Genomic DNA, 57,671 nt, shown 5'->3' with positions numbered 1-57,671 from the left:
GGCCAGATATGTTGATACAGCTGAATCAATCCCTCCCGAAAGTCCAATAACTGCCTTTGTGAATCCGGCATTTTGTACTTCATCCTTAATGAATTGGACAAGCATCAAACGCACAGTGCGCATGTTTAATGCTAAAGGATTGTCATTATGTTGTTCGGTCGTTTCCATCTTCTTTTATCTATATCGCTAATTTTTATATACTTCAGATGTCTACAGAAGAATGACTATAACTCTCCAACGTTTAATTCTTTTAACGCGTTCTTTATAATTTCGAGCCCTTCGTTCAATTCTTCCTGTTTAATCGTCAGCGGAGTTCGGAAACGGATGGACCGGTCACCGCAGCCGATCAAGATTAACCCTTCTTCGTATGCTTTATCAATCAATTGATTACGGTTCTGAGCTGTATCAAGATCGAATGCGCACATCAACCCTTTACCGCGCGGATTGGAAGTTAACTTTGGAAATTCTTGTGTGAGTCCATCCAGTTGATTTAACAGATACTCACCTTGTATCCGGGCATTCTCTACAAGATGATCTTCATGAATAATTTCAAAAATTCTTTTTGATCGGACCATGTCAACAAGATTGCCGCCGAACGTTGAGTTAATACGGCTCGCTTTTCTAAACACATTATCAAGAATATCGTCAATACGGCGGCTTGCCATAAATCCGCAAATGTGTGTCTTCTTGCCGAACGACATGAGATCTGGTTTCACAAAATATTCATGCGCCCACATTTTTCCAGTCAGACCAACGCCGGATTGCACCTCATCAAATATGAGAAGGATTTCACTCTCGTCACAAATCGTCCGAAGTTCCTGCAGAAATTCTTTCCGGAAATGATTATCTCCCCCTTCTGCCTGAATCGGTTCGATAATGATTGCAGCTATGTCATCCGTATTATTGATGATCGCTTCTTTGATCTGCTTGATTGCAATTTGTTCATCTTCAATCACTTGTTTCAAATTCTGTTCATTCAGAGGGAATTTGATTGAAGGATTAAGAACTCGCGGCCATTTGAATTTTGGGAAATAATTTGTCTTCGTCGGATCAGTATTTGTCAACGACATCGTATATCCGCTTCGTCCATGGAACGAATGGCGGAAGTGAATCACTTGGTGTCCCTTTTCCGTTGTGTACCCTTTTGCAAAGTTCTTTCTCACCTTCCAATCAAATGCAGTTTTCATCGCATTCTCATTTGCAAGAGCTCCGCCGTCGATAAAAAATGCATAGGGAAGATATTCCGGCTGGGCAAGCTGTCCAAATGTTTCGACAAACTCCGCCATTTCAACAGAATAGACATCAGAATTGGATGGTTTGTTCAAAGCCACATAGGCAAGTTTTTCCATAAACTCCGGTGTTGCAAGTTTTGGATGATTCATTCCCAATGCGGACGATCCAAAGAAGGAAAAGAAGTCCAGAAATTTTTTTCCGTATCGGGAATCGTAAATGTAGGCACCTTGACTCTTTTTCAGATCGATAACCATATCAAACCCATCAGCAAGCATATGCTTGGAGAGAGTTTTATGTACATCGGTCGGTGCTATGGTGACTGGTGTAAACGAGATTTTCTTTCCATTGGAAGAAGCGATCGTTTCTTTCGCCTGGGTAAGAGTTGCAGACATTGAAGTCTCCTTTCATACTTTTGGATAACACAAAATAATGCGAAGAAAAAGTATGAGGAAACTCAGTAAAATTCTTGATGCTCGTACATTGACACGATGTACGGACGGCCATCGATCCCTTTCAAGAATTTAAATTTTTGTCTGCGAATGTGCATTGGGATGTTAGAAGATCTTGCCAAGGGTTATAGCCTTGGCAAGAATAACAGTTTTCGTATTAGTAATTATCTATCTGAGCACGCTGCAGTTTTCCGGAATAATCAACATAGACTGCTTTCCATTCCGTATAAAAATCATACACCGTCCATCCGCCTTCACGATGACCGTTACCGGTCTTCTTCACTCCGCCAAACGGTAAATGCGCTTCGGCTCCAATTGTTGCTGCATTAATATAGGTAATTCCAGATTGAATGTCACGCATTGCCGTAAACGCTTTGTTGACATCTGTCGTAAAAACGGAGGATGATAATCCATATTCCGTATTATTCAAAATACGGATAGAATCTTCAAAATTTTTGGCGCGAATAACGGAAAGCACTGGTCCAAAAATTTCTTCCTTCGCAAGTCGCATTTCCGGAGTAACATCGCCAAAAATTGTCGGTTGATGAAACCATCCTTTGGAAAGAGCTCCTTCCGTTGCGATACTTCCACCTGCAACAAGTTTTGCTCCCTCTTTTTTCCCGATTTCAACATATTGTTGAACTGTGTTCCGCTGACTTTCGTTGACGCATGGACCAACTTGTGAATCGGCAAGGAGTCCATCTCCAAGTTTTAATTTGTTGGTACGATCAACAAGCATGGACATAAATTTATCATAGATTTTTTCTTCAAGAATCAATCTGCTTGTGGCTGTACAACGTTGTCCGGTGGTACCGAATGCACCCCAGAGAACTGCTTCCAATGCAAGATCAAGGTCCGCATCAGCAAGGACGATTTGTGCATTCTTTCCCCCCAGTTCAAGGGAAACACGTTTCAATGTTTCCGCTGCATCCCTTGTAATCTGTTTACCCACACCAGTTGAACCTGTAAAAGAAATCAAGTCAACATCCAGATGAGAAACAATTGCATTACCCACTTCTCCGCCACCACCATGCACTATATTAACGACACCTTCCGGAAGTCCCGCTTCCATCATGATTTCAACCAACATATCAGCAGTGCGCGGTGTATCTGTTGCCGGTTTAAAAACGCATGTATTGCCGGAGAGAATCGCCGGGAACATTTTCCACGTTGGAATTGCCATTGGAAAATTCCATGGAGTGATGATTCCTGCAACACCAATTGGAACACGGATGGACATGGCAAATTTATTCGGAAGTTCAGATGGTACTGTATAACCAAATAAACGGCGCCCTTCCGTTGCTGCATAATATGCTGTATCAATTCCTTCTTGAACATCTCCTCGTGTTTCTGCAAGAACTTTTCCCATCTCCCTCGTCATCTCGCGAGCGATCTCTTCTTTTCGTTTCACCAGAAGATCACCAATTGTTCTCATAATATCGCCTCGCTTTGGCGCCGGAACCAATCGCCATTTTTCATATGCGGCGCGTGCGGCCTTTACTGCTTCGTCAACATCTTCCTTTCCCGATTTTGGAAATATTCCAACTATCTCTTCCCAATTTGCAGGATTATGGTTTTCAAATGTTCTTCCGGATTGTGCATCAACCCATTTTCCATTAATAAGATTCTGAAATTTTTGCGCCATATCATTCCTTTGTAATAAGTGTTATTCTAGCCCGACTCTCTTAAAAATATATTCTACGTTATTTAAACTTTTTTCCGGATCGAATGCTTCCTCAAGATCAGCATCATTCAATACCGCTGATACTTCTTTATCCGCTTTCAACATTTCTTTGAAATTATTTTTCGATTTCCATACTTCCATTGCATTGCGTTGTACAATTCGATACGCATCCTCTCGCTTCATCCCTTTTTTCGCCAAGGCAAGAAGCACCGGTTGAGAATACAAAAGTCCGTGAGTGATATCCAAATTTCGCTTCATATTCTCTGGATACACAAGCAGCGTATCAATGATATTCGTGAATTTCGTTATTATATGATCAAGAACAATGCAGGAATCCGGTACAATCACCCGTTCTACAGATGAATGTGAAATATCCCTTTCATGCCATAGCGCAACATTTTCCAGTGCTGCTTGAGCATTACCGCGAAGTATTCTGGCAAGTCCGGAGATCTGTTCGCAGGTGATCGGATTCCGTTTATGCGGCATTGCCGAAGAGCCTTTTTGTTTTTCCGAAAAATATTCTTCCGCTTCAAGAACTTCCGTCCGCTGCAAATGGCGAATTTCGGTTGCGAATTTGTCCAGTGAACTTCCAATCACGGCAAGCGTCGTTAAAAATTCTGCATGCCTATCCCGTTGAATCACCTGCGTAGAGACCAGTGCTGGTTTCAGTCCGAGTTCAGCACAGACATATTCTTCAATTTTAGGACTGAGATGAGCAAAGGTACCGACCGCACCGGAAATTTGTCCGACAGAAATTGTTGCAATTGCAGATTTCAGTCGCTGGATGTTACGTTTGGTCTCATCAAACCAAAGAGCGAGTTTTAAACCAAATGTCGTCGGTTCAGCATGGATGCCATGAGAACGCCCAATCATAACGGTCATTTTAAATTCTTTTGCACGACGGGCGAGAACATCACTGAATTCTAATAAATCGCTTAAGAGTAATTCCCCTGCTTGTTTCATTTGCACAGAGAGTGCAGTATCCACAACATCGGATGACGTCATGCCTAGATGAATAAACCTCGAATCCGGACCGACAAATTCTCCAACGCTTGTAAGAAATGCGATCACATCGTGCTTCACTTCCGCTTCGATTTCATTTATACGATCGATGTTGAACTTTGCTTTTTCTCGAATGGTTTTTACCGATGCTTTAGGAATAGCTCCGAGTTCTGCTTGAGCTTCACATGCCAATAATTCAATTTCCAACCATATTCCGTAGCGGTTATCATCCGTAAATATTTTGCCCATTGCCGGGCGAGTATATCGAGCTATCATTTATTTTTGCTTTTCTAATGGTAAGTCAACGTTGATAATTTTTTTATCACGATAAATTTTAATTTTCCATGTGTCTCCTGCCCGACTTTCCTGCATGATACTCATCATACTGTCATTGTTGATGATCCGTTCACCATTGATCTCAACAATAATATCTGCAATAAGAATACCAGCTCGCTCTGCTGGACTATTCTTTTGAATATCACTGACAATCATCCCCTGCGCTTGTTTCAAACCAAAATATCGCGCAATCTGCACATCAACCGGGCGAACATCTATTCCAGTCCAGAAATTGCGCTCCACTTTTCCCTTTCGTTGAAGTTCGTCAACAATTGTCTTAACACGGTTGATTGGTAATGCAAATCCATATCCGATATATGCCTGGCTGACCCCGCCTGTGTAGATCAGCGTATTGATTCCAATAACTTCACCGACACTGTTGACCAGCGGACCGCCGCTGTTACCGGAATTGATTACCGCATCCGTTTGGATCAATCCACGGTACGACCGATTGTTATCAACGCTCAAATTCATTCCTTTAGCACTAATAACTCCGACTGTAACAATCGGTTTATCAATATTATCAAACAACCCAAACGGATTACCGAGAGCAATTACCCACTCACCAATCAACACATCATCGGAGTTTCCAAGTTTCACATAGGGAAATGTTTCACCTTTTTGTGCGGTGAGTTTCAACAAGCAAACATCTGTGATAAGATCTGTTCCGATGATTGCTGCCTGATATTTTTTTCCATTGGTCAATGTTACCGTAATCTCTTTTGCATTCCCCGCAACATGATCATTGGTAATTACATACCCATCCGGCGAGATGATAAATCCCGAGCCAAGACCTTTCACTTCTTGTTTGTAATTTCGGTTTCCGAAAAATTGATTAAAGAACGGATCATTCCCAAAAAAATTTGCAAACGGATCGCGGTATTCGCGCACTTCTATGACATTGATCCCAACGACAGCAGGACTCACAGAATCTACCGTTCGAGTGATTGCATTTTGGCGGGAGGTAGAAATTTCGTCATTGATATTTTGTGCGGCTGAAATTGCAACCAACAGAACAATAGCGAGGAAAATATTAAACTTGTTTTTCATTGAAGTATTCTTTTATCGGTTCGATATGACGGGAAAGACAGACTGCTATGACCATACTTGTGGAAGTAACATATTCAGATGGTGAAAAATAGTGAGGGATAATTTTTAACATCCATTGATCCGAAACAAACCACATTGCCAACGGTAATCCAACAAGTGCAATGACACTTGCCGCATGAACATTTTTTGTTAGTTTTTCAGCGCCAAAATATAACCCCAACCAGATGGGAACCCACAAAGGGCTTGTTATCAACAGTGAACCTGCTCCGGTTGCTAAACCTCTACCGCCATGGAATTTCAACCACACTGGATAACAATGACCGAGCACAGAACCAAACATCGCAGCGGAAACGGCAGTGGATGGATCTTGAAAAAACATTACGGCGATTAAAATACTCGCCACCCCTTTCAACAGATCAATCAACGTTACAACTATCCCGATCCATTTTTTCCCTGTCACTTCAAGGGCATTTCGCCCGCCGACATTCCCGCTACCGATCATTCGAATGTCAACATTTGTTGTCTGTTTCACAACAAGGTATGCGGTAGGAATCGATCCGATAAAGTAACTGACAACAAACGAGATGAGGTATTCTGACAAATTGTTCTCACTTTCTTTGTTTAATTTACTAAAAACGGGGTGCTAAGTCAACGCACGAAATTACCGTAACATATTGAATTTTTAAGAATTTACCGGGATCGTTTCTTGATTCTCCTTACCAAAAAAACTATATTATTAAAAATTAGGAATTTCATGTCTAAAGATTTATCAAAAATTAAATACTTCAACAATATTCTCGAGACCATCGGGAATACTCCATTGATTAAATTGCAAAAGATCAACAAAGGACTCAAACCACACATTTTTGTGAAAGTAGAGTCATTCAATCCTGGCGGATCGGTGAAGGATAGAATTGGGATTGAAATTATTGAGGATGCAGAACGAACAGGCAAAATTAAACCGGGTGGGACAATTGTTGAATCAACTTCGGGAAACACCGGAATGGGTCTTGCCATTGCCGCAGCTGTAAAGGGATATAAAACTGTCTTTACAATGCCGGATAAGATGAGTGCGGAAAAAATCAGCAACCTGCGCGCATTCGGCGCTGAAGTGATTGTTACTCCTACTGCTGTACCTCACGAATCACCTGAAAGTTATACGGAAGTTGCAAAACAGCGAGTACGTGAAACTCCAAATTCCATTCTTGCTGACCAATATGAAAATCCGAAAAATCCTGAAGCTCATTATAAAACTACGGGACCGGAAATTTGGGAACAAACCGGAGGCCAGATAGATTATTTTATCTGCGGTCTCGGTACCGGCGGAACTATTACTGGAGCAGCAAAATATCTAAAGGAAAAAAATCCAAACGTAAAAATTATTGGTGTGGATATTAAAGGTTCCATTCTTCAAGAATACTTCTATAAGAAAAAATACGACCCGGTATTTAAAACATATAAAATAGAGGGAATCGGTCAGGATTACATTCCGAAAACATTGGATTTTAATTATGTGGATGAAGTGCTTATTGCAGATGACCGTGAATCGTTTTTAGCAGCAAGAAAAATGACACGTGAAGAAGGTATTTTTGTTGGCGGCTCCAGCGGTACAGCAATTCATGCCGGGCTTGAATATTGCAAAAATCTACCGGAAGACGCGATTGTTGTTATTCTCCTTCCCGACAGTGGCAGCAGGTATGTCAGCAAAATGTATAACGATGTTTGGATGCGTGAGAACGGATTCTTAAAACCGGAACGGATTACATTAAAATACATTCTTGATAGTAAAGATTCCGAGCTTCAGAATCTTATCAGCGTCGACAAATCAAAAACCATTCGTCAGGCAATTGAATTAATAAAAAAACATAATATCTCTCAATTACCGGTTATTGATCAGGGAAAATCGATCGGTCTTGTCACCGAATCAAATCTTCTCTCCAGTGTTGTCGATGATGCATCCAATTTTGATAAAAGTGTCACAACGGCGATGGAACATTCTCTTCCCGAAATACATATGAATGAGGATGTCAACACAGCCGTGAAATATTTCATGCAAAAATTACCGGCGGTCATTATCACCGATCATGAAAAACCAATCGGAATCGTCACCCGATTTGACGTTTTAGAATATATGTCTCACTAACCTTCGGTAATTTATGCAGTGGGAAAAAAACGCATCCGATACTTTGGAAAAACTTGTCTCCGTCGTCCGTGATCCATTCCGGACGATTATTAAAAGCAATTCCCAATCCCATGCAGAAAAATACGCTGAGGCACGTAAAAGTCCTCATGTGACATCAAAAGAAGCAGTTTTAGGATTTTTACGGGCGCGGTCTCATAAATTAACCTCAGACGCGTTATTGATTCTGGAAGAATATCAACTCACCGAAAAAGATTTTACTAATTATCCTTCAACAGGAACTCAACGATGAAATTTTCGACTAAAGCCGTTCATGCCGGACAATCTCCCGATCCATCCACAGGCGCAGTGATGACGCCTGTTTTTTTAACCTCAACATATGTCCAGGAAGAACTTGGAAAGAACAAAGGATACGAATACTCCCGTGTTTCCAATCCTACTCGAACTGCTCTGGAAAAAAATATTGCTGCATTAGAAAATGCCGATGAAGGAATGGCATTTGCTTCTGGTATGGCCGCAGAAGATGCTATTTTTCGTTTATTGAATCCCGGGGATCATGTTATTGTAACAAATGATGTATACGGTGGAACATACCGCATCGGAAAGTTAGTGCTGGAAAATTACGGATTGCAGTTCGACTTTGTCGATACCACAGTCATCGACAACATCGTCAAAGCATACAAACCAAACACAAAAATGATCTTCGTCGAAACCCCAACAAATCCGACTATGAAGATCACAGACTTAAAGGCGATTGCAAAATTTGCTCAAGAACGAAAAATCCTCTCTATTGTTGATAACACATTTGCCACACCTTACCTTCAGCAGCCTCTTGAACTCGGAATTGATGTCGTTATTCATAGTGTAACAAAATATTTGAACGGTCATAGCGATATGCTTGGCGGATTTGTCGGCACAAGCAATAAAAAAGTAATAGAACGACTTCGTTTCCTTCAAAAAGCAACCGGCGGGATTATGAGCCCGTTTGATGCATGGCTCTGTCTGCGGGGGACAAAAACGCTCGCTGTTAGAATGCGGCAACATTGTGAAAGCGCAATGGAAATTGCACAATGGCTCGATGCACAGAAGAAAGTAAAAAAAGTCAACTATCCGGGATTATCACATCACCCACAGTACGAACTTGCGAAGAAACAAATGCGAGGATTCGGCGGAATGATTTCCTTTGATTTAGGGAGTCTTGGAAATGCAAAAAAATTCTTAAAAGCGGTCAAGATCTGTTCACTTGCTGAATCTCTCGGCGGAGTAGAAACACTTATCTCCCATCCAGCTTCAATGACACATGCATCAGTTCCTGCGGCGGATAGAATAAAGAACGGCGTGACAGATGGATTGGTAAGAATTTCTGTTGGAATTGAAGATGTTGAAGATCTTATTGATGATTTGAAACAAGCACTGGCGAAAATTTAAAGAAACACCTTCCAGGTTTTAAAAACCTGGAAGGTGTTTACATAATCTAAATATCATCTCCTATTAAATCTGCAATTTCTTTTTCTTTCGTAACATTTTTGTGGAATTCAATAAACTCCTCCCTGCCACCGAACCACTGAATAACTGAATTGCGATTGATCTTCGTCTCTGTCTCAGATAGAATAATATTAAATGAAGAATAAGGATATGTTCGGAAATCGTCGCAGAATCCATGGTGCTGCGGATTAAAGTGAATATATTGGACAAGTCGTGAAAAATATGAATCCGAAGTTACTTCGATGCGATGAAAGTTTTTTTCAAATAACGAACCTGTTCTGTGATACATCTTGTTGATAGATTTGGTGTATGCGTTAAATAAATTTGAAAAAGCGCGTGATGGGTTCCTATCACCTTCCAAGTTTTGAAAACCCGGAAGGTTTGACGGAAGATGTTCTTTTATTTTAACCAATAGATGAAAATGGTTTTTCATTAAACAATATGCATACGTTTCAGCTACCGGATCGATATGGCGTTCATATAATTTTAAGAAATAGGAATAGTTTTTCTCTTCTTTGAAAATATTCTCCCGATTGTTCCCTCGATTATAAATATGATAATATTTTTCTGGCTCTAACATAATATTGAAAACTTAACACCTTCCAGGTCTTAAAGACTTGGAAGGTGTTATCATAAAAATTACTCCATCATCTCTTCTCTTCATCGGAAAACAATCCCTCCCGTGAAATAATCAACCGTGCCGTAGCAATATTCGTTGCAAGCGGAATATTATGAACATTACATACACGCATTAATCCATGAATATCCGGATCATGAGGATGCGCGTCGAGCGGATCGGTGTTAAAAATGACGGCGTGAACTTTTTTATTGGCAACTAACGCTGCAATTTCTGCATCTCCTCCCATTGGACCGGACAAATAACACTTGACATTCAAACCGACCTTTTCTTTCAGCAATTTGCCGGTGGTCCGTGTTGCAATCAATGTACACTTAGAAAGAGCTTTCTTATTATCATTTGCAAATTACAAGATATCTGCTTTCTTACCGTCATGTGCTATTAACGCTATTGTTTTCATTTGTACCTACGGTTGTTCAACCTTGCCAAGATTCAAAACCTTGCGAAGGTTATGAAAAAGATTTTGTGAATCCTTCGGAAGGTTTAGGATATTAATCCAAATACAATAATACTTTTTTTCTCAGTTTCATAAATTCTTTTAACTCCTCTTTCCATGTATCTTCAATTTCATCTGCTGTTTTTCCCTCCAAAATCATTTCGCGAATCACTGGCGTCCCTGCCAATCGATCGAATCCTCGATCACGAAACTTTAGTGAGTCTTTATAGAGCGTATGAATTCCCCAAATCAGTGCAATACCCGCTTTCACTGAGCCGAATTTTTTTCTATTGGTAACGTTCACATAAACCCCGCTGCATAGTTGATCCTTGTATTTAGGATTCGATGTTACGTTCGGAATTTCTTTTGGTATGAATTCGATAGGCTGAAATGTAACACCTGAAAGTTTTTGAGCATTCAACAATTTTGAGAGTTCCTTACCGTTAATCCACGGTGCGCCGATATATTCAAATGGCTTTTCACTTCCTCTCCCTTCAGACACATTCATTCCTTCAACTAAACAAAGTCCGGGATAAACCGTTGCAGTGTTCAACGTTGCCATGTTTGGAGAAGGTTTAATCCAGTGAAGTTTCGTTTCATCAAACCATTGTGAACGTTTCCAGTTTTCCATTTTGACCACCGTCAGTTTTGCCGGTTTTCGGTCTTTCAGCCAGCCTTGAAGATTTGCCATCACTGCCAGTTCTCCGACAGTCATTCCGTGAGCAATGGGAATCGGTACCCACCCGACGAATGTTTTCAACGAATCAACACGGATTGGTCCTTGCACGTTTTCGCCCGTAATGGGATTTGGGCGATCAAGGATGATGATGGGAATATTATTTTCCGCGGCTGCTTCCATTCCTAAAAACATTGTGCTAATGAATGTGTAGAATCTCGATCCAACATCCTGAATATCAAAGATGAGCAGGTCAACATCTTTGAGCATGTTGGTACTCGGTTTATTCACATTTCCGTATAATGAATATACCGGTACACCTGTTTTGTCATCAATGGTATCCCTTACCGCTCTCCCGTCCGGAGCATCGCCGCGAACTCCATGTTCGGGACCGAACAATACAATTAATTTTGCTTTTGGATATTCATGGAGTGCATCAGCAAGATGTTTACCATTAGAGAGAACAGCAGAGTGGTTGGTAATTAATCCTATTCTCTTTCCGTCGATTAATTCTGTTCTGCTTTCAAATAATACGTCAGCACCGGTCTTTAGTTTTTTTATCGGCTTGGCTATCAGGAAAAGAGAGCAAAGCAAAAGAAGAAATATTTTTTTCATCGTCTATCCTTTCATCGAGTCATAATTTGTTGCGCACTAGTCCCCAAGCAGCTATGCTCATGCCATCCCACATGGTATTGTTGTGAACCAACTCATCAATTTCATCGATTGTCTTATACAAAATTTCAAATTCTTCGGTTGCATCCGGTAACGCCTTTGACTGCACTAATTCTCTGGCGATAAATACTTTACAGATTTCATTTGTCACGCCGTTGTATGGATTAAATTCTGCAACTCCCTTCAGATTATTTGATCGGAAACCGGTTTCTTCCAATAATTCGATCTGTGCCATCTCTTCGTATGATTTTCCTTCTTTCACTCCGCCGCACGGAAATTCAATACTTTCCTTATCACAAAGATAGCGATATTGATTGACAAGAATGATTTTCCCTTCCGGTGTTAACGGAATAATCATACTGGCACCACGCGTATACACGTAATTGTATTCCCCCGTTATTCCATCCGGAATTTTAAATTCATCAAGTTTATACGTCCACCAAGGATTTTGGAAGACTATTTTTGTCGAAAGCTGTTTCCATCGTTTAAGCATATCATCTCACCATAAATACAAAACGGTCGGCTATTCACCGACCGTTCAATATTTGATTCTTACAACATAGTTTTATTAGACTAATTCACTTTCAGCAAAGAAAAATGCTACTTCAATCTTTCCATTTTCTGCCGAATCTGAGCCGTGAACAATATTCTCCCCTTTGCTGTCTGCATATAATTTACGGATGGTTCCTTCTGCAGCATCTTTAGGATCGGTTGCACCGATTAATGTTCGATAGTCTACTACCGCATTTACTTTTTCTAACGCCACTGGAACAACCGGACCCGATGTCATAAATTCAACCAGTGACGGGTAGAACGGACGTTCTTTATGTACTGCATAAAATGCACCTGCTTGTTCCTTTGTTAATTGTACTTGTTTGAATCCGAGTACTTTGAATCCTGCTTTTTGAATTTGCGACAGTACCGCGCCTTGCAGACCCTTACGAACGCAGTCCGGTTTCATGATACATAATGTTCTTTCAACAGCCATTGTTTTTCCCTTTACTAATGTATTGTGACAAATATGATTCTTGTTATTTCTTTTTCTTTTTCATGGTCTTCTTTTTTACAGTAACCTTTTTCTTGGCAGTTTTCTTTTTTGCCTTGAGCGTATACGATGCCTTGTATTTTTTTGTGAGTGCATTTTTCATCATTTCACCCATCGAAGCTGGTGAATCCACAACAAAAATTCCAGCGCTTTTCATCGCTTTCATTTTTTCATCTGCCGTCCCTTTCCCTCCGGAGATAATCGCGCCGGCATGTCCCATTCTTCTACCTGGAGGAGCAGTTCTTCCGGCAATAAATCCAACAACCGGTTTCGAAACATTTTTCTTAATGTATTCTGCTGCTTCTTCTTCAGCGCTTCCGCCGATCTCACCAATCATAATGATACCGTCTGTCTTATCATCTTCGTTAAATAATTTAATCGCGTCGATAAATCGCGTACCGATAATTGGATCGCCGCCAATACCGATACAGGTCGATTGGCCGATTCCTCGTTCCGTCAATTGCCAAACAGATTCATACGTCAATGTTCCGCTTCGAGAAACAACGCCAACACGCCCCGGTTTATGGATGAACGCAGGCATGATACCAACTTTTGCTTCACCGGGAGTAATGATCCCCGGGCAATTCGGTCCGATAAGACGGACACCTTTTTGGGAAATATATTCATATGCCTGAACCATATCTTTCACAGGAATTCCTTCGGTGATACAGACAATCAATTTTACACCGCCGTCTGCTGCTTCCATAATCGCGTCTCCAGCAAATGCAGCCGGAACGTAAATAATAGAAGTGTTTGCTCCCTGCTCTTTCACAGCATCGGCAACAGTATTGAAGACCGGTACTTCGCGATTGAATTGATCCTTTTCATTTCCTTTGTAATGGGAACCACCTTTGCCGGGTGTAACACCAGCGACAACGTTTGTTCCGTATGCAAGCATTTGCGATGTGTGAAATGTTCCTTCACCACCGGTAATGCCCTGTACAACAAGTCTGGTTTTTTTGTTGACGAGAATGCTCATAGAATTTATTTTTTAAATGTGAGAGTAAATATTAATTAACAGTTTCAAGAAAATCTCCAACCTTCAAAATTGTGGCTTCACCAAATTGTTTCCCAAGTAATTGAATACCGATCGGTAATCCGTTTTTATCAACACCCGCCGGGATACTCATCCCTGGAATTCCTGCAAGATTTGCTGAAACAGTATAGATATCATTTAGATACATCTGCAGCGGATCATCCATTTTTTCTCCCAATTTAAATGCCGTGCTGGGAGCAATTGGTGTTAAAATACAATCAACGGTTTTAAAGGCATTCATAAAATCATTTTGAATCAATCGGCGGACTTGCTGTGCTTTCCGATAATATGCATCGTAATATCCGGAAGATAACACATACGTGCCGAGCATAATCCTACGTTTCACTTCATCACCAAATCCTTCGCTGCGAGACTTCACATACATGCTCTGCAAATCCGTTGCATTTGGTGAACGATATCCATATCGAGCACCATCGTATCGTGCAAGGTTGGAGGATGCTTCAGCAGTTGCAAGAATATAATATGTCGAAATTGTGTATTCGGAATTTGGTAATGACACTTCAACGATCTCAGCACCAGCATGCTTCAACACATCCACTTTTGCTTGAATCACTGAGCGAATTTCGGAATTCAGTGCATCAGAGAAATATTCTTTCGGTAGACCAATCTTCATTCCCTTCACATTTCGATTCATTGCAGACAAATAATCAGGAACATCAATGTTTGCTGATGTTGAATCATTTTCGTCACTTCCTGCGATCACTTGCAATACTCTAGCCGCATCGCGGACAGAATGAGAAAATGGTCCGATCTGATCGAATGAAGAAGCAAACGCAACAAGCCCATATCGAGAAACTCTTCCGTATGTCGGTTTTAATCCAACAATTCCACAAAGTCCTGCAGGCTGTCGAATAGAACCGCCAGTATCCGTACCAAGCGATGTGGTAGCCATTCCTGCTGCGACTGCTACACACGATCCGCTGCTGGAACCGCCTGGAACACGAGATTCATCGAGCGGGTGTTTTGTTGCACCGTACGCAGAATTTTCTCCCGATGAACCCATGGCAAATTCATCCATGTTTGTTTTTCCGATGAAGAGCGCGTCCGCATCACGAAGTTTTTTGATTACTGTCGCATCATAAATCGCCTCATAATGTTCCAGCATCTTCGAACCGCATGTCGTTATTTTTCCCTTCATGCACAGGACATCTTTTATAGCAATTACCATTCCTGCAAGCGGACCTGCATTTCCGTTCTTGATTTTACCATCTATTTCCCGGGCAGTATGAACTGATTCATCATGAAAGACAGAAAGGAATGCGTTAAGATTATTTCTGCGGTTGATTTCTGAGAGATGTCCACTGACACGTGATTCAACGGTTTCTTCGCCGTTCAGTAGACGATTGCGGTAGGAGTCGTATGTTTCGTGAATATTCAAATTGAGGAATTAAAAAAAGGTTCCGCTACATGCTCAACGAAAATTAATATCTCGTCTGGCAATTAATCGCAGCAATAAGTGCACATCATGAACGGTATATTTACTTCTTTTCTTTTTCTTCCGGCTTTGTTTCTGTTGGTTCTTTGTTCAGTTCATTCTGCACTTCATTCATTCCCTTTTTGAATTCACTGACACCTTTCCCAATTCCTTTCATAAACTCAGGAATTTTTTTCGCGCCAAAGAGAACTAAAATTACCAAACCAATTAACATTAATTCCGATGTTCCCATTCCAAACATAATATCCATCCTTTCTAAAAATCACTGGAACAAATATATATTTTCCAGTTATGCTGATTGTAAAACGAAACTCTGAATAAGCGATTCAAAAATCTTTTTCCCATCCGCAGAACCAAGTTGTATCTCACTTGCACGTTCCGGATGCGGCATCATTCCCATCACATTACCGGTCTTGTTCATAATTCCGGCAATATTATTGATTGAGCCATTTGGATTTGATTCGTCCGTTGTTTCTCCATACTCATCACAATAACGGAATACCACTTGTCCATTCTCTTCTAACGATTTTATCGTATCCGGTTCGGCAAAAAAATTCCCTTCGCCATGCGCGATGGGAATACTGAGAATGTCTCCGGAAGTAAGTGTGTTCGTGTACCGAGACTCCGAATGTTCTACTCTGATGTTCACATGCCTACTGGAAAACAGCAATGAACGATTTCTCAGCAATACGCCTGGAAGCAGACCAGATTCGCATAAAATCTGAAATCCATTGCAAATACCAATAACAACTCCACCCTTCTCTGCAAAGTTCATTACTTCATTCATGATGGGTGAGAAACGTGCAATGGCACCTGTGCGAAGATAGTCACCATAGGAAAATCCGCCGGGGAGGATGATGACATCAGAATTTTTCAAATCAGATTCTTTGTGCCAGAGAAACTCCGCTTCCTGACCTAACACATGTTTTGTAGTGTGATATGCATCGTGATCGCAATTGGAGCCGGGAAACACAACAATTCCAAATTTCATCTTTGGTCTGTTCATACTTTTTGTATCGTGTACGTGAAATCTTCCATCACAGAATTTGCAAGCAGTTTTTTACATGCTTCTTCGGTGATCCGTTTTGCATCATCTTCCGTTGCTGCATTCACTGTCATCTGAATCGATTTACCGATACGGACATTTTCAACTTCTTTCAATCCGAGCGTGTGTATTCCCAGCTCAACAGCTTTCCCCTGAACATCAAGAATTGACGGACGAAGTGTTATTGTAATTGTTGATTGGTACATAGTCTTTTCACACTGTTAAATGTCGTAATTCGGTGCTTCTTCTGCACCAATTTCTTTGATCTCTTTATGAGCGGATTTTACTACACTATAATATAGATATCGAAGTATACCAAAAAGAACAAACGCTGCAAAGAGATAAAATAGCGCTTGCCCCTTTGTAATAGCAATCAAAAATATGCTAAAGAAAAATGAAATCGATTTTACAGGATGTTTTCTGATTTCCTTTGCGGAAAATTTTGGAAGTGTATCATACTTAATTTTGCTGACCATAATAAGCGACATAACAATACTCAACGGTGCTAACATTGTTGCAGCCAATCCTTCCAAACGATTTCCGTCTATAGTAAATGTAAGGATGTATGACACAATCGCAAGTGCGCTGGACGGAATAGGAAGTCCTACAAAGTAATTTTTATCAAACCCGACCAACTGCACATTGAATCTCGCCAATCGGATCCCTCCCATAATCATCAGCAACGAACTTATGATAAGTCCCCATTCATTCATTTGGTACAACTGAATCTTATACACAAGAAATGCAGGAGCAGCGCCAAAGGAGACCACATCTGAAAGGGAATCTATTTCAACACCAAATTGACTGCTCGATTTTGTTAATCGTGCCATCAATCCGTCAAGCGCATCGAATGCTCCGGCAAGAATAATAAAATATGACGCCTCAACAAAATGTCCTTCGCTAGATTGGACGATGGAGAGTAATCCGCAGAACATATTCAAGACAGTGAATAATGTCGGAACAACAGCTCGCGTTATTCTCACTTCATCTCCGCAACAATTGTTTCGCCGGCGACAGTTTTTTGATTTATCACAACTCTTATCTCTGCGCTCTTCGGAACATAAATATCAACGCGTGACCCAAATTTGATCATTCCGAAACGCTTTCCCGCTTCAACACTGTCTCCCACAGCCACATTGGCTACAATTCTTCGCGCAATAAACCCGGCAATCTGCTTGAAAAATACTTTTCCCTTCCCATTTTCCATACCAATATGAGTCTGCTCATTTTTCAGGGATGCTTTGTCTTCAAATGCTGCAAAAAACTCCCCTTTCACATATTCAAAATATCCAACGGTACCTGTTATCGGATTTCGGTTCACATGTACGTTCACTGGAGACATAAAAATGGACACCATCTTTGCTTCCCCTTTTAGATACTTTTCTTCAACAACATCTTCAATTTTGATAACCGTGCCATCAGCAGGCGAAATAACCAGATTTTCCCCTGACGGAGTTACCCTTTCCGGGTCTTGAAAAAAGTTTAGCGTGAAGATAAAAAGCAGTATTGCCGATGCGATAAGAACTGATTTTGCAATGGTTTGATCAACGAAGAAATAAGAACCTAAACCCAGGATAAGACAAAATACCGTAACAGAAAAGAAGACATCATAGCCGTACTCAGTGATCAATGCGTTACACTCCAAAGGATTAAGATTTGGTTGAAAGAAATCGCCAAAGAATAAATTTTTCGCCATAAACTTACCGAAAAATTGAGGCAAAGTCAATCTTGCTTATTTTCGATAGTTTTGCTACTTTAAAGAAGAATATAATTCAAACTATGACGCCTACTCCGAAGAAACTGATAACGCAAAAGAAAAAAGCGCGTACTACAATTTTTCAATCACAAGAAAACGTCCCGAAAATCCAACGGGACGTTTTTTTTGTTGTGCCCTAATTGTCAAGAGTGAAAATAAAAGAATTCCAAAATCAGTTTGAGCAGATTGCCCCTTCAGCTGTAGCGTGGGACAGAGATAATGTTGGACTTCTTATTGGGCGTGAAAATGACACCATAAGAAATATTTTAGTTGCACTCGATCTAACGATGGATGTTGCGAAAGAGGCGAAGCAAAAAAATGTAAATTTTATTGTCACGCATCATCCGTTGTTATTTCATCCCTTAAAAAAAATTACGGAACCTTCTCGCGTTGGCGAACTCGTTCTGTATCTTACGAAACATAAGATTAATGTATTTGCTGCACATACAAATTTAGACAGTGTGAATTGGGGTGTAAATTTTTCGTTGGCAAAAACATTGGGATTGACTGATGTAAAAGTCCTCTCCCCCATGAAGCAAAGTTTGACGTCAATTGTTGTGTTTGTTCCTGAAGGACACACGGAACGTGTTGCTGAAGCGATGCATGAAGCGGGTGCCGGAATGTTCTCGACATACGATCATTGCAGTTTCCGTGGCGAAGGTACTGGCACGTTTCGCGGAATGAATGATGCAAAACCTTTTCTCGGTACGGTGGGAGTATTAGAACGAGCAAAAGAGACGCGTTTAGAAATGTTAGTTGAAAACTGGAAGATTGGATCCGTTCTGTTGGCCATGTTGAAAGCGCATCCATATGAAGAAGTCGCTTATCAATTGCATCCACTAGAAAATAAAAATACGGAATATGGATTGGGAGCAATCGGCAATCTGAAAAATGGAATAGCTCAAAAAGATTTTTTAACTCTTGTAAAAAGGAAACTGAAAGTAAAAGCGTTACGTTTTTCTGGAAACGCTCGCACCATCAAACGCGTTGCTGTTTGTGGTGGTTCAGGAAGTGAGTATATCAACGATGCCATTGCACTCCATGCGGATGCCATGGTAACAGCGGACCTAAAATATCACACATTCCAAGATGCTGAAGAAAAAATATTGTTGATAGATGCAGGACATTATGAGACAGAACGGATCATACTCCCTGTTCTTGCTGATAAGATTATTGAAATGTTCAAACGGAACAACCATTCCGAAAAAATTTTTATTACACAACATAGTACAAATCCCGTACATATATTTTAAGCAAGGAGACTCCATTGGAAGAAACACTTCGGTTATTATATCTGCTTCAAAAAGTTGACAGCAATTTGGATGATGTAGAAGAATTAAAGGGCGATCTGCCGGAAACAGTGCGCGATCTGAAAAAAGAAATCGCCGAATTGACGGAAAAAGCAGATTCAAAACAGAAGTTTATTGATAACTTTGTCGCTTCCAGAAATAAAGCAGATAACGACATCAAAGATTTCGAAGAGAAACTGAAAAAATATAAAGAACAACAGTATCAAGTCCGCAACAATAAAGAATATGATGCGATCACGAAAGAAATCGACTTTGCAGAAGAATCGGTGAAAACCCTTGGCAAACAGTTTGAGGATTTTGAAAACCACATGTCCATTGCAAAGGGCGAATTGGAAGAATATCAAAACTCGTTGAATGAACTGAACGAAACATTGAAGGAAAAAGCGGATGAACTTGCGGTCGTTTCTAAAGAGACGGAAGAAGAGGAATTGAAATATAATCACGAACGTGAAAAAATCGTTGCCCGATTAAATAAAGATATTTTAGGACGGTATGATAAAATTCGATCGGGACGCGGAAAAGCAGTTTCGACAATCAGAAAACAATCGTGCAGCGGCTGTGGCAACAGAGTGCCTCCTCAACACGTTATGGAAATCCGCCGCAATGATAAAATATATCTCTGTCAGCATTGCGGACGTATCGTTGTATCGGATGAATTAGCACATACAGCGAACGCGGTTCAATGAAATTAAAAGCTTTTACCGATGGTGCATCGCGCGGTAATCCCGGCCATGCAGCTATCGGGATAGTTATAAAAGATGAGCAACGTGCTACCGTACTCACTCACAAGCGATATCTGGGATCGACAACAAATAATATCGCAGAATATACTGCACTGCTTGAGTGTATAGAATTAGTGCGCGATTCAGAAACTTTTCGCTGCACTGAACTTGTTGTACAGACGGACAGCGAATTGATGGCCCGTCAATTAAACGGCCAGTACAAAGTAAAAGATCCCGGTTTGAAAGTGATGTTCCAAAAAGTGAAAGCAGCTCTGGGATCGGCATCATTCAAATTTTCTATCGGTCATATCCCCCGCTCTTTAAATAAAGAAGCGGATGCGTTGGCAAATGAAGCGATCGATTTACAAATGTAATCAAGTATGGTAGAAATTTTCATCATCACATCCTTCATGATGATAGCGGCCCTTCGCTCGTTCGATCGGGTCGAAAAAGTTTTTAATTCATCATCTATTCATTCTCATCAGCGAGATGTTGTGCAAAGCCAACAAGTTGCCGTGGTACGCCAGGCAATCGCTGTAATTCATTCACGAATTATGGAGGAAAGTCCGAACTCTTTCCCGATCCGTCTTAGGATGTATCGGGATGGACACAGTGCCGGATAACGTCCGGGGTCCCGATCCGTCGGGATACGGAAAGTGTCACAGAGAATATACCGTCCCGGTGCTCTGCATCGGGATAAGGGTGAAAAGGTGCGGTATGCAATCAAGCGTACTTAATGTAAGAGCGCACCGCGGTAGTAGTAATACTGCCGGTCCTATAAAGGATCCCGCTATGCGGGACATGATAAACCCCACTGAGAGCAAGACCGCGTAAGTTTCGTTTTCCATTCATGGAAAAAGAGATGTCCGCTCAATTCTTCACCGAGACGAAACGGGTAGGTCGCTAGAATCATGCAGTAATGCATGATCAAGAGAAATGATTGCCTCTTTTCCGATTTGTCGGGAAAAAGACAAAATTCGGCTTATCGGCAAACCCAGCGCTTTGTTGGCTTTGTGCAACACTTGAGAATGAAAGATGCATTCTCTCACAAGATAACGATCAGTATCGGTATCGCATTGGAGAATTGCATTGACATCAAAAAAAGAATACCGGTGGACGGTCGCTCCCGCTCCACCAGCAGAACTTGTTAAACAACTGTCTGACGAGTTAACTATCTCCTCTTCACTTGTTTCTATTCTCATCAACCGGGGAATCGATACATTTGAAAAAGCGAAAAAATATTTCCGCCCTTCTATCAATCAACTACACGATCCTTTCTTAATGGATGGGATGTACATTGCTGTTGACCGGCTTCTCCGCGCCAAGAATAACAATGAAAAGATCCTTGTCTACGGCGATTATGATGTTGACGGGACCAACGGAGCAGGAATGCTCTATCTCTATTTCAAGGAGATCGGTTGCGATGTTACTTATTATATTCCTGATCGTTTGACGGAAGGATATGGCATTTCACAGCCTGGCGTTGAATTTGCAAAAAAAGAAGGAGTCACCCTCCTCGTTGCTATTGATTGCGGCATTACGGCATTAGCACAAGTTGAGTACGCCGGTCAACTCGGAATTGATGTGATCATTTGCGACCATCACGAACCAGCTGATGAATTGCCAAACGCCGTTGCAATCCTTGACGCCTTAAAACCGAATTGTCGCTACCCGTTCAAAAGTCTTTGTGGAACGGGAGTTGGTTATAAATTCATTCAAGCAGTTGCACGCACGTTAGGACACGAAGAGAAAATAGAAAAGTATGTTGACTTCGTTGCCCTTGCAACCACTGCGGATATTGTCCCACTAATCGACGAGAATCGAATTTTTGTCCGCCTCGGTCTTGAACGAATCAACTCCAATACTCGTCCTGGAATTCGCGCACTATTAGAAAGCGCAGGTTTGAAGATCGGCGCAATCACAACGGGGCAAATTGTGTTTGCAATGGCTCCCCGCATTAATGCCGTCGGCCGGCTTGGTGATGCAAAACGTGCAGTCGAATTGCTCGTCAGCGATGATTATCAAGATTCGATTGCGTTTGCCCGCGTGCTGGAACAGGAAAATCTCACTCGTCGGAAGATTGACGAAGGTGTCTTTATAGAAGCGCAAAGTCTGATCGAACAATATTTTAAAGATAACGGCGACGGCGCCATTGTGATGCATCAAGAGAAGTGGCATCCGGGTGTCGTCGGTATTGTCGCATCGCGTATGGTGGAAAAATATTACCGTCCTGCTGTGATGTTAACAACACTCGAAGGTGTTGCGAAGGGATCCGCTCGAAGTATTTCCGGTGTGAACATTCACCAAGCGCTAAAAATGGTGGAAGATAAATTGCTTCAGTTTGGCGGACATAAATATGCTGCAGGATTAAGCGTTGATCTGGATAGAGTTGATGAATTCCGCGTAGCATTTAATGCTGTTGTAAAAGGAATGTTAACGGAAGATTTGCTCACCCCGTTGATTCATATCGATACAGAAATCGATCTTGCAGAATTAACTCCAAAATATCTTAGAATTTTGAAACAATGCGCTCCCTTCGGTCCGCAAAATATGCGACCGACCTTCCTTGCCAAAGGTGTTCAGGTTATTGGCCTTCCTCGGATTGTTGGAAAAGATCACTTGCGGTTCAAAATTAAAAAGAACGGCATTTCATTTGATTGTATCGGATTTGGGCTCGGGTCAATGATGAACAAAGTGAAAGAAAAATTAAATAATCTTGATCTTGTATTTTCGATTGACGAGAACGATTTTACAGGAGTTACACTGACGCAGTTAAAAATAAAAGACCTTAAATGATTATTTTGGGAGTTGATCCGGGAACATTGATAGCAGGTTACGGCGTCATCGAGCAAAATGGAAAGACCTTGTCCTTGCTTGATGTTGGTGTAATTAAGAATGCTTCTGAAGTGTCAATGCCTCTTCGACTAAAGAAAATTTATTCGACTTTATGCTCCGTTATCGATAGATTTCATCCGGATGAGTTTGCAATTGAGACAGCCTTTTATTCAAAGAATGCTCAATCTGCACTCAAGATAGGACAGGCGCGGGGAGTTTCAATCTTAGCGGGAGTTAATCACGAAATTCCAGTAACGGAATACTCACCACGTGAAATTAAAAAAGCAGTAACAGGAAAAGGGGCTGCGTCAAAAGAACAAGTACAGTATATGATGATATCGATGTTGAAATTGCGATCGACGCCCAAACATTTTGATTCAACGGATGCTCTTGCAGTTGCAGTATGTCATGCTTTTAAAATTTCATCTTCAGAGTCCACTCTTCCATCAAAAGTCCGTAACAATGGTAAGAATTGGAAATCATACATTGCATCTCATCCCGATAAAATTATTACATTCAACAAAACTACATGATCTCATATCTTAAAGGCATAGTAACAAAAAAATCTCCGACAGAGATTATCATTGAAGTGATGGGAGTGGGATATGCTGTCAATATATCACTTTCTACATACGAACAATTGACAGAAGTCAATACGGAAGTTACCATCCTAACGCATCACCATATTCGTGAAGATGCCCAAGTGTTGTATGGATTCTCCTCTGACGGCGAACGAGAAATGTTTCGCATGTTGATTAGTGTATCAGGTATTGGCCCGAGGATGGCTCAAACAATACTTTCCGGAATTCGCCCTGATGAATTAGCACGCACAATCACTACTAGTGCTATTTCTACTTTAACGGCAATTCCAGGTGTCGGGAAAAAGACCGCTGAACGCTTGGTGCTTGAACTGAAAGATAAAGTGGCAAAAATCGAAGGCTCCGACAAGATCATCGACTTTCCAAATACTGGAGCATCCACTCGTTCCGAAGCATTGACAGCGTTAATGTCACTTGGTTTTTCCCGGGAAAAAGCGGAACAATCGTTGCGAGGAGTGCTGAACGATATCAACGGCAACAATATTTCTATCGAAGATCTTATTAAACGCGCTCTACAATACACATCGAAATAATTCCTCCCTTACAATTTCATAGGACATGAAATCTAAAAAATCCAAAGAAGTAAATGCGTACCTCAAGCATTCTCCAAAACATGTCCGTGGTCTTATGATCGCTGTTCGCGAAATTATTTTAGCAGCATTCCCTGATATTGAAGAAACAATTAAATTTACTGTTCCGTTTTACACAAGAAAAGGGTTGCTTTGTTACATAAGTCCCCTCAAAACAAAAGATGGTATCTATATTGGTTTTGTCAAAGGATATTTGATGTCTGATGAGCATGGAATATTTACCGGTAAGGAACTGAAACAAATCAGGCATATTGAATTCAGAAAAGAATCGGATATTAAAAAAAGATTGTTTAAAAAATATCTTGAAGAGGCAGTGATGTTCAATGAACTAAAAAAAGATGCATTTATTTTTGAATGATCGACTTCAACATTATTGATAGTGTAAAATAATATTGCGCTTATTCTTCGTAACATGCTTTCCGCAATTACGGCACGATAATATCACTTTAACCGCATCAGCGTATCATCTCTTAAAAACAATTTTATCATCGCCATTCATTGAATAATTTCTCGCAAAGAGAAAATAACAATTGTTCAAGTCTGGTTTAGGTTTAATTCACACTAACGTTACAGACCGTACAACTTTTCCTTTCAGCAGATCCCCCAAGAAAATACTTCTTGACAAAGAAGAATAAATCATCTAAGTTAAGCCAACAGGAATACCTAGTATACCAAGTAACTATTTTATGCCTATTGAACTAAACGACTCTACCCCACTCTATCTTCAAATCGTTGACGATATTAAGGCCCAAATTGCTTCCAAAAAGCTTAAGGTCGGCGAGAAGATTGGCTCCCATTCAGAACTAGCTGCCCATTACGGAGTAAGCCTTATTACGATAAAAAAAGCCCTCGCAACAATGATTTACGAAGGAGTTGCCTTTAGCAGGGTCGGTATGGGAACCTATGTCGCTAAGTCTCTTCTTGAGTCAAACCAACGCGAGCAGCAAACGATCGGACTTGTTTTCCGGGATATCCGCTCTCCTTTTTTTTCACGCGTCATGGACAGCGTTGAGGAAGCCGCTTACAAACTTGGGTATCACGTTCTCATTTCAAATTCATCCAATAAGGCGGAACGCGAAGATTCTCAGATAGCACGGTTCCGAAAGTTTGGGGTTAAGGGTATGATCATTGCATCCATGACCCATGAATACCATGCTACTCCTACCATTAAAAAATTATTGCAGGAACACTTCCCTTTTGTCATGGTCTCGTATATCGCTGATGAAGATATTCCCTTCGTTGGTTGTGATCACGAACTTGGAGGATTCATCGCTACCAATTATCTGATAAAACTTGGGTATCAAAGAATCGGGTATATCAATGGAGAAAAAGGAAACGAAGTCGGTAATCTTCGACTTCAAGGATATAAACGGGCCCTGCGAATACATGGCAGACAAATAGATGAAGGATTACTCTTTCACCTGGGTATGCGCGGCGAATGGTACGATTATCAATCTGGCTACGAAATTGGAAAGCAATTTAAAAAGATTAAAGTACAGCCTGATGCGATGTTTGTCTATAACGACCTTGCTGCACTCGGTTTTGAATATGCAATCCTAGAACAAGGATTGCGAGTTCCTGAAGACGTTGCAATTATTGGTTTCGACGACATTGAAAGCGGTCAATTTGCTGCGACTCCTTTGACGACAATCCAACAACCGACAAATATCATTGGACATCAAGCAATGGATGTACTTGTCCGACAAATTGAGGGTAAAAAAGGATCAATACGTCGCATTTTGAAACCACAGCTTATTATTCGTGATTCATGTGTTAGCGGACGAAAAACTATTTCATCAAAGATACAAACACACAGTAAACCTAAACGGCGTTAAGGAAGATTCCCAATCAAAGAACAGAAAAATTGTTGCGCGAATGATTCAATTGTCATGATCAAATATTCTTCACTCATTTAGTATTTGTTTGAAAGATTGATACGTATGAAAACCTTGTTGCTGCTCTGTTGTATTGTTACTCTCTCCTCTCTCGGACTCGGACAGAATGTCCTCCAAGGGACAGTCACAGATTCTACCACCAATGAAAAACTGATTGGTATCAACGTGTTTCTCGAAGGAACATCGTTGGGTGGAATAACAGATATTGAAGGAAATTATAGAATTAATAACATTCCCGAGGGAACATATACCGTACGGGTTTCGTGTGTGGGATACGAATCAAAAAAACTTGTTTTAACTTTTTCTGAAGATCAAAATCAATCCTTTCATGTTCGTTTGTATCCGGCCATTATTGCCGGCGAGGAAGTAGTGATCACCGCGCAAATGCGGGGACAGATGGCTGCTATAAATCAGCAAATAACTTCAAAATCCATAATGAATGTTGTATCCGAAGAGAAAATACAGGAGCTGCCTGATGCTAACGCAGCATCGGCAATTGGTCGTTTACCTGGTGTGTCTTTGCTCCGTAGTGGAGGCGAGGCTAATAAAGTAATCTTGCGCGGGTTAAGTGATAAATTTTCCGTTGTCACAATCGATGGAAATAGAATGGCACCAACCGATGCGAATGAACGTGGAGTTGATTTAAGCACAATTTCCCAGGGATCGTTGGCAGGAATCGAACTGACGAAAGCATCCACATCAGATAAAGATGCCGATGCCATTGCTGGCAGTGTAAATTTAGTGACAAGAAAAGCTCCATCGGAAAGATTGATTAGAATTGAACCCAGGGGATCATATAACGGTTTAGATAAATCCGCAAACCAATACAATTTTTCCGGAAGATACGGAGAACGTTTTTTTGACGATTTGTTTGGGATTCAAATATCCGGCAACCTCGAACGGGCCATTAGAAGCAATGAATCAACAGATCTTAATTACGATCTCACGGGAATAAAGAATGGCAATGATTATGAAATCACTTCATTCAGACCACTCTATACTAATGAAATACGAAAACGCGGCGGCGGAAGTATCATTTTGGATTTTGATACACCCGATGGAGGTCGTCTTTTAATAAACACGATGTTGAATCAAACTTCGAGAAACTATTTGACGTCGAATCGGAATTATACACAAACAGGACAAGTCATTTATGACTATCGAGATAGGGAGACAGAAATTACTACGATTAATTCGTTTCTCCATGGCGAAAATTACCTTGTTGGATTGAAAGTAAATTGGAATCTTGCCTTCTCTCAGGCAAAAAGAGATGATCCCTTTGATTTTGAATTAAATTTGATCGAGCCTTCTTTACGTGATTCTACGGGGAAAACTATTTCTGGAATGAGTAACGTCCCTAAAGATTATGCTAAAGGTCCCGTTGAAAAGTGGATTCCTTACGCGTTGAATAATTTTCAAACAGCAACCATTGATCATGCAAACGATAATGCACAGACAAACTTTGATAAAGAAAAAAGTGTATCGCTTAATCTTTCCAAAGAATATTCTTTAAGTGATTTTTTATCCGGTGAATTAAAATTTGGCGGGAAATATAGACAAAAATCAAGATATGCATCGTTTCATCAAACAAGAGCAAATTATTATCTGCATACATGGCCTGTCTGGACAAAACAGAAAGATGGTACAGTCGTAAGAAAAGATTTGTCGGGAACACAATTTGAGAACTTGAAATTAACACAAGGGGGTTTAGTTATCTTCTCAAATTTTCTTGATGCTATTCCGGAAAATCGCGCTATTTACGGGAAATATGCATTGTATCCATTAATCAATAGGGATGCATTACGTTTATGGAGACAACTCAACATTAACGGTTATTTAGATCAAACGGGAAATGATCCAGAATATAAGAAAAACGTTGAAGTAGAGGGTGATGTTTATGGAATTACCGAACGTGTCCTTGCCGGATATGCTATGAATACTTTGAATATTGGCGCACAATTCTCTCTTGTAACAGGAGTTCGAATAGAAAGTGATGACAATGACTACAATTCAAAATATACACCAAAAACCCTCAGTGGTTTTCCGTTCCCAATTGGTGAATTACGAGACACGACTGTTTTTCATCAAGAAAGTGTTGTTCTTCCTAACATTCATGCAATTGTTAGACCGTTAGATTTTATGAACATACGCTTGGCCGGTTACAAGATGTTGGCCAGACCGGATTTTAATCAACGATTACAGAAATTCGTTGCAAGTTCAATTACCGGTATTAATACGATGACCGTTGGTAATCCGAACTTAAAAAATGCTGTCGCTTGGAACTATGAGATTCAGACACAATTCTATGGAAATACGATCGGGCTATTTTCTGCATCTGCATTTTATAAAGATATTAAAAATATGTACCACGCAACAAATGGGGTTCAGGTTTCCGGACAGAATACGCTTGATAGTCTTGGCGTTCCATGGAAGGATCCTTTCCCCGGTGTGAACAGTAAATTTAATCTCAATTTCCCTTACAATTCAACAAAGCCGACGCGTGTTTGGGGATTTGAAATTGAGCATCAAACAGATTTTAAATTCCTTCCCGGTTTCCTAAGCAATATTGTTTTGAATTACAATATCACGATCGTACGATCAGAAACTTGGGTTACCTCATCCAAAGTAGTGACAGATACTGTCATTCAGGATCCATTCCCTTTTCCGACACCTCGAACACAAGTTTTTCTCATCAATACAAAGCAAAAACTGGAAGATCAACCCGAATTTTTTGGAAATGCTTCTCTTGGATACGACATCGCAGATTTTTCATTCAGAATTTCAATGTTTCATCAGAGCAGCTACAACGCCACATTTTCCTCTAATCAGAGAAGTGACGGAGTTCAGGATGCATACACTCGATGGGATGTAACATTGAAACAGAAGTTCACGGATTTTATTTCGGTCACTTTAAATTTAAACAATATTACCAATACACAAGAAGGAACAACCACTGCTAATAGATTTCATTCAGAATGGGATTTGCCAAATGTAAACAACAGATATGGTGCTTCTGCTGAACTTGGAGTAAGAATTGAGCTATAACCCTAAACCACAATTTACATTCACTAAATACAGGAGGTTCCAATGAGAGGCATTGTTATCGTTCTAAGTGTCATCTTATGCTCCACAGTCCTATCCTACGGGCAGGCTGCGGATGAAGTAGTGTTACCGGATTTTGCTACATCCGGAAAATATCTTAACGATCAAATAGCTGGAGATACGACTGCGTTAGGAGCAAGAAATAATCCAAACCGAACATACGTGCTAAAAAGGAATGGATCATATTTATTAGTTTCTTCCATACGCAATAATGCTTGGACACTGAGCATAAAAGCAGAAGCCGGTACAGGAAAAAAACCTGTTGTGTTTTCATTTAAAAATCCAGTCACAGCTACATATCCGGCATTTCAATTTGATGTTCGTGGAAACTTTTGGCTAAAGAATGTAGCTTTAGTAGGTTGGTCTACTATTGCCGCGGACATATCACTTATGCCGACTCAAATTATTAAGGTCAACGGAGCAGGATTCGATCTTCAGGTTGACAGCTGCCTTCTTTTAGGAGCAAATGGATCACAAATTCAAGTACCCTCAGCTACTCACTTGGTTTCTGTGACAAATACTCTTTTTACACAATGGGGTAATATCTATAATTCAGATATCGGCAATGGCAGACCGTTTGATTTACGAAACACTTCGATCGATAGCGTCATCATTAGAAACTGCACATTCACCGACGGTACTGATAGAATTGTTCGTCACCATTCAAGCGTTGGTGGAATTAAGTTGTTTATTTTTGATCATAATACAATTGTTAATGTATTGTCGACACATGGTTGTATGGAATTAGGGAAAGTAGGTACAAAAGTTTCTATTACAAATAATCTATTTGTTGACAATTTCGTTCTGGGTCGCGATTCTACCGATGACGTGCGATTGGCTGAATTTGGTGATGCAAACGAGAAAGAACCAAATGGTAAAAACAAAATGACATTCGTTAGCAGTGTCCCTGACTCTGCTGGACAGGTTGTTTCGACAGCATACGTTGTACGAAATAACTATTATGCAGTAACATCGGGAGTTCAAACATGGTATAATACAAAAAGTACGCTTGGAATTGGAAGTCTCATACCACTCACTAGCTATATTAACAAAAAGCTTGCTGCAGATTCTCTTACAGCTTTCAGAAAAGATACTATCGCATTTACACTTTCAAGTAAAAACTTAGTTCCGTTTGCTACGTGGTATTATGATCCAGCAGGTGCAAATAAGAAAAAAGTTAATACCGGATTTGATGCAACAAAAGATTTCCAGCGTTCAGATTGGAAATACTACTTGGATACAATGAAGCTCACCTATCCGACTTCACGACCGGCATATACAGGTGCAGACGGCGGGCAACCGGCGGGATCCCTTATGTGGTGGAATCTCACAGTATTGGATGTAGAAAAATCGGCAGCACAAATAGCACCGAACACATTCACATTGGATCAAAATTATCCAAATCCATTCAATCCTAGCACCACTTTAAGTTACAAAATTGCACAAGCTGGTTTTGTATCTTTAAAGGTCTATGATCTATTAGGAAGAGAAGTTGCAACGCTCGTAAATGAAGTGATGCAGCCGGGCAATTATACTGCCCAATGGAATGCTTCAGGATTCAGCAGCGGCATTTATTTCTATAAGATGGATGCAGGATCGTTTGTCTCCACGAAAAAAATGATCTTGATGAAATAGTTTCTTCTGGAGGGCAACACTCTGTTGCCCTCTTTTTTTACTCATTACGACAATAATTGCAGGTTTCCGAAAGTATCCTTGTCTCGGAAGCAGCAATTCTCAATGGAAGCGATTTCAATAATTGCTTATGCATCGTAAAAGTTTTACCCTGCGTGAAGTTTCTGCAAGCAAGAGTGAAATCCATTCTCATAAAAATCTTATTTTTTCGGAGACAATATGAAAAAATTGATACTGATACTTTTACCTTTTTTCTTCTTCTTAAGCAACGTGTTGGCGACATCGACTGGTTCAACGAACAGAAATATTACCATTGATGGAGTAATAACAAAAGGAGCTACAAATGGAACAAATGGAGCAGACTGGGAAGCTGATGAAGAATATCTTGCAAACGATGGTGTTAAATTCTATTTGACGTGGGATAATGTGAATCTTTATGTTGCATGGAAAGGGGGCACATCGGGACATCAACGAATTTTATGGATTGATACCGACCCAAAGGGAGTACCCACATCGGGAACTGGTTTGGACTCTCTCTCCCCTTATGGAGGTGTAAATGCGAAATTACCTTTTACTGCTAATTTTTTTGTGAATTTTGAAAGTGCAACTGTCGATAGATCGTATAAATTTAATGCAATCTCATCAATATGGGTCAAAGTGTCAAACAATGCGTTTACGCGAACAATTTCTGTCGATGGCAGTGAATATGAAGCCAAAATTCCATGGGACTCTCTCGGTGGAAGACCAAGTCGAATGTATTTTTTGTCTTACATTAATGAAAAATCGGGCAGTGGTTTCGTTCCAGGAAATACCGATGGCTATATTTATGGAGGTGCACCAACAACAGTAACAAGCGGAGATTTTGACGGCAATAACTTTACTATGACAATTGATGCTGCTAATACATGGTTTGCCGCAACAATCGCCTCTGGTGTTGCGCCTTTTTCAAAACAAGGCGCCCTTCTTCGTGTTGATGAACATGCTGGTCAAACAATTCCGCTAACATATTCCATTGAACAAAATTATCCAAATCCATTCAACCCAACGACAAATTTTCAATACAGTCTTGCTCAAGAAGGATTAATTTCGTTAAAGATTTATGATCTTGTAGGTCACGAGATTGCAACGTTGGTAAATGAAGTGAAGCAGCCGGGTATTTATTATGCCACTTGGAATGCTGCGGGATTAAGCAGCGGTATATATTTTTATAAAATGCAAACCAAAGAGTTCATCTCAACAAAAAAGATGATCTTAATAAAATAGTATCAGGTTTTTTCTGGCCGGGCAAATACTGCCCGGTTTTTTTTTATTCATAGCTCGACATCACTACAGAATAATTTTTATTAAAAGACATAAAACATCAGTTATCACTACACGAGTTCTATATTGAATCGAAATTAATCGATTTAATCGATTGTATAAACTAAAGAAACTCCCATGAAAAATTCTCTTAGATTCCTGTTCATCATTTCTTTATTGATTAGCTTACAAACTGCCGTTCATTCACAAACTGTTCCGATTACCTTCAGGGTAAATATGGGCTACCTGATTTCTATGGGAAAGTTTGACCCGGCGAACGAATATGTAGACCTTGCCGGAACATTCAACAACTGGGGCTCGCCCGTCACTAAACTGGCCGATTCTGACGACGATAAAATTTATGAGATCGTAATTAACGGATTTACCCCAAATGCGTCGGCCGACTTTAAATTCAGGATTAACGGACAGTGGAATGGACGTGAGGAATTTCCTAATGGCGGACCAAACCGAACCTATAAGGTAAAACCCGATTCCAATATTATTACTGTCTGGTATAATAATGAAGTTTCACATACCGGTCCGCCGAAGGCGGACTTTACTGCAAACTCATTGACGTTATTTGAAAATGGTCAGGTATATTATTCCGACGTATCATCGGGCAAAATTTCAAACTGGCAGTGGACCTTTGAAGGTGGAACACCCGCTTCATCTACAGACAGGAATCCGTCGGTTTTCTACGCTAAAGCAGGCAGTTATGGTGCAAGGCTTATTGTCAGCGATTCAACCCTCAGCGACACCCTTGTAAAAAATAATTATATTCTGGTAAACAAACGCGACACCGGCAGAATCTCCTGGTGGAATAACAGCGTGTTTTATGAGCTTTTTGTACGCAGCTTTTACGACAGCGACGGCAACGGTATTGGGGATTTTAAAGGCATTACGCAGAAACTTGATTATCTTAATGACGGAAACCCCGATACGCATGAGGATCTTGGTATAACAGGAATTTGGCTTATGCCGATAAACCCTTCCCCAAGCTACCATGGATATGATGTAACAAATTACCGCGATGTTAACCCGGCTTACGGTAACATGAATGATGTGAAGGAATTCGTGAGCGAAGCACATAAACGGGGTATTCGTGTAATTATTGATTTCGTAATGAACCATAGTTCAAACAAGCATCCGTGGTTCCAGCAGTCGTCTCAGAACAACACGATTTACAGAAATTTTTACCGCTGGTCAGAGACGAATCCCGGTTATTCCGGTCCGCTCGGCACAGCATGGTTCAGCAGTTCATCGGGTTATTATTATGGCGTATTCGGCTCCGGCATGCCAGACCTGAATTATGAAACACAGGCTCTCAAAGACAGCATGTTTGCAGCCGCAGATTTTTGGCTTAAGGAAATGGGAATTGACGGCTTCCGCCTTGATGCGGCGCTTTATATTATGGAAACAGGTCAGCAGGGTCAAAACACACAGGCAACGCTCAACTTCTGGAATGAATTCGACCAGCATATAAAGCAGACCAAACCGGATGCTTTTGCAGTTGGTGAAGCTTGGACCAACAGCGAGACAATTCTAAATTATGTTACAAATAACCGGCTGGACTATTGTTTTGAGTTTGATCTTGCCTCCTCAATCCTGAATGCCGTAAACAACGGAGATGCAAGGGGTTTATCAGCCCAAATACAGAAAGTCAGTAACATTTATCCTTTTCTTCAATACGGAACGTTTCTTACCAATCATGATCAGAACCGGGTAATGAACTCATTGCAGAATAACACCGATAAAGCAAAGGCCGCAGCTTCACTATATCTAACATTCCCGGGCGTACCATATTTATATTACGGCGAGGAACTGGGAATGCTGGGAGCCAAACCCGACCAACAAATACGGACGCCTATGCAGTGGACGGGTAATGCCAATGCCGGTTTTACTACGGGAACACCATGGATGGCGCCTAATAGCAGCTACACTACAGTCAATGTAGCGACCGAGCAGGCGGCCCCGATGTCAATGCTCAACTGGTACAAAAAACTTATTGCCATCAGGAACCAGGAGGCTGCACTCCGCCTGGGTGAATATGAAGGACTTACGTGTACGGCTACTCCGGTAATGGCATATATGAGACATTATCAGGGTAAATCGATTTTGGTGGTTGTCAATACAACATCCGTCGCACAGTCCAATCTCACGCTTACACTGCATGGAAATGTTGTAAAATCCGGGACATATAACGTTACCGATCTGCTTACAGCAGCCGGCACTGCACCAATCACAGTTGGTAATTCATTTGAAATAAAAAATATTTCCGTTGGATCATACAGCACACTTATATATTCTTTTGCAAATGGCTCTGGGACAGCTGTTGATGAAAGAGTGGATATACCACAGGATTATAAATTATTTCAGAATTACCCGAATCCCTTTAACCCTACAACTACAATCCAGTATTCAATTGCCTGGCAGTCACACGTTGACCTTCAGATATTTGACATGCTGGGGCGCGAAGTAGCAACCCTGGTGAGTAAAGTGCAGGGTGCTGGGGAGTATAATGTTCACTTCGACGGTTCAACGCTTCCGAGCGGAGTTTATGTTTACACTATGAAGGCGGGAGAATTCAGGGAGAGTAAAAAGTTTTTGCTTTTAAAATGAGTGTACGTAATAATTCTGCATACAGAAAAATATCGTGTTCTCAAATATGCGACTAAATATTTTAAACTAAATTAAACCTATCATGGGAAAAATAATTGTCATCAGCCGCGCCAATACCGACATGGTGGTCAACGGTAAAAAACTATTCTTGTCCGGAGAAACATTAGTAGACGGCGATGTAAAGGTGACTGGAAAATTAGGAAATAAATTTTTTATAACAATCGCATATGCAGGATTGCTGCTTTTATTTTTTACTGTTTCCTTTCCTCAAACCAATACTAGTCAAGTTGAAAAAATTCCGACCTTCCATCAATTTGAGGAACTTTCACCCAACACAATTCATCCTCAAGGCTGGATAAAGGAATTTCTTCTTAGACAAAAATCCGGTATGACTGGACAACATTACGCATTGGGTTATCCTTACAATACCAATCTGTGGAATGGTGTTTTAAAAAGAGCGGGAGAATACGGGGATGAATCATGGAGGTATGAACAAACAGGGTATTTGGTGGATGGTATTATTCGCCTTGGGTACCTGCTGAATGACAAAGACCTGATTAAAAAGGGGGAAGACAATGTACGCTATACACTCGACAACGTGAAAAGCGATGGAAGGATTGGTCCTGAAAAAACATCTGAATGGCCGAACGCAGTTTTTTTTAGGGCTCTCAAAGCGTATTACCTCAGTACAAAAAACGTAATGGTATTAAGCGTTCTGGAAAAACATTATCTTACTATTATACCTCAGGAACTGGGTCGTGGGCGAAACATCGTTAATTTGGAAGGAATATTATGGTTGTATGGAATTAACGGTAACCTTAAACTGTTGGAACTTGCTGAAAAATCGTACGAAACTTTCAATCTGCCTACCAATCATAGCGATGATCTCACAATGTCCAGATGTTTATCTGATTCTATCATAAGAATGCATGGTGTTTCCTATATGGAGCAGGCAAAAATTCCAGCCATACTGTATGCTTATACGGGCAAACTACAATACCTGAGTGCTGCAACAAATGCCTTTTATAAACTTGACCGTGACCACATGCTTCCCGATGGAGTGCCGACCTCCAATGAGCACCTTGCAGGCAAAGACATCATGCAGAGCCATGAAACATGTGACATTACTGATTATACGTGGGCAATTGGATATTTATTAATGGCAAACGGAGATGCCTCGGTGGCTGACAAAATAGAAAAAGCCTGTTTTAATGCAGGTCCGGGTGCAGTTACCAAAGATTTTAAAGCGTTACAGTATTTTTCAGGTTTAAATCAGGTCATCAGTACTTTTGAATCCAATCACAATAAATTTTATCATGGTGAAACTTGGATGGCATACAGTCCCGTGCACATGACGGAATGCTGTTCAGGCAATGTAAACCGCTTTATGCCCAATTTTGCTTCTCGGTTATGGATGCGTGACAAGCAGGGCGGATTAGTCTCTGCATTCTATGCGCCGTCTTCCGTTGATTTTAAAATAAATGAAGCAAATATTACTGTGAAAGAAGAAACCAATTATCCCTTCTCCCATGAAATACGGTATGAGTTCGAGTCTGATAAAACAATAACACTTCCATTCACATTCCGGATTCCGGTATGGTGTACGCAGCCCAAACTTTTCATCAATGGCAAGTCATATTCTGGTAAACTCACGACAGGGAAATTCATCACTATTAACCTACTCATCAACAATAAAGCTGGCATAAAGCTTTATTTACCGATGAAACCTGAATTGATAACAGTTGCTGATAATGGGCTTGTAGTTGAATATGGCCCATTGTTATTTGCCTATCCTGTTCCTACAAAGGCAGAAAAGGATACCATATTTCATCCAAATATGAATGGCAAACGGGCGAGCAATCCCAATTTTCCAGCATGGAATTTTTTCCCTGCTGCAGATTGGAATTATGCTCTGCTGCTCGATAAAAATAATTTCGAGAAAAACATACAAGTCAAAATATCCACAACGAATTCCTATGCATTTGATACTAATGAGGCTCCAATAATAATCAGAGTCCCTGCAAAAAAAATAAATACATGGAATCTGGTTGGAAACAGATACACTCCCCCACTGCCTGAAAAAGAGAATTATACAGCAGAGGCAGAAACGGTATATATCAATCTTGTTCCTTATGGCAGCACTTGCTTAAGGGTAGCAGTGTTTCCATCTGGAACATTAGCAAAATAAGGTGTTATTTTAGTGTATTATGAAAAGATAAATTTATTTTGTCCTGTTTGCGTTTTGTCAATTAGAACTTTTTAGAGTTACTAAACACATTGAAACAATTTACAAAATTAGAGCGGTGTTCTTTGATTGCATTATTCCTAAAAATTTCTAATGGAATCTGCAAATTACGAACACTGCGTAACTTTAGTTAATTATGTTTCTTCCCATCAAATATTTACTTCATACTCACAAATATTCTTTCTCTAAATAATTCCAAAGACTCTAGTTCAATCTTATTCAATCCTAAATAAATATTCTTGTAACTGCTCAGCTATTATTTGGGTGAATCATAAATCACTTGTTATTCTGAGCGTAGCGAAGAATCTGAAAAAACTACACATGAGTCTTCGAGCGCACAAACCAGATTCTTCACTGCGTTCCGCAACAAAACTGCGGAACTCGTTCAGAATGACAAGGATTTTATATTCTTTTATTTCGTCGCTGAGTAGTTACATATTCTATTTAATATTTGTATCACGATGAGATATAATCCAAGTTGTTATATCATTAATCACTTGATTGTGTTCCGGCTCGTGCATTAAATCATGCTGCATCTTGTCATATAAATGAAATGTTTTGTCTGTACTTTTTGCACGAGCATATAATTCTTTGCTCCCCTCGTTATTTGTGGATTTATCCTCTTTTCCATGAAGGATGAGTAATGGAAGAGTAATTTCTTCCATCCTTTTTTGAATCTCATCTAAGCCATTTAATCCCGCTGCTGCTGATCGCGCCGGTAAATTACTATGATCAATCAATGGATCGCCGGCAAGATCTGCTTTCGCAACGGAATCACGCACAAATTCCTGATCGTCAATTGCCTGAATTCGTAATCCAGGAATAAGAAAACCAAAAAATCGTGCTGCACCAGTCTGAAACCCATTCACAAACGGAGGAAGTTTTAGTAATGCTCCGCTTAATATTACGCCGGACAGTTCGTCTTGATGTGTCACCGCATAGGTTGCCGCCGTCAATCCTCCAAGACTATGACCGAACATATATACGGGAATATTCGGATTCCTTTTTTTTGTTTCCATCACTGCTAAGCGAACATCTTCCACTAACTGCGGAATAGATTCAAAACGTTGACGATCTCCCCCAGAATTTCCATGTCCTCGATGGTCCTGTGCATAGACAACACATCCTGCTGCATTTAAGGACTCGGCAAGAACGGAATACCGTGTAGCATGATCACGAACACCGTGAACAATAACTACCGCGCTGCGAATTGGTATTGAGAGCGGTTTCCATTCATACGCCTGCAGACATGTAGAGTCGGATGCAGTTACTTTGTACGATGTCAATGAGACATCTTTTGAGTGTTCAACTGTTGGTAATGAATTCATGCACTGATTTTCAGATGAACATCCTGTAAGTACCATCAAAGTAATAACAGTTATTGCTGTTGCAACTAATTTCATAGTTTTCCTCGAATATTATTGGATAGGAGACATCTAAATATGGAGATTGTATAGACGAATTCCATTAACCAAGGTTAAAATCGAGTGTGGAATAATCTAAAGGAATTGTCCTTAACGAAAGGCTATTTTTGGGATAATCTTTTACGTATTCGGCTAAGAGAAGGCCCCTGAATGCCGAGGTATGAGGAAAGGTGATACAAAGGAACTTGTTCTATGATTTCTGGATGTTGTTTCATCAGCTCTACATATCGCTCTTCGGGTGTCTTAAACAGAAATCCTTCCGTTCGATCCATCGCCGATGTGTAGGCAATTTCCGCGATAATTCTACCGAGATGTTCCCATTGGTGCGATTGTTTATACAACGTCTGAAGATCGTTAATATGAATCATCAACACATTCGAATCGGCGATTGCCTGCGTGTGATAATTGCATGGTGATTGCGTCACAAAACTTTTGAACGCAACCACCAATGTATGTTTGGTAAAAAAGAAAATATTCTTTTCGTCACCTGACGAAATATCGATATAATACGTCCGGAAAAGTCCATCCAATACAAAACCGACGTATTTGCAGACGCTCTGATAATTATTGTAGAATTCTCCTTTTTTGAACGATTTATACTGCCACATGGACGACGAAAGAGAAAAATTCTTTTCATCAATATTTCCGATATGTTGAAATAAGGAGCTAACGAAAGTAAGATCGTTCTTTGCCATGTTATCTTATTTGAGCAATATCATTCTTTTGACTTCGGTATTATTTGACGTACGTAATTTATAGAAATACATCCCTGACGAATGATCACTACCATTAAACGATACCGTATAATTTCCGGCAGATTGAATTTGATCCACTAATGTTGCTACGTTTCTTCCAAGTATATCGTATACCGTCAATGATACAAATGAATTATTCGGGATAGAATACTGAATGGAGGTAGAAGGATTAAAGGGATTAGGATAGTTCTGCGATAATGAAAATTCAATGGGAATTGTCGCATTGAATTGAGATATCGCAGTCGGTATGCCCAATTGAGCATTCGTTTTATTGGAATACACTTTTGCCGTATATGCCGGTATGGTTAACGAAGGAACGGGATCTGTACTGACCGTCAACACGCTCTGGTTAAACACATCGTACCAATTACCCGTACCTAACCAAGGAACATTCGATATTGTCTGTTCTGCTCCACTAAGATTTGCAATAAAGATAGCAGAACTTTTTGAATCTTCGTGTTGAAATCCCCAAACCAATACTCTATTCGCTTCATATCTAAATAATTTATGAAGCTGACCTTGATATAATGCAGGATTATATTTGCGCTGCTGTATGAGTGCCTTATAATAATCAAAATGTTTTTTACCGCGGTCCGTTTGAAACATATTCCATTCCACTGGACGATAGGATAATTTTTGTCCATCGTTTTGCCATCCCCGCGGTGCACTCATTTCCTGACCTTCCCATAGCATTGGGATTCCCAATGACCCAAAAACGAAGGTCGCATATAATTTATCTCGAAGAATTGCATTTTCAAGAGAAACTGATTGATATGTGGTCAATTCATAGATCAATGACTGCTCATCATGTGTAATTGTCGCATTCACAGGCTCAGTACGGTCTGCATACGATGATGGTGTATTCGGAGTATCATTACTGCCGAATGCTCCAAGATCAATCACTCGATTTTCAAGATTTGTTAACGTTCTATTTTGATAACGTGCTTCATCAAACAACTCATCTCGAAAACTGTCATGCCAACCGCTTGTCATTCCACTATAATACATCAGTGCGGGAGATTCAGGTAGATGCTCAGCAATTTGATATATTTTTCCTTGATACAATGTATCTATTGCATTTGCCCAACCTAAGATCCCTTTTGTGGGTTCCGCTATGTTCCAGCCGACCCCCTGCGTATAATCATATCGAAAACCATCTATCCTGTATTCATCAATCCACATTCGCAAACTTTGCAACACTAATTCTTGTGTTTCGGCAGTCCAATGATCCATATCTTTATAAAATTGTAAACCATCTTCGTTATACCGCTTGTCGTTTATTGATTTGAAATATGGATTTGCTGTCTCATCAGGAAGCATTTTCCACAATGGTCCGGTATCATTTTGATGATTGAACACTACATCAAGTATGACAGCAATACCTCGTCGATGTGCTTCATCGACAAGTTGTTTCAATTCCAATGGTGTGCCATAACTTGGTTCCAGTGCAAAATAATGATTCAAATTGTAACCCCACGAATGTCCCGTCTTCCCAACATTGCCATTGTCATTGATCGGCATTAATTCAATAGCATTAATACCCAATGAATCGAAATATCCCAATAAATTTTTTAAATCAGTAAATCCAGATTGCGCAGCACCCTTCCCATAAAATCCACCGGCAAACTCAGCAATATGAAGTTCGTAAATGACAAGTTTGTTCAGAGGCGGCCTTACATAATTAATTTTCATCCAAGCATAATCATCGGCAGTCAAGCCTGAAGGGCCTGTTGAGAACTTAGTTCCGGCACTTCCAACTTCCCTTCCAAACGGATCAGTAATTTGCTTACCATCTTCAATCTCGTAAACATATTCGTATTGTTTATTTGGCAATAATTTTAGGTTAATCCACCAATTATCTGTCGATGGATCTTTTTTCATCACAATCGGTGCGGCGGCAGAAACAGGTTGACCGGATTCAGCAATACGAATAACAACAAAGTTTTTTCCGGGGACTCTTAACCGAAATGTAGTAGAATCACCCGATAATGCTGAAGCTTTCGTCACTGCATGGTTCGCATATGAAGGCATTGGTGAAAGTTGAACTGCATAGACTGAATTTTGATACACGATAGAATCGCCGTGATTGTTGACAGCGACGAGCCGTATATAGTTCGTTTTCGGAATGGGTGCTGGAAGAACATAATTCAAAATACGCAAAGATGTATCATACGATGATGTCACGACAGTAGTCGAGGTAATATCATTTGGACTTGTTCCCGTCGATAATTTGATTGTCGAGATTGCATCGCTGTTCGCATGAAATATTCCCACTGCAATACGGATAACCTGTGAACTCGATTCTTCCGCAAAGAACTCAAAATAAAATAATTTTGACATCCGCAAAACAGAATTACTATGATCGCTTGCATTTTGTTCCGGATTGAGCGGATCGCTGTACCATCCGGTTGCGTTCCCCCCTTTGTTGAATTTATATTGATAGACTGAATCACCGAGAGGTGTTCGCGAAGAATCATGAATTTTGAACGTGTAGGTTCGTAACCAGGCTTTTACAGCATCACTATACACCATCAATGATGTATCGGTTTCTTCTGTCCAATTATTGAACACTCCAGGGACATGGATAGGAGTCCCATTCGCCTGGTGTGCACGAAATGTCAATGTTACACTATCAGTTTGTGATTGAGAAAAGAGTCCTGAAACAACGCTCAACATCACTAGAAAAATCATTTGTAATTTTTTCATAGTATTCCCTTGTCGTTACTTATTTCATTAACATCATTCTTTTTGAAATTGTGCTGTTGCATGCTGTGATTTTATACATATATATCCCGCTCGATAATCCATTCGCATCAAACCATTCTTGATAATTCCCCGCGCTTTTTTCCTCATTCACCAACGATGATATTTCCCTCCCGAGCATATCATATACTTTCAGAGTGACAAACGAAGTTGAAGGGATTGTAAAATGTATCGTTGTGGTCGGATTAAACGGATTGGGGTAATTTTGGCGGAGTTCCATATTTACGGGTATCGTAGAATTTATTTCCCTAGCTACTCTTGCAACTTTTTTTGTAAAAATAGTCATCACACCGTAATGATCTGATGGATATTCGATACCAACGTACGGCTGATCCATCACAACTCTTGATGATGTAATTGATAGTTGACCTGTATTTTTGAAAAATATATAATCAATTCGTCTATTGGGAATTTGGGACGAAGATGTATATCCTTGAAGGGTAGGATTTGCTATTCGATACGAATCATTAAAATATGTTGTCGACCCGGTATTGGTGAGCGATTGTATCGTGGATGTATGCGGTTCATCATTGAAATCACCCGTTAAAACAGAAGCGATAGCCGGCGAGGATAGATCCTTTTGGTTGACATAACTTATAATCTCTTGCACTTGTTGAACTCTTATTTCCGGTGTTTTGTGATCGAGATGTGTATTGAAAAAATTAATCATCCCAAGAGGAGTATTAATTCTATTCCAGAGTATTTTTCGAGGAAATGCACCTTTGACGAGGTCGAAATACCCAACTTCGATTGCCGGATGCTTTGTAATAATCCCAACATACTCATTAAATTGGTTATCCCAGGAAAGATGCGTAAAACCAATATATTTATAAAAGGGATACCCAAAATATGCGGTCAACGAATCGACAATCATTTGTGCTTGGTTGTCACTTCCCGTACTTGGTGATTCATTGATCTCCTGCAATCCAATGATATCCGGGTTTAACTGTTTTAAATATTGGATTGTATGGTAGATTCGAGTTTGAGGATCCGTGCCCGGTTTCATTCCTTCCAAATTATACGTCATAATCTTAAGGGAATCTTGGGCAATCGATGAATTCATCATTCCAAGAAACAGAATACAATAAACTGTTTTAGAACATCGCATCATAAATCTACGCCTCGCACCATTCTTATCATTTGTGTATGATTATTCATCTCCAGTTTATTGCACTTTATATTTCTCAAAAATATTTCAGAAGTTATTACTTTCCTTGCGCCAAAGTTACCTCAATTTCAGTCGATACATTCAATTGACTGTGAATAAACAACGTGAGCTTTTTGGATTTTCCGTCATACGAGAATTTCGGTTCTTTGGATCCTCGCTTTTTACTTTCAGGAATTCTGATACCATTACTCATGACTTTCGATGGTTTCTTTTGTATTCCATGAACTTCAAAAATATATGACCGTTCGTTCAGTTTATTTTCGAATGACCCTTTTGATTCACCTGAGGAAAGAGTAAGCGTTGTCACCCCATTTGTTGTTGCTGACCGTTGGGTAAACGTTGTTGTGGAATATTTTCCTGTTTGATATTCGCGAGATTTGCCGTCGTCCTCGTATAATGAATATGTGACTTCTCCGTTAAAATTTGGATACACTAATACTGTCAGGGTATCAAGTGGACGTTCATCCGAATAGCTCATCAACTGAGCCATCGGAATGATACTTCCTTCTTTGACAAAAATTGGCATCCGGTTTAATGGTGCTGACACTGACACTTCTTTTCCACCGATGACTATTTCGTCTGTCCAATAATTGATCCATGTCCCTTTTGGGAAATAGATATTTTTAGATTTTTGACCGGCGGTAACCACCGGTGAAACAAGAAATGCATCTCCCCACATGTAGGAGGAGCTTTCATTCACCAGTTTTTTATCGTTTGGATCTAACCAAAACAGCGGACGGGCGAATGGTATTCCTGTTTCATAATTATTATGCGCTAACGTATAGATATATGGGAGCAGTCTGTAGCGTAGCTGAATAAACTCTCGGGAAATTTTTTCCGCCTCTACGCCAAATTTCCATGGTTCCGTCGGATATCCATTCACTGTTTCACCGGCACCATGCGCGCGGGCTATTGGACAAAACGTACCAAATTGCATCCAGCGGATATATAATTCGGGAGTAGTAGGCATGCGAGAATATCCGCCAATGTCAGAATTTTGATAGGCAATACCGGACATTCCCATACCCAATAAGATCGGCATTTGCACTTGAAGACCGACAAATGTTCGAGACACATCGCCCGACCACGGCATGACTCCGTACCTTTGCACTCCTGCAAATCCAGATCGTGAGACATTAAACACTCTTTCATTCGGACGAAGCTGCGTGAATCCTTCATAAATTGTTTTAGCCCAGAGCAGATTGTAAATATTATGAATTTTTACAGTGCTTCCGAGAAAATGATTCATTTCCTCTGGATGGCGTTCCGGCTCTCCAAGATCAGTCCATATACCGGCAACGTGAGATCCAAATGCAGCAGGATGTTTACTCCACCACCATTTTTGCGCATCCGGATTAGTAATATCCAGAAGCGTTGAACCGCATGTATAACCGCATGACCACCATTTCTCCATCACAAAAGTTTTTCCTGATGAATCTTTTGCAAGATATCCTTTTGCGTCGCCTTCAAGAAAGTTTTTTGAGAGTTGTATAATGTATGGTTCAGTGATTAAAATTGTTTTCATTCCAAGAGAAAGGAAATCAGTTATCATTTGCTCATGATTGGGCCATAATTTTTCATTCCATGAGATATCACCCATATATTCAAACCACTTCAAATCGAGAACGATTCCATCGCATGGTATTTTTTTCTCACGCATAGTTTGAACAATCGAACGAGCTTCCGTTTCGTTTTCATATCGATTTTTTGACTGGATAAATCCGAATGCCCACCGAGGCGGTAACGGCTGTCGTCCCGTAAGCCAAGTATATTTTTCCAGTTGTTCAGCAATTGTGGATCCAGGAATGAAATAATATGATATCTCTCCCCCTTCAGCATTATAAGAGTATACTTTTGGATCAACAGTGCCAAAATCAAACTCGCCGCGATATGTGTTATCAACGTACACAGCATATCCGCTATTTGTTGTTACTAAAGGAACATTTAAATTCATTGTCGCCAATGGGACTGTATAGTTCCCAACTTGAGTATTATAGCTCTCAAATTTCTGGCCCCGCTTTTCCATTGCCATTCCACGTTCACCTGTTCCGTAAAAATGATCTTCATCATCCATAACGAAACGAAGAGAGCGAGATTGTTGATGATGTGATAGCCCTCCCGCTTGTGGTTCCGCAAGCAATACCGTTCCAAGAGAATCCAGAAATGAAATACGAAGAGGATGCTTTTGAATACGCACTGCGATCTTCGATGATTTCACGAATACCGTAGAATCAGTTTCATTCACAGTAAAAGGGGTGTTTTTTTCAGGCTCTTGAATAACCACAAATGACGAATCGATGGATGAGTTGGAAGTCGGAAGATAATCAACACGAACGATATTTCCGGAGTACCACATCAAACGAACAAAAGAGGATTCTGCATTTATAACAACAGATTTTCCATCGATGGAGTGTTTCGAGATATTTCCGAGAAATGACTGAGCAGAAGCATTGATAACGTAAACAACGGTTAGGATAATTAATCGCAGCATCATTACTGTATTCCTTCTAGTGAATTTTTATTGACAATTTTTAATTGATGAAATAACAATTGGTTCAGTAACAGAAAAGCTCTTGAGAAACACAGAAAGGGTATTTTTCTTTTTATTCCAAACCACTCCCTGTTTAGCTGCTGAAGCAGCTTTTTCTGTTTGGAAAGATTTCAGCTTTACACCATTAAGCGCTATACATTTCGATTGCTGGACTCCGTGAAATTCAATCTGCAGTGCCCGGCGCTTTGGTGCGTTCGTATAATTTCCTACGGATGCACCGATGTTCAATGAAAAATCAGATTGTGTAAACCGAATTTCTGTTGTTCGGTTCTCGTTATTCGACCGATATCGTTCTGTTACGCCATCATCTTCATACAAAACATATGACGCATCATTTCCGGTATATACTTGAAGCGTTAAACTATCTTTGTTAAGAAATGCCGTGCTTACAGCATACTTTCCCATCGGAATAATTGAACCGACTTTTATGAAGAGTGGTAATGTTCCGGTCGGCGCATCAAACGAAAGTATTTGATTGCCTGCGAAAAGTGTGTCATTCCAAAAATTATACCATTGACCATCCGGCAGCCAGACGTTAACACTTCCACCGTCCGAGCAATTTGGTGCAACAAGCATTTCTTCTCCCCACATATATTGCAGATCATGCTTCCATGCAAGCGCATCATTTTGATGATCAATCACCATTGCTCGAGCAATTGGTAATCCTGTTTCAAATGCGCGATGTGCATAGGTGTAGATGTACGGAATAAGTTTGTAACGAAGTTCGGAGTATATCTTTGCATCTTTTTGCACTTCTTTTGGTCGATCAAGCGGCCAGCGAGATTGACCGATCCCATGAGGTTTCCAAAATGGAGTGAAACTGCCAAACGCCATCGACCATTGCCGATACATTTTATCGTTCGGGCCGTGATTTTCTTCCCAATTATTAAATCCTCCAGCATCATGTCCCCAAAACGGAAAACCTGCAAGTCCTGCAAATTGTAATCCTCTCACTTGGGTCTTCATATCGTCATACGATGGTTTGATATCGCCACTCCACAATGTTGCATATCGTTGTCCTCCCGATGTCATACCGCGCACCCATACGAATGGTCTTTTTGAACCGGCAAAACTTTTATCCCAACCATCTTTCACCAATGCTTTGGCAACGAGGAAGAACCAATAGTTTCTCATCTCACGCCAGGTTTTCCCATTTCCCATCACCATGGTTAAAGGTGCTTTTCCCATTTCATCAAATTCATCTATCCACAATGCATCGCCGGGATATTGTAATGCTGGATTAAGACTTTTATTCCAAAATGTATTCCAGAACCAGTCACGCACTTCTTGCTTTGTTAAATCCGGAGCACTGTCGTTAAAATCAATACTGTCTGGTTCGGGAATATTGAATGATGGAAGCCAGCCTTCACTGTGTGACGCGATACATCTATTAAAATCTAAAGTGAGTATTAGACCATTTTTTGTAATCCACTGTTCATATTCCTTCGGATCGGGATATCGTCCAAGATCCCAATCAAAATATGACACACAGCGCTGCCCACCTCCCGCTCTCCATCGATTATCATTGACTACATGATCAAGAGGAAATCCCGCTTTTCGATGTGCAGTAATTTTTTTCTTCCACCATTTTTCATCAGAAGGGTCCGTTGAATTATGATCATTCCCTTTATCGGAAAGGGCAAGCCCAAACGCCGCTTTTGAAAACATTCTGGGACGACCGGTAAGTTGTGTGTAACGATCAAGGATAGTACGGAACTCAGGACCAAGAATGACAAAATAATCCATTCGTCCTTCGCCCGTTATTGAAAATTCATATTGTCCGCCATTTCCGAAATTGAACTTATTCGTGAAAGTACTGTTGAGAAATACTCCATACCCTTTACTGGAAAGATAAAATGGAACAATGAGCGGTGCTTGTTGGCCGTGCAGAGTTCCGTAGTTTCTTTGAACAATTTCTCCACGAAGATCAATCTGTTTTTCTCTTCCATAATAGCCATGACCAAGACCGGTAAAATGTTCATTCTCGTCATAGATAAACGAAGAATGAATAGTATCGCCATCCCACCAGATACCATCATTTTGGCTAAGTAATTTATTCACATTTCCAACTTGGCCAAACGAGAGTCGTAATGCTTCTTTTCCAAGAAGCATCGATAGACCATTTACTGAATCGGTTGAAATTATAACTGCATTGCTATCTTCTGACAGGATCAGCGAACCTTGCCATTGATGAGATTCAACCATCTCATATCGATCATCAGTAAAGAAGTCTTCATTAGCACGGACTGCCTGTATTCGAATGATATGATTTCCATAGGGAGTAATACGCACTCGTTGTCCTTGTTGCGTTGAGACAATAATGCTGCGTCCATCGTTTTGAAGGGAAGCGTATTTTCCAAGCAACTCTTTTGCATTTAGATTGGTAAGGGTGAAGAGAATATAAAAGAACAGTTGGAGGGAAATGCGGGTAGTTAGAAATTGGTTTTGTTGTGTCATAGAAAGTGATTGATTAGTTATGAGTTAATACTCTGTGAGATTCCTAATTCAAGTCCTCGTAGTTCTGCTAATCCACGCAACCTGCCAATGGCAGAATAGCCAGGGTTTACTTTTTTGTTCAAATCATCGAGCATTTGATGACCATGGTCAGGGCGCATGGGAATGTTTACTTTTCGAGATTTCATAATCAAAACAAGCTCTTTTACTACACTAAACATATCGGTACTGCCATCCAGATGATTGTCTTCAAAGAAATTTCCATCTTCATCACGTCGGACATTCCGGAGGTGAACAAAATGGATCCGCTCCGAATATTTTTTAATCATCTTAAGAAGGTCGTTGTTGGGATCAACACCAAAAGAGCCTGTGCAAAAGCATAATCCATTAGCAATCGATGGAATATTCTTAACAAGTTTATCCACATCTTGTTCATTTTTTATTACTCGCGGTAATCCTAATATTTTAAATGGCGGATCATCTGGATGAATTGCCATCACGATGCCACACTCTTCTGCAACGGGAATGACTTTTATTAAGAAATATTCCAAGTGATTTCGCAAAGTTGTTTCATCAATATTTTGATATGCAGAAAGCGCTTCCCTAAATTGACTTAAAGAATATCCCTCTTCACTACCGGGCAAACCGGCAATAATATTTTTTTGCAGAATGGATTTTGCAGATTCACTCATCACACTGAATCTCGTTTTTGCTTTTGCAACAATTTCTTCAGAATAATCTTTTTGCGCATCGTGACGTTGAAGCATGAAGAGATCAAAAGCGGCAAGCTCAGATAAGTCAAAACGTAACGCCTTGGAACCATCTTCTACTTCATAACTAAGATCAGTCCTCGTCCAATCCAACACTGGCATAAAATTGTATGTGATCACTTCAATTCCACACTGCGCTAAATTTCGAATTGTCGTTATATAGTTTTGGATGTAGAGTTCATAATTCCCTTGATGTGTTTTAATCGCTTCATGAACTGGAACACTTTCCACTACGTTCCACACCATACCGGCTTTTTCAATTTCATTTTTTCTTTTTTGAATCTCTTCAATACTCCATACTTCCCCATTGGGAATGTGATGTAACGCAGTGACAATTCCTGAACAACCTGCCTGTCGAATATCTCTCAGACTGACCACATCCGTAGGACCGAACCAACGCATTGTTTGGACAAAACGATATCTCTTGGTTGAATTATTCATAGCACTTTTCAAAGAAAATAAACATCTCCGCAGTATGCTGCGGAATATTTGTCATGCCAGCGTACGCTGGCATCCATCTTGTGGATTCCGGCTTTCGCCGGAATGACGATGCAAGAATCAGGTATTAGACCCAAAATAGAATAAATTTAAACTCCTGAATACGCTGTAAAACCACCATCGACAGGAAGCACGATACCGGTAACAAATTTTGATAAATCAGACAAGAGAAATAATGCCGCCCCTTGAAGTTCATTTGTTTCTCCGAATCGCCCCATGGGTGTTGCAGCAATAATTTTTTCAGCCCGGTTTGAGAATTTTCCTGTTTTTTCATCTATTAACAAAAAACGGTTTTGCGTTGTAATAAAAAAACCTGGAGCAATAGCATTCACCCGAACATTTGTTTGTGCAAAATGAACTGCAAGCCATTGAGTAAAATTGTTGATGGACGCTTTCGAAGCAGAGTATCCGACTACCTTTGTCAATGGAGAAAATGATGCTACCGACGAGATGTTGATAATGGCTCCATTCTTTCGTTGGACCATTTCCTCGCTAAATTTCAACGTGGGTAATAAGGAACCAAACAAATTAAGTTCAAATACATTCTTCAATTCCTCCACATCCAACCCAAAGAAAGTCTCTTGTTTGTTTAGTTCCAATTTATCGGCGATATATTCTACCGGTGTTGTTGCTTTCGGACTGTTTCCTCCAGCACAATTAATCAGAAAATCAACTTCCCCAAATGTTGCGTGTACTTGTTCTTTTGCTTTATCCAGCGATGCAGCATCAAGAACGTCGGCTGATACTGAAACAGATTGAGAGCGATCAGCATGTATGCTTGTCAGTGCTTTGTCTGCAGATTCTTTGTTGCGGCTGACAATAGCGACTTTGACTCCTACCTGTAATAATGCATCGACAATTGATATTCCAATGCCGCCGCTCCCGCCGGTTACTACTGCAACTTTGTTATTTAAATCATCAAAACTATATTTATTCATATTTTTTTTGTCTTATTTTCGTGATTTCTCAAGTGCTGCTTTAAAATTTGAATACATACGGGAAGCACGTTCAGTAAGTACTTCGTAACGTTCTTCGTCAATCGCCTTTTTATCGAGAAGATCACTTCCGATTCCGACGGCCACGGCTCCTGCCGCAATCCATTCTCCCACATTTTCAATAGTCACTCCGCCGGTTGGCATCATTTTGATCTGGGGAAAAGGTCCGGAAAGATCCTTAAAATATTTGGGGCCAAGAGATGTTGCCGGAAACACCTTTACGACATCAGCCCCTGCATTCCATGCGGTAAAGATTTCTGTTGGTGTGTAACAACCGGGCATGCATGCAATGTCTGAAGAATTACAAAGTTTAATCACTTCCGTATTCAAAATCGGTGATACAACAAATTGTGCACCCGCTTTCATTACTTGTTCGGCTGTTTTAGGATCAGTTACCGTTCCTGCACCCAAAAGGACATCCGATGAAATTGACGATGATAATTCTTGGATCAATCCAACAGCGTTAGGAACGGTCATTGTGATTTCAATAACCTTTACTCCCCCTTGCTTAATTGCCTCAACAACTTTGAAAAGTTTCTTTGCATCCTGTAGGCGAATGACGGCAACAACGCCTAGTGCTGATATTTTTTGTATGGTTTCTTTTCGTGACATAATGTTATCGTTTAATTCTTGCACTGCCACCTTTGGCAACATGTAAAAGTTCGTCTAAGGAAATCATGCTCGTATCTCCGCGTGTGGTCATTAACATGGCACCATGGGCAACACCAAGATTCACACATTCTTGGGGTTGTTTGCCGGAAAGAAATCCATACGTAAAACCGGAAGCAAATCCATCTCCACCACCAACACGGTCTTCAATCTCTAATCCTGGCATATTCATTCCATCGTAAAAATTCCCATCTGCCCACATAATTGCAGACCAATCATTAATCCCCGCTGATTTTACGGAGCGTAATGTTGTTCCGACGATCTTAATATTTGAAAAATCTTTTACTACTTTATTCACCATTTGTTTGAATGCAGAAGTGTCTATCTCCCCTTTTTCAATATTAACACCTTCCACCTCATACCCCAACACCTTTTGAAAGTCCTCTTCATTGCCAATCAAACAGTCAATATAGGGAACCAATGGCCGTGTCGTTTCGATTGCCTCATTACTGCTCCAGAGTTTTGACCGGAAATTAAGATCATACGAAACAAACGTTCCAGCATCATGCGCAGCTTTTATTGCTTCCTTGACGACAATTTTCGTTGACTCAGACAACGCAGAAAAAATTCCTCCGGTGTGAAACCAGCGGACTCCTTTTTCAACAAAGAGTTTCTTCCAATCAATTTCGCCGGGCTGGATTCCTGCTGTAGCGGAATGACCTCTGTCATAAAGCGATACAGATGCTCGAGGGCCAAATCCTACTTCGGTAAAATGTAATCCCATTCGATCTTTTTTTCCCATGCCGTCGTACTTTCGGATAATTGCAAAGTCTACATTAACACCAACAGCACGTGCATGATTTTTAACAATGGAACCGATTGATGAATCGTTCAATCCTCCGATCCACCCTGTCCGTAAGCCGAGACGAGAAAGTGCATAACTAACATTGTATTCGCCTCCTCCGACCCATACTTCAAAATTTGAAGCAAATTCAATTCTTTGGTGTTCAGGTGAACTGAGGCGAACCATACATTCGCCTAATGAGACGACATCGAACGTTGTCTCTTGTGATGATTTAATTTTTAGTGCCATATTTTGTTTTATCTATTTTTGATAAGATTGTTCCGTTGTCCCGATACATCGGGAAGCCTCGCAATGATAATATTGAGACCTCTGAAAAAGTCATTGCGAGGAGCGAAGCGACGAAGCAATCTTCGTTAAACAGGTAAAAGCCGAGATTGCTTCGACAAAAAACGTCTCGCAATGACCCATTTGAGAGTTTTTCAGATGTCTCATATTACAAGTATTATATATTTGCTGGTTCCATTTTTGGTACCAATAGATGGAAAATTGCAAGAGCAATTAAATATGCTGTTCCTGAAATAATAAACGGAATGAAGTAACTTCCCGTCCACTCAAGTATATATCCAATAAATGGTGCAAAGATCATTCCTCCGATTGAACCAGCCATTCCTCCAAGTCCTGTAACAGAAGCGACAGCTTTTTTTGGAAACATATCGGATGCAGTCGTAAATATATTTGCAGACCATCCTTGGTGAGCTGCGGCTGCAATACCGATCAAAATGACCGATGTCCAAAGATCAGTAACTTGTGAAGCAACAATAATGGAAACGACAAGAAGTGCCGCAACAAACATTGTTGTTTTTCTCGCTTTGTTAATTGTCCAACCGCGATTTATAAAATGCGATGATAACCAACCGCCCCCAATACTTCCGACACTCGTCATCATATAAATTGCGATAAGCGGCAACCCCAGTCCGGTAATTGTTAAACCGTACTCTTTGTTCAAATATTTGGGAAGCCAATAGAGATAAAACCACCAAATAGGATCGGTCATAAATTTTCCGATAACAAACGCCCACGTTTGTCTGTACCGTAATAAACTTACCCAAGGAATTTTCTCCGTAGACGGTTCCGGTGGATCACTATGGATATAATCAAACTCTTCTTTCGTTAAATTTTTCTTCTGTTCCGGTCTCTCATATATTTTCCACCAAAATACGATCCAAATAAATCCTAATGCACCGACTACAATAAATGCTTCTTGCCATCCATACGTTACTGTAAGCCAAGGAACGACTGCTGGAGCCAACACGGCACCGATATTCGCGCCGGAATTGTAAATTCCCGTCGTCAATGCGCGTTCTTTTTTCGGAAACCATTCAGCCACTGCCTTTTGTGCAGCAGGAAAATTTCCTGCTTCACTTAGTCCGAGTCCAAATCGTGCAGCACCAAATCCAAAAACCGTTGACACAGCGGCGTGAGCAATTGCAGCAATACTCCAACCCGTAATCGAAATTGTATAACCAATCTTCGTCCCAAACTTATCAATAAACCATCCAAACGAGATCAAACCAATAGCATATGCGGCCTGGAATGCTGTGACGATCCATGCATATTCGCTTTCACTCCATCCGATCTCCTTTTGCAGTATGGGTGCCAGCAAACCAAGAATTTGACGGTCCATGTAGTTAATAGTCGTTGCAAAAAAGAGGAGTCCACAGATGACCCAGCGATACTTTCCCGAATTATTCAATTGTTGAAAAATGTTTGCCATACAGATTTACAGTTTATATGTTTTTTTTACAAGACCATTTGTTAATTCAAACATCATGTGGGAAGCATCTTCTCTGTCAATTATTTTTTTTGCAACAAGATCCGCAAGATAAGTGGCATCAATTCTTCTGGAAAGATCATGACGCGCTGGAATAGACAAAAATGCGCGCGTATCATCATTAAAACCAACAGTATTATAGATACTAGCGGTCTCCGTAACCATTTTTCGATATCGAAGCATTCCTTCAATACTATCATGAAACCACCATGATGGGCCTAATTTCATGGCAGGATAATGCCCTGCCAAAGGGGCCAATTCTCTTGAATACGATGTTTCGTCTAGCGTAAACACAACAAGTGTTAACCGTGTGTCGTTGCCATAAGCATTAAGGAGATTTCTCAGATTCACTGTGTATTCCGTCTGAACAGGAATATCAGCCCCTTTATCGGCCCCAAATTTATCAAACAATAGTGCATTGTGATTTCGGAACGAACCGGGATGAATTTGCATTGTTAATCCATCTTCGATACTCATCCGTGCAAATTCCATTAACATATGTGATTCAAATGTTGCGGATTCAATCGGAGTGATGGTACCGTTCAGTGCCTTTTGGAATAACCAATCTGCATTTGTATCGGAGAGTCTTTCCGTATAAGGAACAAAAATATCATGGTCGGTAGCAACTGCGCCCATGGATTTGAAATATGCTCTTCTATTTTCGATAGCCTGAATGAACGATTGATATGAGGTAATTTCAAATCCGCATCGTTCATTCAAAAGACGAATATTTGTTTTCCAATTATTTCCTGCAAGTTTCACAACTCCGTCAGGCCGAAATGTCGGGATTACTCTTCCCTTCCATCCAGATTCCTTTATTTTTTTATGGTGTTCAAGACAATCAGTAGCTGCGTCTGTGGTGGATAATACTGCGATGTTAAATTTTTCAAACAATGTACGAGGAAGAAAATCAGAAGAGTGTAATTTGTTTTCAATTTTATTCCATATTTCTTCGGCAGTAGAACCATTCAATTTTTTACGGATACCAAATAACTCGGCTAATTCATATTGAAACCAAACACCTGTCGGTGTTCCTGCAAATAGATAAAAATGTTCCGCAAACAGTTTCCATATTTTTTTATCATCCTCCTCTATTCGTAAACCGTTCGTGGACGATATTCCAAGACGCTCCAACGATATTCCTTGTGAATAGAGCAATCGAAACACATAATGATCCGGTTTTATAAACAAGGCCGATGGATTCTTAAAAGGGAGATTGTCTGAAAACAGCGAAGGTTCAACATGTCCATGGGGACAGTAGAGAGGCAATTGTTTTACTTCTTGATACAATGAATATGCAATGTCTCGAACAAGAGGATTCGGATCAAAAAATCGATGTTCGTCAAGGATTACATCTGTTTTATCTGGTATCATATTAATATGTCATTAGCACATGTGAGAGACGATGCAACTAGTTTTTTAATACTTCTATTGTCTTACTTGTGGATGATCGTATCACTAATGAGGGTGTCAATCCTACCCAGGAAAATATTTTTTCTTTATTCATTCTACGCATCAAAAGGTTAACAGCTTGTGCCCCTATTTCATTTGTTGGTTGGTGAATTGTCGTTAATGGGACCGGAGCATACTGGCATCGTTCAATGTCATCAAAACCGATAATCGCCACATCCTCGGGCACTTTTAATCCTGATTCCAAAACTCCCTTCATAAAACCAAGAGCAGATAAATCATTATACGCAAAGATGGCATCGGGTCTATTTTTAAGTTCAGAAAACGATTTTCCAATTTTATATCCTGATTCGAAATCATTCCATTCGTATTTTAATTGCAGACGAAATTCAAATTCTTTGTTAAAGGGAATTCCGTGTTCGTTCAACGCTTTGCGAAATCCTTTTTTGCGAATTTCACCGAGCAGATTTCCATGTTCCCCATTGATGTAACCGATACGTTTACGTCCAAGATCAATCAAATGCTTGGCGGCAATGTATCCCCCCATTTCATTATCCGTGCCGATGTAACATATATCTTTGTCTTCAATGTATGAAACCATCACAAATGGGAAGTCTTCTTTTTGAAGTTTTTTGAGGACACCGGTGGAATAGTGTTCATGACTCATTGAAGCGATAATCAATCCATCCACACCGGTGCGGACAAGATTTTCAATTAAAACTTTCTCTCGATCGACATTTCCTGATGATTTCGACAAGAGAAGTGTATATCCTTTTTGCGAGACCTGTTCTTCCACACTTTGCATGATCAATGAAAAAAACGGGCTTTTCAAATCTACCAGGACTAAACCGATAGCCTTTTGATGATTGAAATTAAGAACCATGGAACGTTGTGCAACAAAAGTTCCACTCCCCACAATTGCATAGAGATATCCGCTTTTCATAAGATCATTCAACGCTTTTTTTATGGTGATCATGCTGACATTGTATTGCAGTGTCAGTTCTTTTTGCGTTGGAAGTTTCTGATCGACTTGAAGTTTGCCACCGTCAATCTCAGATTTTATAATCTCATAAATTTGTGTATGTAATGATCGCTTACTAGTTCTATCTAAAGGCATACAACTTTCTTCCGGATCATTTTTCCCTTCTTGTTTATATTCAATAAGATTAGGATATATTTCATTGAATATACCTATTAGAATAAGGTATACCTTATTCTAATAAAAAAACACTCTTTAGTCAATAGAAAAATTTGGAGAAATATCCCACGCCAAATAGGCTTTGGTTTCTCTTAAATGTCAGATTTTCACTTTTCTCAATCGCAATGAATTCGTAACGACACTCACTGAACTAAACGCCATTGCTCCGGCTGCAAATGTCGGGTTCAGCATTCCAAATGCTGCGAGAGGAATTCCGATTATGTTATAGATAAATGCCCAAAAAAGGTTTTGTTTGATGGTTCGGATAGTGCTGCGCGATAAGGTAATTGCCCGGACTACTGCTGTCAGATCATGTTTCATTAACGCTATATCAGCTGTTTCCATCGCAACATCCGTCCCTGAAGCCATTGCAAGACTGACATTTGCCTGAGCCAAGGCCGGAGCATCGTTAATTCCATCTCCAACCATTGCTACAATCTCATTCTTTGCCTGCAATTGTTTGATATACTCCGCTTTATCTTTCGGCAGCACATTAGCAATCACGGTTGTAATGCCAACTTCTTTTGCAATTGCTTCGGCAGTAGTTTTATTATCACCGGTCAATAATGCAATCGTGATATTCAACGCTCCCAGTTTGCGTATTGCATCTTTTGAAGATTCCCGAATGGTATCTGCAATTGCAATAATGCCGACCAGCTTTCGTTGTACACCAACATACATTACCGTTTTTCCCTCCTGTTTTAGTCGGTCAACCATCTCCTTTGCTGTAATAATATTGACCAACGACTCGCGCATGATCTCCTCTTTACCAATAACAACACTCTTCCCTGCTACTTTTCCGGTAACGCCAAATCCAGGATTTGCTAAAAAAGATTCAACTGGTTCCATGACAATATTCAACTTCTCAGCATATTCAACCACGGCTCTGGAAAGAGGATGTTCTGATTTATGTTCTACCGATGCAGCTAACATAATTAATTCTTCTGCAGTGATTTCATTGAAAGGAATAATATCAGTCACCGATGGTTTTCCAACCGTTATCGTACCGGTCTTATCAAACACAACAGCGGTGATCGATCCGGCACGCTCAAGACTTTCAGCATTTTTAATCAATACACCTGCTGATGCTCCCCGTCCGGTGCCGACCATAATTGCTGTGGGAGTGGCGAGACCGAGTGCACAAGGACACGCGATGATCAGCACAGCGATTGCATGGATCATAGCTTGTGAAAACTCCAAATTCCAAACCACAAATCCTAAAATGAAGGTTATTAATGCTATACCAAGAACTATTGGAACAAACACCGAAGCGATCTTATCGGCTAGTGATTGAATCGGCGCTTTCGAACCTTGTGCTTCTTCTACCAAACGGACAATCTGAGAAAGCATCGTTTCACTACCGACGGCAGTCGCACGGAATTCAATGCTTCCTGTTGTGTTGATCGTTCCACCGATTACTTTGTCGCCATTTTTTTTCTGAACTGGAATACTTT

Annotated in this window: 47 protein-coding genes, 1 other RNA gene and 1 pseudogene (2 of these 49 only partly in view); 17 read left to right on the top strand and 32 right to left on the bottom strand. The window is 40.3% G+C overall.

What is annotated here, in order from left to right; genetic code table 11:
* From WDA22_04970 to WDA22_04945, 6 genes are all read right to left on the bottom strand, one after another.
* A protein-coding gene (locus tag WDA22_04970; GenBank protein MFA5832813.1) for an NAD+ synthase crosses the window boundary here: on the bottom strand, positions 1-168 show its start. It extends 678 nt beyond the left edge of the window; only the first 168 of its 846 coding nucleotides appear in the window; the start codon lies at positions 166-168; the stop codon falls past the left edge of the window.
* 56 nt (positions 169-224) lie between these two features.
* On the bottom strand, positions 225-1,625 hold the full coding sequence (gene lat, locus WDA22_04965) for an L-lysine 6-transaminase (protein MFA5832812.1): 1,401 nt from the start codon (positions 1,623-1,625) through the stop codon (positions 225-227).
* Positions 1,626-1,839: 214 nt separating this feature from the next.
* On the bottom strand, positions 1,840-3,327 hold the full coding sequence (locus tag WDA22_04960) for an aldehyde dehydrogenase family protein (GenBank protein ID MFA5832811.1): 1,488 nt from the start codon (positions 3,325-3,327) through the stop codon (positions 1,840-1,842).
* Between the two features lie 21 nt (positions 3,328-3,348).
* Positions 3,349-4,644: an adenylosuccinate lyase gene (purB, locus tag WDA22_04955; GenBank protein ID MFA5832810.1), complete on the bottom strand. Its 1,296-nt coding sequence runs from the start codon at positions 4,642-4,644 to the stop codon at positions 3,349-3,351.
* Positions 4,645-5,754 carry a trypsin-like peptidase domain-containing protein gene (locus tag WDA22_04950; protein ID MFA5832809.1) on the bottom strand — a complete coding sequence of 370 codons (1,110 nt, stop codon included), beginning with the start codon at positions 5,752-5,754 and terminating at the stop codon, positions 4,645-4,647. It lies immediately after the preceding gene.
* Positions 5,738-6,355, bottom strand: coding sequence for a glycerol-3-phosphate acyltransferase (locus tag WDA22_04945; GenBank protein ID MFA5832808.1), 618 nt, complete (start codon positions 6,353-6,355; stop codon positions 5,738-5,740). The genes WDA22_04950 and WDA22_04945 overlap by 17 nt, the downstream gene beginning before the upstream one ends.
* 153 nt (positions 6,356-6,508) lie before the next feature.
* Here WDA22_04945 and WDA22_04940 point away from each other — a divergent pair, with 153 nt between their 5' ends.
* Genes WDA22_04940 through WDA22_04930 form a run of 3 tightly spaced genes read left to right on the top strand, consistent with a single transcriptional unit; the run spans position 6,509 to position 9,322 of the window.
* The gene (locus WDA22_04940; GenBank protein MFA5832807.1) at positions 6,509-7,897 is read left to right on the top strand and encodes a cystathionine beta-synthase; all 1,389 of its coding nucleotides are present in this window, start codon (positions 6,509-6,511) and stop codon (positions 7,895-7,897) included.
* Positions 7,898-7,910: 13 nt separating this feature from the next.
* Entirely contained in the window at positions 7,911-8,186 is a 276-nt protein-coding gene (locus WDA22_04935; GenBank protein ID MFA5832806.1) for a hypothetical protein, read from the top strand.
* Positions 8,183-9,322, top strand: a complete 1,140-nt coding sequence (locus WDA22_04930) for a PLP-dependent aspartate aminotransferase family protein (protein ID MFA5832805.1) — start codon at positions 8,183-8,185, stop codon at positions 9,320-9,322. The genes WDA22_04935 and WDA22_04930 overlap by 4 nt, the downstream gene beginning before the upstream one ends.
* 46 nt (positions 9,323-9,368) lie before the next feature.
* Here WDA22_04930 and WDA22_04925 read toward each other — a convergent pair whose 3' ends face one another.
* The 12 genes and pseudogenes from WDA22_04925 to WDA22_04870 all read right to left on the bottom strand — a co-directional run bounded on the left by WDA22_04925 (position 9,369) and on the right by WDA22_04870 (position 18,078).
* The gene (locus WDA22_04925) at positions 9,369-9,959 is read right to left on the bottom strand and encodes a transposase (protein ID MFA5832804.1); all 591 of its coding nucleotides are present in this window, start codon (positions 9,957-9,959) and stop codon (positions 9,369-9,371) included.
* A gap of 67 nt (positions 9,960-10,026) precedes the next feature.
* Positions 10,027-10,350, bottom strand: a pseudogene (locus WDA22_04920) (methylglyoxal synthase).
* A gap of 157 nt (positions 10,351-10,507) precedes the next feature.
* The gene (locus tag WDA22_04915) at positions 10,508-11,743 is read right to left on the bottom strand and encodes a DUF1343 domain-containing protein (protein MFA5832803.1); all 1,236 of its coding nucleotides are present in this window, start codon (positions 11,741-11,743) and stop codon (positions 10,508-10,510) included.
* A 19-nt stretch (positions 11,744-11,762) separates the two neighbouring features.
* The gene (locus WDA22_04910; GenBank protein MFA5832802.1) at positions 11,763-12,293 is read right to left on the bottom strand and encodes an NUDIX hydrolase; all 531 of its coding nucleotides are present in this window, start codon (positions 12,291-12,293) and stop codon (positions 11,763-11,765) included.
* 75 nt (positions 12,294-12,368) lie between these two features.
* Positions 12,369-12,788, bottom strand: coding sequence for a nucleoside-diphosphate kinase (gene ndk / locus WDA22_04905; protein MFA5832801.1), 420 nt, complete (start codon positions 12,786-12,788; stop codon positions 12,369-12,371).
* A 43-nt stretch (positions 12,789-12,831) separates the two neighbouring features.
* Positions 12,832-13,824: a succinate--CoA ligase subunit alpha gene (sucD, locus tag WDA22_04900; GenBank protein MFA5832800.1), complete on the bottom strand. Its 993-nt coding sequence runs from the start codon at positions 13,822-13,824 to the stop codon at positions 12,832-12,834.
* 31 nt (positions 13,825-13,855) lie between these two features.
* Positions 13,856-15,280: an Asp-tRNA(Asn)/Glu-tRNA(Gln) amidotransferase subunit GatA gene (gatA, locus tag WDA22_04895; protein MFA5832799.1), complete on the bottom strand. Its 1,425-nt coding sequence runs from the start codon at positions 15,278-15,280 to the stop codon at positions 13,856-13,858.
* 100 nt (positions 15,281-15,380) lie between these two features.
* Positions 15,381-15,578, bottom strand: coding sequence for a twin-arginine translocase TatA/TatE family subunit (locus WDA22_04890; GenBank protein MFA5832798.1), 198 nt, complete (start codon positions 15,576-15,578; stop codon positions 15,381-15,383).
* Positions 15,579-15,626: 48 nt separating this feature from the next.
* Complete coding sequence (gene purQ, locus WDA22_04885) at positions 15,627-16,343, bottom strand: phosphoribosylformylglycinamidine synthase subunit PurQ (GenBank protein ID MFA5832797.1); 717 nt, start codon at positions 16,341-16,343, stop codon at positions 15,627-15,629.
* Complete coding sequence (gene purS / locus WDA22_04880; GenBank protein ID MFA5832796.1) at positions 16,340-16,588, bottom strand: phosphoribosylformylglycinamidine synthase subunit PurS; 249 nt, start codon at positions 16,586-16,588, stop codon at positions 16,340-16,342. Before purS ends, purQ begins: the two co-directional genes overlap by 4 nt.
* A 15-nt stretch (positions 16,589-16,603) precedes the next feature.
* Entirely contained in the window at positions 16,604-17,365 is a 762-nt protein-coding gene (gene pssA, locus WDA22_04875) for a CDP-diacylglycerol--serine O-phosphatidyltransferase (protein ID MFA5832795.1), read from the bottom strand.
* Positions 17,362-18,078 carry a phosphatidylserine decarboxylase family protein gene (locus WDA22_04870; GenBank protein ID MFA5832794.1) on the bottom strand — a complete coding sequence of 239 codons (717 nt, stop codon included), beginning with the start codon at positions 18,076-18,078 and terminating at the stop codon, positions 17,362-17,364. The genes pssA and WDA22_04870 overlap by 4 nt, the downstream gene beginning before the upstream one ends.
* A gap of 209 nt (positions 18,079-18,287) precedes the next feature.
* Here WDA22_04870 and WDA22_04865 point away from each other — a divergent pair, with 209 nt between their 5' ends.
* The 14 genes from WDA22_04865 (at position 18,288) to WDA22_04800 (ending at position 36,929) form a co-directional block, all read left to right on the top strand.
* On the top strand, positions 18,288-19,391 hold the full coding sequence (locus WDA22_04865) for a Nif3-like dinuclear metal center hexameric protein (protein ID MFA5832793.1): 1,104 nt from the start codon (positions 18,288-18,290) through the stop codon (positions 19,389-19,391).
* A 14-nt stretch (positions 19,392-19,405) separates the two neighbouring features.
* Positions 19,406-20,134, top strand: coding sequence for a C4-type zinc ribbon domain-containing protein (locus WDA22_04860; protein ID MFA5832792.1), 729 nt, complete (start codon positions 19,406-19,408; stop codon positions 20,132-20,134).
* Entirely contained in the window at positions 20,131-20,544 is a 414-nt protein-coding gene (locus WDA22_04855) for a ribonuclease HI family protein (GenBank protein ID MFA5832791.1), read from the top strand. The genes WDA22_04860 and WDA22_04855 overlap by 4 nt, the downstream gene beginning before the upstream one ends.
* 141 nt (positions 20,545-20,685) lie before the next feature.
* Positions 20,686-21,171, top strand: an RNA gene (rnpB, locus tag WDA22_04850) — RNase P RNA component class A.
* An 88-nt stretch (positions 21,172-21,259) separates the two neighbouring features.
* On the top strand, positions 21,260-22,966 hold the full coding sequence (gene recJ / locus WDA22_04845; GenBank protein ID MFA5832790.1) for a single-stranded-DNA-specific exonuclease RecJ: 1,707 nt from the start codon (positions 21,260-21,262) through the stop codon (positions 22,964-22,966).
* A complete protein-coding gene (ruvC, locus tag WDA22_04840) occupies positions 22,963-23,538 on the top strand; it encodes a crossover junction endodeoxyribonuclease RuvC (protein ID MFA5832789.1) in 576 nt (191 codons plus the stop codon). Before recJ ends, ruvC begins: the two co-directional genes overlap by 4 nt.
* A complete protein-coding gene (ruvA, locus tag WDA22_04835) occupies positions 23,535-24,137 on the top strand; it encodes a Holliday junction branch migration protein RuvA (GenBank protein MFA5832788.1) in 603 nt (200 codons plus the stop codon). The genes ruvC and ruvA overlap by 4 nt, the downstream gene beginning before the upstream one ends.
* Positions 24,138-24,162: 25 nt before the next feature.
* On the top strand, positions 24,163-24,552 hold the full coding sequence (locus tag WDA22_04830) for a DUF1801 domain-containing protein (GenBank protein MFA5832787.1): 390 nt from the start codon (positions 24,163-24,165) through the stop codon (positions 24,550-24,552).
* A 328-nt stretch (positions 24,553-24,880) separates the two neighbouring features.
* Positions 24,881-26,029, top strand: a complete 1,149-nt coding sequence (locus WDA22_04825; protein ID MFA5832786.1) for a GntR family transcriptional regulator — start codon at positions 24,881-24,883, stop codon at positions 26,027-26,029.
* 105 nt (positions 26,030-26,134) lie between these two features.
* Complete coding sequence (locus WDA22_04820; protein ID MFA5832785.1) at positions 26,135-29,134, top strand: TonB-dependent receptor; 3,000 nt, start codon at positions 26,135-26,137, stop codon at positions 29,132-29,134.
* A gap of 42 nt (positions 29,135-29,176) precedes the next feature.
* The gene (locus tag WDA22_04815; protein MFA5832784.1) at positions 29,177-30,826 is read left to right on the top strand and encodes a T9SS type A sorting domain-containing protein; all 1,650 of its coding nucleotides are present in this window, start codon (positions 29,177-29,179) and stop codon (positions 30,824-30,826) included.
* Positions 30,827-31,042: 216 nt separating this feature from the next.
* On the top strand, positions 31,043-32,086 hold the full coding sequence (locus tag WDA22_04810) for a T9SS type A sorting domain-containing protein (GenBank protein MFA5832783.1): 1,044 nt from the start codon (positions 31,043-31,045) through the stop codon (positions 32,084-32,086).
* A gap of 174 nt (positions 32,087-32,260) precedes the next feature.
* Positions 32,261-34,741 carry an alpha-amylase family glycosyl hydrolase gene (locus WDA22_04805; GenBank protein MFA5832782.1) on the top strand — a complete coding sequence of 827 codons (2,481 nt, stop codon included), beginning with the start codon at positions 32,261-32,263 and terminating at the stop codon, positions 34,739-34,741.
* An 82-nt stretch (positions 34,742-34,823) separates the two neighbouring features.
* On the top strand, positions 34,824-36,929 hold the full coding sequence (locus WDA22_04800) for a beta-L-arabinofuranosidase domain-containing protein (GenBank protein ID MFA5832781.1): 2,106 nt from the start codon (positions 34,824-34,826) through the stop codon (positions 36,927-36,929).
* Positions 36,930-37,426: 497 nt separating this feature from the next.
* On the opposite strand, the gene WDA22_04795 is transcribed toward WDA22_04800, so the two are convergent.
* The 14 genes from WDA22_04795 to WDA22_04730 form a co-directional block, all read right to left on the bottom strand.
* Positions 37,427-38,389, bottom strand: a complete 963-nt coding sequence (locus WDA22_04795; protein MFA5832780.1) for a lysophospholipase — start codon at positions 38,387-38,389, stop codon at positions 37,427-37,429.
* 122 nt (positions 38,390-38,511) lie between these two features.
* Complete coding sequence (locus WDA22_04790; protein ID MFA5832779.1) at positions 38,512-39,105, bottom strand: Crp/Fnr family transcriptional regulator; 594 nt, start codon at positions 39,103-39,105, stop codon at positions 38,512-38,514.
* A gap of 6 nt (positions 39,106-39,111) precedes the next feature.
* Positions 39,112-41,871 (bottom strand): alpha-amylase family glycosyl hydrolase, encoded by a 2,760-nt coding sequence (locus WDA22_04785; protein MFA5832778.1) that lies wholly within the window; start codon positions 41,869-41,871, stop codon positions 39,112-39,114.
* Between the two features lie 19 nt (positions 41,872-41,890).
* Positions 41,891-42,991 carry an endonuclease/exonuclease/phosphatase family protein gene (locus WDA22_04780; GenBank protein MFA5832777.1) on the bottom strand — a complete coding sequence of 367 codons (1,101 nt, stop codon included), beginning with the start codon at positions 42,989-42,991 and terminating at the stop codon, positions 41,891-41,893.
* A gap of 142 nt (positions 42,992-43,133) precedes the next feature.
* A complete protein-coding gene (locus WDA22_04775; GenBank protein ID MFA5832776.1) occupies positions 43,134-45,590 on the bottom strand; it encodes a glycoside hydrolase family 31 protein in 2,457 nt (818 codons plus the stop codon).
* A gap of 24 nt (positions 45,591-45,614) precedes the next feature.
* A complete protein-coding gene (locus WDA22_04770) occupies positions 45,615-48,104 on the bottom strand; it encodes a TIM-barrel domain-containing protein (protein MFA5832775.1) in 2,490 nt (829 codons plus the stop codon).
* Positions 48,105-48,121: 17 nt separating this feature from the next.
* A complete protein-coding gene (gene uxuA / locus WDA22_04765; protein ID MFA5832774.1) occupies positions 48,122-49,312 on the bottom strand; it encodes a mannonate dehydratase in 1,191 nt (396 codons plus the stop codon).
* A gap of 146 nt (positions 49,313-49,458) precedes the next feature.
* Complete coding sequence (locus WDA22_04760) at positions 49,459-50,307, bottom strand: SDR family NAD(P)-dependent oxidoreductase (GenBank protein ID MFA5832773.1); 849 nt, start codon at positions 50,305-50,307, stop codon at positions 49,459-49,461.
* Positions 50,308-50,319: 12 nt separating this feature from the next.
* On the bottom strand, positions 50,320-50,976 hold the full coding sequence (eda, locus tag WDA22_04755; protein MFA5832772.1) for a bifunctional 4-hydroxy-2-oxoglutarate aldolase/2-dehydro-3-deoxy-phosphogluconate aldolase: 657 nt from the start codon (positions 50,974-50,976) through the stop codon (positions 50,320-50,322).
* A 4-nt stretch (positions 50,977-50,980) separates the two neighbouring features.
* Positions 50,981-52,066: a sugar kinase gene (locus WDA22_04750; GenBank protein MFA5832771.1), complete on the bottom strand. Its 1,086-nt coding sequence runs from the start codon at positions 52,064-52,066 to the stop codon at positions 50,981-50,983.
* Positions 52,067-52,280: 214 nt separating this feature from the next.
* Positions 52,281-53,552, bottom strand: a complete 1,272-nt coding sequence (locus WDA22_04745) for an MFS transporter (GenBank protein ID MFA5832770.1) — start codon at positions 53,550-53,552, stop codon at positions 52,281-52,283.
* Positions 53,553-53,558: 6 nt separating this feature from the next.
* Positions 53,559-54,983 carry a glucuronate isomerase gene (gene uxaC, locus WDA22_04740; GenBank protein ID MFA5832769.1) on the bottom strand — a complete coding sequence of 475 codons (1,425 nt, stop codon included), beginning with the start codon at positions 54,981-54,983 and terminating at the stop codon, positions 53,559-53,561.
* 37 nt (positions 54,984-55,020) lie between these two features.
* Complete coding sequence (locus WDA22_04735; GenBank protein ID MFA5832768.1) at positions 55,021-56,136, bottom strand: GntR family transcriptional regulator; 1,116 nt, start codon at positions 56,134-56,136, stop codon at positions 55,021-55,023.
* 180 nt (positions 56,137-56,316) lie between these two features.
* Positions 56,317-57,671, bottom strand: partial view of a heavy metal translocating P-type ATPase gene (locus WDA22_04730; GenBank protein MFA5832767.1) — the 3' portion only. Its footprint extends 865 nt past the window's final position; only the last 1,355 of its 2,220 coding nucleotides appear in the window; its start codon lies beyond the right edge, outside the window; it ends in the stop codon at positions 56,317-56,319.

It is taken from the genome of Bacteroidota bacterium (genome assembly GCA_041658205.1).
Classification (GTDB): Bacteria; Bacteroidota; Ignavibacteria; order UBA10030; family UBA8401; genus UBA8401.
Note: the sequence above shows the minus strand (reverse complement) of the source record. Positions and strands in the feature narration are given on the sequence as shown.

What these genes read in the sequence shown, in the direction of transcription:
- WDA22_04780 (MFA5832777.1), bottom strand. Translation starts at nt 42,991, where the DNA reads ATGAATTCATCGATTGCCCAAGATTCCCTTAAGATTATGACGTATAAT.
- WDA22_04830 (MFA5832787.1), top strand. Translation starts at nt 24,163, where the DNA reads ATGAAATCTAAAAAATCCAAAGAAGTAAATGCGTACCTCAAGCATTCT.
- WDA22_04775 (MFA5832776.1), bottom strand. Translation starts at nt 45,590, where the DNA reads ATGATGCTGCGATTAATTATCCTAACCGTTGTTTACGTTATCAATGCT.
- WDA22_04890 (MFA5832798.1), bottom strand. Translation starts at nt 15,578, where the DNA reads ATGTTTGGAATGGGAACATCGGAATTAATGTTAATTGGTTTGGTAATT.
- purS (MFA5832796.1), bottom strand. Translation starts at nt 16,588, where the DNA reads ATGTACCAATCAACAATTACAATAACACTTCGTCCGTCAATTCTTGAT.
- WDA22_04825 (MFA5832786.1), top strand. Translation starts at nt 24,881, where the DNA reads ATGCCTATTGAACTAAACGACTCTACCCCACTCTATCTTCAAATCGTT.
- uxaC (MFA5832769.1), bottom strand. Translation starts at nt 54,983, where the DNA reads ATGATACCAGATAAAACAGATGTAATCCTTGACGAACATCGATTTTTT.
- WDA22_04760 (MFA5832773.1), bottom strand. Translation starts at nt 50,307, where the DNA reads ATGAATAAATATAGTTTTGATGATTTAAATAACAAAGTTGCAGTAGTA.
- WDA22_04910 (MFA5832802.1), bottom strand. Translation starts at nt 12,293, where the DNA reads ATGCTTAAACGATGGAAACAGCTTTCGACAAAAATAGTCTTCCAAAAT.
- WDA22_04930 (MFA5832805.1), top strand. Translation starts at nt 8,183, where the DNA reads ATGAAATTTTCGACTAAAGCCGTTCATGCCGGACAATCTCCCGATCCA.
- WDA22_04770 (MFA5832775.1), bottom strand. Translation starts at nt 48,104, where the DNA reads ATGACACAACAAAACCAATTTCTAACTACCCGCATTTCCCTCCAACTG.
- WDA22_04960 (MFA5832811.1), bottom strand. Translation starts at nt 3,327, where the DNA reads ATGGCGCAAAAATTTCAGAATCTTATTAATGGAAAATGGGTTGATGCA.
- WDA22_04735 (MFA5832768.1), bottom strand. Translation starts at nt 56,136, where the DNA reads ATGCCTTTAGATAGAACTAGTAAGCGATCATTACATACACAAATTTAT.
- WDA22_04915 (MFA5832803.1), bottom strand. Translation starts at nt 11,743, where the DNA reads ATGAAAAAAATATTTCTTCTTTTGCTTTGCTCTCTTTTCCTGATAGCC.
- WDA22_04950 (MFA5832809.1), bottom strand. Translation starts at nt 5,754, where the DNA reads ATGAAAAACAAGTTTAATATTTTCCTCGCTATTGTTCTGTTGGTTGCA.
- WDA22_04745 (MFA5832770.1), bottom strand. Translation starts at nt 53,552, where the DNA reads ATGGCAAACATTTTTCAACAATTGAATAATTCGGGAAAGTATCGCTGG.
- purB (MFA5832810.1), bottom strand. Translation starts at nt 4,644, where the DNA reads ATGATAGCTCGATATACTCGCCCGGCAATGGGCAAAATATTTACGGAT.
- WDA22_04810 (MFA5832783.1), top strand. Translation starts at nt 31,043, where the DNA reads ATGAAAAAATTGATACTGATACTTTTACCTTTTTTCTTCTTCTTAAGC.
- ruvC (MFA5832789.1), top strand. Translation starts at nt 22,963, where the DNA reads ATGATTATTTTGGGAGTTGATCCGGGAACATTGATAGCAGGTTACGGC.
- WDA22_04785 (MFA5832778.1), bottom strand. Translation starts at nt 41,871, where the DNA reads ATGAAAAAATTACAAATGATTTTTCTAGTGATGTTGAGCGTTGTTTCA.
- WDA22_04820 (MFA5832785.1), top strand. Translation starts at nt 26,135, where the DNA reads ATGAAAACCTTGTTGCTGCTCTGTTGTATTGTTACTCTCTCCTCTCTC.
- purQ (MFA5832797.1), bottom strand. Translation starts at nt 16,343, where the DNA reads ATGAACAGACCAAAGATGAAATTTGGAATTGTTGTGTTTCCCGGCTCC.
- WDA22_04800 (MFA5832781.1), top strand. Translation starts at nt 34,824, where the DNA reads ATGGGAAAAATAATTGTCATCAGCCGCGCCAATACCGACATGGTGGTC.
- WDA22_04935 (MFA5832806.1), top strand. Translation starts at nt 7,911, where the DNA reads ATGCAGTGGGAAAAAAACGCATCCGATACTTTGGAAAAACTTGTCTCC.
- WDA22_04855 (MFA5832791.1), top strand. Translation starts at nt 20,131, where the DNA reads ATGAAATTAAAAGCTTTTACCGATGGTGCATCGCGCGGTAATCCCGGC.
- WDA22_04870 (MFA5832794.1), bottom strand. Translation starts at nt 18,078, where the DNA reads ATGGCGAAAAATTTATTCTTTGGCGATTTCTTTCAACCAAATCTTAAT.
- sucD (MFA5832800.1), bottom strand. Translation starts at nt 13,824, where the DNA reads ATGAGCATTCTCGTCAACAAAAAAACCAGACTTGTTGTACAGGGCATT.
- uxuA (MFA5832774.1), bottom strand. Translation starts at nt 49,312, where the DNA reads ATGAATAATTCAACCAAGAGATATCGTTTTGTCCAAACAATGCGTTGG.
- WDA22_04925 (MFA5832804.1), bottom strand. Translation starts at nt 9,959, where the DNA reads ATGTTAGAGCCAGAAAAATATTATCATATTTATAATCGAGGGAACAAT.
- eda (MFA5832772.1), bottom strand. Translation starts at nt 50,976, where the DNA reads ATGTCACGAAAAGAAACCATACAAAAAATATCAGCACTAGGCGTTGTT.
- lat (MFA5832812.1), bottom strand. Translation starts at nt 1,625, where the DNA reads ATGTCTGCAACTCTTACCCAGGCGAAAGAAACGATCGCTTCTTCCAAT.
- WDA22_04940 (MFA5832807.1), top strand. Translation starts at nt 6,509, where the DNA reads ATGTCTAAAGATTTATCAAAAATTAAATACTTCAACAATATTCTCGAG.
- WDA22_04750 (MFA5832771.1), bottom strand. Translation starts at nt 52,066, where the DNA reads ATGGCACTAAAAATTAAATCATCACAAGAGACAACGTTCGATGTCGTC.
- WDA22_04815 (MFA5832784.1), top strand. Translation starts at nt 29,177, where the DNA reads ATGAGAGGCATTGTTATCGTTCTAAGTGTCATCTTATGCTCCACAGTC.
- ruvA (MFA5832788.1), top strand. Translation starts at nt 23,535, where the DNA reads ATGATCTCATATCTTAAAGGCATAGTAACAAAAAAATCTCCGACAGAG.
- ndk (MFA5832801.1), bottom strand. Translation starts at nt 12,788, where the DNA reads ATGGCTGTTGAAAGAACATTATGTATCATGAAACCGGACTGCGTTCGT.
- WDA22_04795 (MFA5832780.1), bottom strand. Translation starts at nt 38,389, where the DNA reads ATGAAATTAGTTGCAACAGCAATAACTGTTATTACTTTGATGGTACTT.
- WDA22_04790 (MFA5832779.1), bottom strand. Translation starts at nt 39,105, where the DNA reads ATGGCAAAGAACGATCTTACTTTCGTTAGCTCCTTATTTCAACATATC.
- WDA22_04805 (MFA5832782.1), top strand. Translation starts at nt 32,261, where the DNA reads ATGAAAAATTCTCTTAGATTCCTGTTCATCATTTCTTTATTGATTAGC.